The organism is Luteibacter sp. TLI7-4A (genome assembly GCF_056754745.1).
This window is the reverse complement of sequence record NZ_JBPGWO010000001.1, coordinates 1,540,775-1,598,216: the sequence shown is the minus strand read 5'-3', so window position 1 is coordinate 1,598,216 and position 57,442 is coordinate 1,540,775. Positions and strand designations below refer to the sequence as shown.

Genomic DNA, 57,442 nt, shown 5'->3' with positions numbered 1-57,442 from the left:
ATGAACGGACAAAAATGCGATAGAATTCGTGAATCTTAAGTGGCGTTGACGGCGGTTTCGACCTTTCGTCGAGCGACGCTTCAAGGAACTTTCTTTTTACAAGAAAGCCTCCTCGTGAGGCTTTTTTGTTGGGCGCAAGGAGGCTCCCTGCGACACACTGTGAGCGCCGTCAGGGCATCGCGGGGGGCGCTGGAGGAAAGTGTCGGGATACATCGGCGACGAAAGGAATGGGCCGTTCGCGCCCTTTTTTTGTTTCTGGCGACCGGAAAAACCGCAAAAACCGCAGGTAACGTGGATACCAACGCACTTTCACAGCGATTCTCGGACATCGTGGCCGATCTCGGTCTCGAGGTCCTCGGCATCGAATTCATCCCGTCCGGCGGGCAGAGCACCCTGCGCGTCTATCTCGACGTGCCCGGTGGCGAGCGCGAGGTCACGGTGGAGGACTGCGAGGCCGCGAGCCGCGAGTTCTCGGCCTTCCTGGACGTTGAAGATCCGATCCCCGGCAACTATGTACTGGAGGTCTCCTCCCCTGGCATCGACCGCCCCCTGTTCACGGCCGGGCAGTTCGCCCGCGTGGCCGGCCAGGAGGTCAAGGTGCTGCTGAAGGCCCCGATCGAGGGGCGCCGGCGACTCAAGGGCAACGTCGTTGAAGTGAACGGCGAGCAGATTGTGGTCGAGGGCGAGGCTGGCAGATTCGAATTCGAGCATGCGGACGTCGAAAGCGCCCGCGTGGTTCCCGACTGGGTGGCCCTCGGCTATGCGCCGCAGCCGAAGCCCACGCCGGGCGGAAAGAAACCCAAATAACGAAACGACGGGATGCCGCGGGGCATCCTTACGGGAGTAGCGGCAATGAGCAAAGAACTTTTGCTGGTAGTTGACGCGGTCGCCAACGAAAAGGGCGTACCGCGCGAAGTCATTTTCGAAGCCATGGAAGCGGCGCTGGCCTCGGCTGCCAAGAAGCGCTACCCCGATGAGGATCCCGACATCCGCGTCGAGATCGATCGCAACACGGGCGACTACGAGACCTTCCGTCGCTGGGAGATCATCGCGGACGACGGCGAGATGGAGGACCCGTCCTTCCAGATCCGCCTGATGGACGCGCAGGATGAAGCGGGCGAGGACGAAGTGGCCGAGGTCGGTGGCTGGATCGAGCACCAGATCGAGAACGCCGAGTTCGGGCGCATCGCGGCCCAGGCGGCCAAGCAGGTGATCGTGCAGCGCGTCCGCGAGGCCGAGCGCCAGCAGGTGGTCGACGCCTTCGCCGATCGCGTGGGCGAGCTGGTGACGGGTATCGTCAAGCGCGTCGAGCGCGGCAACGTCTACCTCGACCTGGGTAGCAACGCCGAGGCGTTCATCCCGCGTGACAAGACCATTCCCCGTGAATCGGCCCGCGTGGGCGACCGCGTGCGCGGTTACCTCTATGAAGTGAAGTCGGAAATCCGTGGTCCGCAGCTGTTCGTTTCGCGCAGCGCGCCGGAATTCATGATCGAACTGTTCAAGCTCGAAGTGCCGGAAGTCGGCCAGGGCCTGGTGGAAATCAAGGGTTGCGCCCGCGATCCGGGCGATCGCGCCAAGATCGCCGTCGTGGCGCACGACAGCCGCACCGATCCCATCGGTGCCTGCATCGGCATGCGTGGTTCACGCGTGCAGGCCGTGTCGAACGAGCTCAACGGCGAGCGCGTCGACATCATCCTGTGGCACGAGAACCAGGCCCAGTACGTCATCAACGCGATGGCGCCGGCCGAAGTGCAGTCGATCATCATGGATGAAGAGAAGCATTCGATGGACATCGCCGTCGCCGAGGACAAGCTGTCCCAGGCGATCGGCCGCGGCGGCCAGAACGTGCGCCTCGCCAGCAAGCTCACCGGCTGGCAGCTCAACGTGATGACGCAGGACCAGGTCACCGCCAAGAGCGAGGCCGAGCAGGCCGCCGCCCTGGCGCTGTTCCAGGACAAGTTGGAAGTGGACGAGGAAATCGCCAGCATCCTGGTGCAGGAAGGCTTCTCGTCCGTGGAAGAAATCGCCTACGTGCCGAGCGCCGAGCTGCTGGCGGTCGAAGGCTTCGACGAGGACATCGTCGAGGAACTTCGCGCCCGTGCCCGCGACGCCCTGCTGACCGAGGCGCTCGCCGCCGAGGAAGGCGTGGAGGAAAACGCTCCGTCCGAGGAACTGCTCGGGATGGACGGCATGGACGAAGCGACCGCCTTCGCGCTGGCGGATCGTGGTGTGAAGACGCTCGACGACCTGGGCGACCTCGCCGTCGACGAGCTCATCGATATCGAAGGCATGACCGAGGAGCGCGCATCGCAGCTGATCATGGCTGCGCGCGCCCCGATGATCGCCCGCCTGGAGAAAGGTGGCTGAGCGCGAGACCGGAAGCGTCCTGGACGGGCGCCTCGAGGGAGGCCATGAGGTCTCCCGCCATGGATGGAGGCAGCCGTACGGGTCATCGTCGGCACGTAGGGTTACGCGCGGGAACGGCGGAGAATAAATAACGATGTCGGACGTCACAATCAAACAACTCGCCCAGCAACTGGGTTTGCCGGTCGACAAGCTGCTTGGGCAGCTTGGCGAAGCCGGAATGAAATTCTCCGATGCGGAGCAAGTCATCAGCAGCACTGAAAAGTTCAAGCTGCTCGGCTTCCTGCGTCGCACGCATGGCAAGAACGACGCCGCTCCCGAAGCGGACGAGTCGGCGCCGCGCCAGATCACGCTCAAGCGCCGCACCGTTGGCGAGCTGAAAGTGAACTCCGGCACGGGCCGGGGCGCTGGCGCCGCCAAGACGGTCAACGTCGAGGTCCGCACCAAGCGCACGTACGTCAAGCGCAGCGCGATCGCGGAAGATGCCGCGCACGAGCCGGAGCGCGAGGAAGCCGCGCGCAAGTTGGCCGAGTCGCACGCCCAGCGCGAGCACGAGGAATCGGCCCGCCGCGAGGAAGCCGAGCGCCGTGAACAGGCCGAGGCGGCCCGTCGCGAAGCCGAGGCCGAAGCGCGCCGCCAGGAAGAGGCCGCCGCGGAAGCGCGTCGCCACGCCGAGGCCGAACAGGCCGCGGCGGAACGTGCACGCGCCGAGCAGGCACAGGCTCCCGCGGACGCTCCGGTGGCGGCGGTCGAGGCATCCGCACCGGCAGCCGCCGCGTCCGGCAACGACGATGGCGTGACCCACCAGACGGGCAAGCTCGATACGCGCTCGCTCGGCATGATCCTGCCGCGCATCCACGAGCCGCGTAAGCGCGAGCGCGTGATCGCCAAACCGGCACCGGCTCCGGTTCCGCCGCCGGCACCCGCGCCGGCGCCTGCACCGGCTCCGGCCGCCGCGCGTACCGCGGCACCGACGCCCGCTTCCCGCCCTGCACCGGGCGCGGTGGCGGCCGCCAACGATTCACGTGGCAACGCGCGTCCGAAACAGGGTGGCGGTGGTGGCGGTGGTGGCGGTGGCCGCGATCGCGAGGCGGGTGGCAAGCGTTTCGCCGCCGGCGAACTGCACCTGTCCGACGCCGACCGCGCGCGCCGTTCCAGTGGCAATCGCCGTGGCGGCAAGGCCAAGGGCCGTGCCGAGGCACCGCGTGGCGGCGCTTCGTCGGGCGGTCCGCACGGCTTCACGCGGCCGACCGTCGCCGTGGTTCGCGACGTGGTGATCGGCGATAACAACCTCGTCGCCGAACTCGCGCAGAAGATGGCCGTGAAGGGCGCCGAGGTAGTCAAGGCGCTGTTCAAGATGGGCGTCATGGCGACCATCAACCAGACGATCGATCACGACACCGCGGCGCTCGTCGTTGAGGAACTGGGCCACAACCCGGTCCGCGCGACCGAGAACGATGCCGAAGCCGCGCTGGCCTCGCACACCCAGAGCGTCGAGCTCGAGGGCGAGAAGGTCACGCGTCCGCCGGTCGTCACGATCATGGGTCACGTCGATCATGGCAAGACCTCGCTGCTGGATTACATCCGCCGCACCAAGGTCGCTTCGGGCGAAGCCGGTGGCATCACGCAGCACATCGGCGCGTATCACGTCGAAACCAGCCGTGGCGTGATCACCTTCCTCGATACCCCGGGCCATGCCGCGTTCACCTCGATGCGCGCACGTGGTGCGCAGTCCACGGATATCGTGGTGCTCGTGGTCGCCGCGGACGACGGTGTCATGCCGCAGACGCAGGAAGCCGTGCGTCACGCGCGCGCCGCCAAGGTGCCGTTGATCGTCGCGGTCAACAAGATGGACAAGTCCGACGCCAATCCGGACAACGTGAAGCAAGGCCTCGCGAACCTCGAAGTCATCCCGGAAGAGTGGGGCGGCGACACGCCGTTCGTGCCGCTTTCGGCGAAGACCGGCGACGGTGTCGAAGCGCTGCTCGACGCGATCTCGATCCAGGCGGAGATCATGGAACTCAAGGCCGTGGCCGATGGCCGTGCCTCGGGCGTCGTGATCGAATCCAGCCTCGACCGTGGCCGCGGCCCGGTGGCGACGGTGCTGGTCCAGCAGGGCACGCTGAAGAAGGGCGATTTCGTCGTCTGCGGTATCGAATACGGCCGCATGCGTGCGCTCGTGGACGAGACCGGCAAGCAGGTGAACGAAGCCGGCCCGTCGATTCCCGTGCAGGTGCTGGGCTTGTCCGGCGTGCCGGAGTCGGGTGACGACTTCGTCGCGGTCGAGGACGAGCGCCTCGCCCGCCAGGTGGCCGCCGAGCGTCAGCAGAAGCGTCGCGAGAACCGCCTCGTCTCGAAGTCGAACCGCCTGGAAGACATCATGGCCCAGATGGGCCAGGGCGAAGGCCAGCAGACCCTCAACATCCTGGTCAAGGCCGATGTGCAGGGTTCGGTGGAAGCGTTGCGCGATTCGCTCACCCAGATCGGCAACGACCTGGTGAAGGTGAACGTGATCTCGTCCGGCGTGGGCGGCATCACCGAGTCGGAAGCCACCCTGGCGGCGGCCTCCAAGGCGCTGATCATCGGCTTCAACGTCCGTGCCGACGCGTCGGCGCGAAAGGTGATCGACACCAACGGCCTCGATGTCCGTTACTTCTCGATCATCTACGACGTCATCGACCAGGTGAAGCAGGCGGCGTCGGGTCTTCTCGGCGTGGAAATCCGCGAGGAGATCATCGGTATCGCGCAGGTCCGCGACGTGTTCCGTTCGTCGAAGTTCGGCGCGGTGGCGGGTTGCATGGTCACCGAGGGCTTCGTCAAGCGGTCCAAGCCGATCCGCGTGCTGCGCGACAACGTCGTCGTGTTCCAGGGCGAACTGGAATCGCTCCGCCGCTTCAAGGAGCTGGTGGACGAAGTCCGCAACGGCATGGAATGCGGTATCGCCGTGAAGCAGTACAACGACGTGAAGGTCGGCGACCAGATCGAGTGCTTCGAGCGCATCGAAGTCGCCCGCACGCTGTAACCGCGGGCAATGCGCCTCCCCGGCATGCGCCGGGGAGGCTTTATTCGTTATTGCACCCCTAAAAACTGGAGGCGGATATGCCGTCCCGTGATTTCAAGCGCACCGACCGCGTCTCCGCCGAACTCCGGCGCGAGATCGGCCTGCTGGTGCATGCCGCGGTACGCGATCACGCGTTGCCGTCGGTCAGCGTGTCCGACGTGGAAGTGACCCGGGACCTGGATTGGGCCACGGTGTGGGTGACCGCGCTGATGCCCGAGCAGTCGGTCGTGGCGGTGAAGGCGCTGAAGGAACTGGCCCCGGAATTCCGCCGCTCCCTGTCGCGTTCCATGCGCCTCCGCCGCGTGCCCGAGTTGAAGTTCAAGTACGACGAGTCCGTCGATACCGGCGAACGGATCGAACGCCTGTTGCGCGAGAACCCGGTTCCCCCGGCCGAACCCGAGTCGTCGGACGAGACCTGAGTCGTCGGACAATATCCGAGTCCATGGGCTCATGTGGGAGCCACTTCACCCGTGGGAGCCGCTTCTGTGGGAGCCGCCTCAGCGGCGACAGGGTGCCCGTGACAAGATTGCCCGCTGCCGCGGGATCGCCGGCATAGCCGGCTCCCACCAAAGCCATGGCTTTGGGATCTCGGCGAGCTCTGGTGGGAGCCGACCCTGTCGGCGATGCCCTCGTGGGAGCCGGCTATGCCGGCGATGGCCCGCCAGCCGCCGAATCGCCCTAACCGTGACGTACCGCCCCCCTTTTCCGACCCTCATGAATCGCCGAACCTTTCGAGACATCCACGGCATCCTCCTGCTCGACAAGCCGCTGGGCCTGAGTTCCAACCAGGCCTTGCAGACGGCGCGCCGGCTCGTGGGCGCGGCCAAGGGTGGGCATACGGGCAGCCTCGATCCGCTGGCGACGGGATTGCTGCCGCTCTGCTTCGGCGAAGCCACCAAGATCGCCGGCTGGTTGCTGGGTTCACGCAAGGCCTATGAAGCCGAGGTGCGCCTGGGCATCACCACCACCACGGCCGACCTGGAAGGCGAGGTGGTCGAGACGCGTCCGGTCCCGTCACTGGCCGACGCGACCGTCGAAGCCGCCCTGGCGCCCCTGCGCGGCCACATCGTCCAGGTCCCGCCGGCCTATTCGGCGATCAAGCAGGATGGCGTGCCGCTGTATGTCCGCGCCCGCCGCGGCGAGGCCGTGGACGTTCCCGCCCGCGAGGTCGATGTCCATCGCCTGGACGTGCTCGGTCGCGAGGGCGACACCGTGCGCCTGTTCGTCGAGTGTGGCTCGGGCACCTACGTGCGCAGCCTGGCGGTCGACTTCGGCGCGAACCTGGGTTGCGGCGCCCACCTGACGGGCCTGCGCCGGCTCTGGGTCGAGCCCTTCATGGCCCCCGCCATGGTCACGCTCGAGCAGTTGCACGAGGCCGCCGAGACGGGGCCGGATCAGCTCGAGGCCTGTCTCCTGCCCGTGGAAGCGGGCCTGGCCCATATTCCCCGGGTGGATCTCGACCCGGACCAGACCCGGGTGCTGGGATTTGGCCAGCCCGTGCCGCTGGGGCAGGGCGCGGTCCCGGGCCGATGCGGGGTCCGGGGTGCCGACGGGCGCCTGATGGTCTTGGGAGAGGTCGGTGAAGACGGTATCCTTCGCGTCCTCAGGGGATTCAACCTGCCGCCCGTCTGACCGGGCTTGTTGCCACTACGCGCAGGACGTTACAATTACGTGCTCGTTTAACGGCTTTCATCAAAAGCGAGGCTTGCGCAACTTCATCGGTAGCCGTTGAGGTTGCGCAAGTCTCGCACCCGCTTTTAAGGAATCGATACACATGTCGCTCACCGTCGAACAGACCAGCCAGATCATCAAGGACTACGGTCGCAAGGAAAACGACACCGGCTCGACCGAAGTCCAGGTCGCGCTGCTGTCCGCGAACATCACCGCGCTGCAGGATCACTTCCAGGCGCACAAGCAGGACCACCACTCGCGTCGTGGCCTGCTGAAGATGGTCAACAAGCGCAAGACGCTGCTGGCCTACCTCAAGAAGAGCGACCTCGCTCGCTACCAGACCCTGATCGAACGCCTCGGCCTGCGCCGCTAAACCACCGGAACAGGACGAGGAGAGATCGAAGTGGCGAAAGTAACCAAGTCATTCCAGTACGGTAGTCACGAAGTCACACTGGAGACGGGCGAAATCGCCCGGCAGGCCTCCGGTGCGGTCATGGTCAGCATGGGCGGCACGGTCGTCCTGGTGACGGTCGTCGCGGCCCCCAAGGCACGCGAGGGCCAGGACTTCTTCCCCCTCACGGTCGACTACATGGAGAAGTTCTACTCCGCGGGTCGCATCCCGGGTGGCTTCTTCAAGCGTGAAGGCCGTCCGACCGAGAAGGAGACGCTGACCTCGCGCCTCATCGATCGCCCGCTTCGTCCGCTATTCCCGGAAGAGTTCCGCAACGAGATCCAGGTCATCGCACAGGTCGTGTCGCTGAACCCGGAAGTCGACGGCGACATCCCGGCGTTGATCGGCGCTTCGGCCGCCATGACGCTTGCCGGCGTGCCCTTCAAGGGTCCGATCGGTGCCGCCCGCGTCGGTTACGCCAACGGCCAGTACATCCTGAACCCGACGGCCACCCAGCTGAAGACCTCCGACCTCGACCTCGTCGTCGCCGGTACGGCCAAGGCCGTGCTGATGGTGGAATCGGAAGCCAAGCTGCTCAGCGAAGACGTCATGCTCGGCGCGGTGGTCTTCGGCCACCAGCAGATGCAGGCCGCCATCGACACGATCAACGCCTTCGTCGCCGAAGCCGGCGTGAAGACGTTCAAGTGGGAAGCCCCGGCCGCCAAGACGGCGTTGTACGACGCCGTCAAGGCCGTCGTCGGCAACCGTTTCGCCGAAGCCTTCCAGATCCGCGACAAGCTGGCCCGCCGTGATGTCATCAGCGCGCTGAAGACCGAGGTGAAGGCCGCGCTCGCCGCCCAGTCCGAAGCCAACGGCTGGACCGATGGCGACATCGGCGCCGCCTTCGGTGAGGTCGAGTACCGCACCCTGCGCGACGGCGTGCTGTCCACCAAGGTCCGTATCGACGGCCGCCAGCTCGACGACATCCGCCCGATCTCGGTGCGCGTCGGCGTCCTGCCGCGCACGCACGGTTCCGCGCTGTTCACCCGCGGCGAAACGCAGGCCCTGGTCGTCGCCACGCTCGGCACCACCCGCGATTCGCAGATCATCGACGCGCCGGAAGGCGAGTGGAAGGACACGTTCCTGTTCCACTACAACTTCCCTCCGTTCTCGGTGGGCGAAACCGGCCGCGTCGGCAGCCCGAAGCGTCGCGAGGTCGGCCACGGCCGCCTCGCCAAGCGCGGCGTGCAGGCCGTCAAGCCGACGATCGAAGAGTTCCCGTACGTCGTTCGCGTCGTCTCGGAAATCACCGAGTCGAACGGCTCCTCGTCGATGGCCTCGGTCTGCGGTTCCTCGCTGGCCATGATGGACGCGGGCGTTCCGCTGAAGTCGCCGGTCGCCGGTATCGCGATGGGCCTGGTGAAGGAAGGCGACGACTTCGTCGTGCTCTCCGACATCCTGGGTGACGAAGACCACCTCGGCGACATGGACTTCAAGGTGGCCGGTACCGCCGATGGCGTGTCCGCGCTGCAGATGGACATCAAGATCGAAGGCATCACCGAGGAAATCATGCGTACGGCGCTGGCCCAGGCCAAGCGCGGTCGCGTGCACATTCTCGGCGAGATGGCCAAGGTGATGAGCACGGCCCGTTCGGAAATGAGCGAGTTCGCGCCGCGCCTGCTGACGATCAAGATCCACCCGGACAAGATCCGCGAAGTGATCGGCAAGGGTGGCGCCACCATCCGTTCGATCACGGAAGAGACCGGCACCACCATCGACATCACCGACGATGGCAATGTCGTGATCGCATCGGTCAACCGCGAAGCCGCCGAAGCCGCGCGCAAGCGCATCGAACAGATCGTGTCCGACGTCGAGCCGGGCCGCATCTACGAGGGCAAGGTCGCCAAGCTGATGGACTTCGGCGCGTTCGTCACGATCATGCCGGGCAAGGATGGTCTGGTCCACGTGTCGCAGATCTCCAGCGAGCGCGTCGAGAAGGTCTCCGACAAGCTCAAGGAAGGCGACCTGGTCAAGGTCAAGGTCCTGGAAGTCGACAAGCAGGGCCGTATCCGCCTGTCGATGAAGGCCGTCACCGAAGACGAAAACGTCACCGGCTGATCCCTGGCTTTCAGCGTTGAACCAAGACCCGGCATCGCAAGATGCCGGGTTTTTTTGTGCTGGCTATGGGGCGCTCGGCTGCGCGATCGTGTTGATGTTGTGTCGAGGAAGGGGAGTCGCGGGCTGCCATTCTCGTCGCTAAGTCCTCGTCCGGCCTTCGCCTCCCTGCGGAATCGCTCCGAGAACGGCAGCCCCCGACTCCCCTCCGATCACACGGGGACTCCGGGGAGAGCAATGCAAAGGCGTAGGGCGAAAAGCGCAATGCAAAAACGCGAGACCGCATTTCTCGAAAAGTGCTGTCGCCGACGCAGCCAACCTGGACGCCGCGTCGATTGACGATATCAACCACCGTCGACGCTACGCTCGTTCACGACGCGACGCGAAACAGCGTGAATAAGTAATCGTATGCACCCGCGACGCTACCCGCTCTTCCCACAATTCGCCGTACCCGTCGGGAGGGGAGGCGTCGGGTGCCGTTCTCAGAGCGATTCCGCAGGGAGGCGAAGGCCGGACGAGGACTTAGCGAACGAGAATGGCACCCGACGCCTCCCCCTGCCTCGACGCAACAATCAACACGATGGCGAAGCCGAGCCAGCAAGGTTTACCGGAACAGCTGCAAACGTTTACATTCCGGGGGTCATCCCCGTCGCTGAAAGCTGGCGACGCCTCCCCGGAGAATGCATGAGCTTCCGATCCCGTCCCCGCCTGTCCACGCGCATGCTCTCGCTCGGCGCATCGTTAGTCCTGGCCGGCGCCGCATGCGCGACATCGGCCGGTGATGCCGCTGCCGTTCCGGCCTCGAACACGCAGCTGGTTTCGCCGGAGATCGAGCGGAAGGTGGATGCGCTGCTGGCGCGGATGACCCTGGCCGAGAAGATCGGCCAACTCGTGCAGTACGGTGCGAGCGGCGCGGCTACGCCTGCCGACGGCGATGCGGTTGCCGTCAATCCGGAGACGCTCACACAAGTCGACGCGATGGCGCTGGCGCGGAAGGGCGAGTTGGGCTCGATGCTCAACGTCGTCGGTGCCGCGAAGACCCGGCCGTTCCAGGAGGCGGCGCTTGGTAGCCGCCTGGGTATTCCCCTGCTGTTCGGGGCCGACATCATCCATGGGTACCGCACCATCTATCCCGTTCCCCTCGGTCTGTCCGCGACGTGGGACCCGGCCCTGGTGCAGGAGCTTTCGCATATGGCCGCCGTGGAGGCGACCACCGGCGGCGTGAAATGGTTCTACTCGCCGATGGTCGACATCTCGCGTGACGCGCGGTGGGGGCGTTCGACCGAAGGCGCGGGAGAAGATGCCTACCTGGGCGCGGCCATGGCGCGCGCCTACATTCGTGGATACCAGGGAACGAGCCTGGCGGACCCGGAAAGCGTGGCGGCATCGGTCAAGCATTTCGCGGCGTATGGCGCGGCCGAGGCAGGTCGTGAATACAACACGACGGACATGTCGGACGTCCGTTTGCGCCAGGTATACCTGCCGCCGTACCGGGCGGCTGTCGAAGCCGGCGCGGCGACGATGATGAGTGCCTTCAATGCGCTCAATGGCGTGCCTGCCACCGCCAGTCCGTATCTGATGACGGACATCCTGCGCAAGGAATGGGGCTTCGATGGTTTCGTGGTGAGCGACTTCACCGCCGTGATGGAATTGACCCATCATGGCATCGCGTTGGACGCCGCCACGGCGACCCGAAAGGCGCTGCAAGCCGGCGTGGAGGTGGACATGATGAGCCACTTCTACGACACCCAGATTCCGAAGCTGCTGGAGGAAGGCAAGCTGTCGATGGCGACCGTGGACGAAGCCGTAAGGCGGGTGCTGCGGGTGAAGTTCGCGCTGGGATTGTTCGAGCACCCCTATGCCCGCGGCACCGAGGTGGTGCGGGCCATCGACGCGCATCGCCCCCTCGTGCGGCGTGCCGCCGAGGAATCGTTCGTGCTGCTCAAGAATGGGGGGCAGGGCTCGGCGCCCGTGCTTCCGCTCGACCGTCGCGTGAAGACACTGGCGCTGATCGGCCCGCTCGCCGATGCGGCCAGCGAGATGCAGGGAGCCTGGGGTGGCGCCCAGCACTTCCCCGACGTGGTCACGCTGCGTGGCGGGCTGGCGGCGCGCATGAAGAAACAAGGCGGTGAACTGCTGTACGCGAAGGGCACCGACATCGAGACGGATTCCGAAGCGGGCTTCGCCGAGGCCATGAACGCGGCGGCCAAGGCCGATGTGGTGGTGATGGCGCTGGGCGAGTCGTCGCGCATGAGTGGCGAAGCCGGTTCGCGCGCGCACCTGGATCTTCCCGGCAATCAACAGGCCTTGCTCCAACGGATCGTCGCGACGGGAAAGCCCGTGGTGCTGCTGGTGTTCTCGGGCCGTCCCCTCGTGCTCGACTGGGCCGACCGGAACGTCCCCGCGATCATGGCGATGTGGTTCCCCGGGACGGAGGCTGGCAACGCGGTGGCGGAGGTGCTGTTCGGCGACGTCGCGCCCAGCGGCAAGCTGACGATGAGCTTCCCGCGAGCGGTGGGCCAGGAACCGCTCTACTACAACCAGTTCCCGACCGGCCGTCCGCCGGGCGATGCGGATCTGTCGAAGCCGCCATCGCACGGCACGGCCTTCATCTCGCGCTACATCGACGTGCCGAACGATGCGCTGTATGCCTTCGGCCATGGCCTGTCCTACACCACGTTCGGCTATTCGGACGTGCAGGTGTCGCGCTCTCGCGTGCCGTTGGCGGAAGCGAACCGTAAAAGCGCGAAGGACCTGGTCACCGTGACCGCCACGGTGAAGAACACCGGGCGCCGCGCCGGCACCGAGGTGGTGCAGCTCTACGTGCGCAACCTGGGTGCCAGCGTCGAACAGCCGGTCCGTAGCCTGCAGGGATTCCAGCGCGTGGCCTTGCAGCCGGGTGAGGCGAGGCGCGTGACCTTCCAGCTAGGCTTTCCCGAGCTGTCGTTCTGGAACGCGAAAAGCGAGGAAGTGGTCGAACCGACGCGGTACACCGTCTGGGTCGGTGGCAGTTCCCTGGCCGACCAACAGGCGACGTTCGAGATCGCGCTCTGACGGCGTACCATACGCGCATGGCAGACAAACCGACCGACTTCATCGAACAGTACCAGGCCTTCATCCGCCAGGGCGTCGAAGCCTGGGCGAAACAGCTCGATCCGAAGGCCGCTCCCGCGGAGAGTTCGCCGGTGACCGATGTCATGGGGCGGCTTTTCGCCGGTCTCGGCGGCTTCGGCGATTGGATGCGATCCATCGCCGGTGGCGAGGCGCCCGCCGCGGCCTTTACCGGCGGCATGCCGCCATTCGGCCACGGGCCCGGCGTGCCTCCCGACTTCGACGAATGGGCGCGGGCCGCCAACGACACGCTGTCGATGCCGGCCTTCGGCCTGACCCGCGAGCAACAGGAAGAACAGCAGGCGCTGCTGCGTGCATGGATCGATTACGCCGGGCACTACCGGCGCTACCAGGCGCTGCTGCAAGGCGTGCACGAGCGGGCGAACGCGGCGTTGCGCGAACAGGCGCCGCCGACGGACGCCGATTCCATGCGCTCGGTCTACGATCGCTGGGTGAATCTCGCCGAGGAAAGCTATGCCGAAGCGGCGCTGTCGGCGGAGTTTCGCGAAGTGTATGCCGCGCTGGTGAATGCGCAAATGCGCCTGCGGGTGCTCCAGCAGCGGCAGGTCGAGCGGATGGCCGTGCAGGCGGGCATGCCCACGCGCAAGGAAGTGGATAGCCTGGGTGAGCGCCTGCAGGCCGCTCGCCGCGACTTGCGCCATATGCAGGGGCTGGCCGCCGAGGTCGCCGCCCTGAAGGCCGAGGTGGCCGAGCTTCGTGGCGCGAGGGAGGACGTAAAGACGGCCAAGCCCCGTGCACCAACGAGCAAGCCCGCGGCGACGGCGAAGAAGGTGGCCGCGGCGGCGAATCGCGCCGGTGGCATGAAGGCCGTGGCGAAGACGAAGCCCGCCTCGACGGCAGGCAAGCGTGGCGCAACGGCCAAGGGCAGGACACGATGAGCGCGTCTTCGTTCCCGTTCGATCCGGAACGGGCGCAGGCCGAGGTCGAGGCGTTCCGGCGCAAGCTGGAGGCCGGCCTGGAGACACTCAAGCGGGTGGGGCCGATCGAACTCGGTATCACGCCGCGCGAGGCGGTCTACACCGAAGACAAGCTGACGCTCTGGCATTTCAAGGGCGAGAAAACACCCACGGCGAAGGTCCCCTTGTTGATCTGCTATGCGCTGGTCAACACGCCATGGATGATCGACCTGCAGGAAGACCGGTCGATGGTGCGCAACCTGCTCGAACAGGGCGAAGACGTCTACCTGGTCGATTGGGGCTATCCGGACGGTGCGGACCGCTGGCTGACGCTTGAGGACTATATCGACGGCTACCTCGACCGTTGCGTGGACATGGTGCGTGAACGCCATGGCGTGGAGGCGGTGAACCTGCTCGGCATCTGCCAGGGTGGCGTGTTCTCGCTCTGCTACACGGCGCTGCATCCGGAAAAGGTGCGCAACCTCGTTACCATGGTGACGCCGGTGGATTTCCACACCCCCGACAACATGCTTTCGCACTGGGCGCGCAACGTGGACATCGACCTGTTCGTCGACGCGACCGGCAACGTGCCTGCCGATGTGATGAACTTCGCGTATCTCACGTTGAAGCCGTTGCGCCTGAACCAGCAGAAGTACATCGGCCTCGTCGACATCCTCGACAACCCGAAGGAAGTGGAAAACTTCCTGCGCATGGAAAAGTGGATCTTCGATTCGCCCGACCAGGCGGGCGAGGCGTTCCGGGAGTTCGCCCGCGACTTCTTCCAGAAGAACCTGCTGATCAAGGGCGAGGCGCGCATCGGTGGGCGCCGGGTCGATCTCAAGAACATCACCCAGCCGGTGCTGAACATCTATGCGGAGCAGGACCACCTGGTTCCGCCCGCGGCATCGGCTCCCTTGGGCAAGGCCGTGAGCAGCGACGACTACACCGCGCTGGCTTTCCAGGGCGGGCATATCGGCATCTATGTCTCAGGACGTGCACAGAAGCAGGTGCCCCCGGCGATCCACGCATGGCTTGCCGATCGATGACGGTTCGGCTGGCGAAGTTCCTGCTCACCCTGGCGCTCGCCGCCTTCGCCTTCGTGGTGACCTACGACAATCTGGTCGATTACGGTTCGAATTTCGCCTTCGTCCGGCACGTGCTGTCGATGGACACCACGTTCCCGGGGAACGCGCTGATGGGCCGTGCCATCACCAGCCCGGCCCTGTGGCATGTCGGCTACGGACTCATCATCGCGGCCGAGGGTGCGACGTGCGTGCTGTTGTCGCTGGGTGCGGTTGCGCTCTGGCGTGCCCGGCGCGCGAGTGGCGCCCGCTTCGACGCGGCCAAGCGCTGGGTGGTCGCCGGTTGCACGCTGGGTTTCCTTGTCTGGTTCTTCGGCTTCATGGTGGTCGGCGGCGAGTGGTTCGCCATGTGGCAGTCGAAGGTCTGGAACGGGCAGGAAGGGGCATTCCGGTTCTACATGGCGTTGCTGGGCGTATTGATCTTCGTGAACCAGCGTGACGGCGACCTGGAAGAGCATCGCCGCTGAAGCGGCTCCCACACCAGCTGTCCTGCTGGTGGGCTACCGTGGCGACCCATCGTCCACGGTGTGAGAACCGCTTCAGTTGTGGGAGCCGCTTCAGCGGCGACGGGTATCTGGTGGGAGCCGACCCTGTCGGCGACAGGCCCTCCCACAGCCGCACCCCATGCGATAATCACCGCATGAACTCCCACGCCTCCCACGATTCCATCCGTGCCGTGCAGTGGCACGGCGACCGCCTGCGCCTGCTCGACCAGCGCCGTCTCCCCGCCGAGGAGACCTGGTTCGATTGCACCACCTCCGACGACGTCACGCGGGCCATCCGCGACCTCGCGGTGCGCGGTGCGCCGGCCATCGGCATCGCGGCGGCCTGGGGCGTGGTGCTTGCGGCGAAGGCCGGCGTGGACCTGCCCGCGGCCATGTCCACCCTGCGTGCGGCGCGTCCCACCGCGGTGAACCTGATGTGGGCGCTGGATCGCATGAACCTGCGCATCCTCGAAGGTGCCGATACCGCCGCGCTCGAGCGTGAAGCCCAGGCGATCCAGGACGAAGACCTCGCCGCCAACCGGCACATGGGCGAGTTGGGCGCCGCGCTCATCGAGCCGGGCTCGCACGTGCTCACGCATTGCAATACCGGCTCGCTCGCCACGGCGGGCTATGGCACCGCGCTCGGCGTGATCCGCGCCGGCGTGGCCTCGGGCCACATCGAGCAGGTGTACGCCGGGGAGACGCGTCCCTGGCAGCAGGGCGCGCGGCTCACGATGTGGGAACTCGTGCGCGACGGCATTCCGGCAAAGCTCATCGCCGATTCGGCGGCCTCGCACCTGATGAAGGACGGCAAGGTGAAGTGGGTGATCGTCGGCGCCGATCGCATCGCCGCCAACGGCGACACCGCGAACAAGATCGGTACCTACCAGCTCGCCATCGCCGCGCGGCACCACGGCGTGAAGTTCATGGTCGTCGCGCCGTCCACCACGGTGGACATGGCGACCGCGACGGGTGCCGATATCGAGATCGAATTGCGCGACGCCACGGAATTGTTGTCGGTCTCGGGTACGCGTACGGTGATCGACGGCGCGGATGCATGGAATCCCGTCTTCGACGTGACACCGGCCGAACTGATCGACGCGATCGTGACCGAGCGCGGCGTGATCCTGCGGCCCGATGAAGAACAGATGCGGATCCTGTTTCCGTGACACGGCTGCGCCGCGAGGTCGCGCTGTTCGCGGTCGGCGGCATCCTCGGGCTGGCCGTCGACGCCGGCATCGCGCAATCGCTCGTCGGCCTGGCGGGCTGGAACGTCTACACCGCGCGTGTCGTTTCCTTCCTCAGTGCCGCCACCGTGACCTGGTGGTGGAACCGTACGCACACCTTCGCCCACCGCGATTCCGGTCGCGGCCACCGCGCCGAATGGCTGCACTGGATGGGCCTGATGGCGCTCGGCGCGGTGATCAACAACGGTCTCTACGTGCTGGCCTTCAAGGTGTTTCCCGCCTTGCACGCGTGGCCCGCGGTGGCCGTGGCGGCGGGCTCGGCGGCGGGTGCCGTCGCGAATTTCCTGCTGGCTCGCGCGGTGCTTTTCCGCACTGCCAGGACATCGATATAAGTCGTTGAATTTGCGTGGTTTTTTGCTGTCATTTCCACGCCCGATGTGATATCATCCTTGGGTTGAGCCGACGGCATCGCGCTAGCGCGATACATAGGGCCGGCGGGGGCATTTTCACGGACATCCAGGAAGCCGATTGATGGCAGAACTCGCCAAAGAAGTCATCCGCGTCAACATCGAAGACGAGATGCGCCAGAGCTATCTCGACTACGCGATGAGCGTCATCGTGGGGCGTGCGCTACCCGATGTTCGCGACGGCCTGAAGCCGGTGCATCGCCGCGTGCTGTTCGCGATGAACGAACTGGGCAATGCCTGGAACAAGCCGTACAAGAAGTCGGCCCGCGTGGTCGGTGACGTGATCGGTAAGTACCATCCGCATGGCGACGCGTCGGTCTACGACACCATCGTCCGCATGGCGCAGCCGTTCTCGCTGCGCTACATGCTGGTCGACGGCCAGGGCAACTTCGGTTCGGTCGACGGCGACAACGCGGCGGCCATGCGCTACACCGAGGTGCGCATGGCGCGCCTCACGCACGAGCTGATGGCGGACATCGACAAGGAAACCGTCGACTTCGGCCCCAACTACGACGAAAGCGAACACGAGCCACTGGTCCTGCCGACCCGCGTGCCGAACCTGCTCGTCAACGGCTCCGCCGGCATCGCCGTGGGCATGGCGACGAACATCCCGCCGCACAACATGACCGAGGTCATCAACGCCACGCTGGCGTTGATCGAGGATTCCTCGCTCGGCGTCGACGACCTGATGACATACATCCCGGGTCCGGATTTCCCGACCGCGGGCATCATCAACGGCTCGTCGGGCATCGTCGAGGCGTATCGCACCGGCCGCGGCCGCATCCTCGTCCGCGCTCGGACCGAGATCGAGACCGAGGCCAATGGCCGCGAGACGATCCTGGTCCACGAGTTGCCGTACCAGGTGAACAAGGCCCGCCTGATCGAGAAGATCGCGGAGCTGGTCAAGGAAAAGAAGCTCGAGGGCATCAGCGAACTGCGCGACGAATCCGACAAGGACGGCATGCGCGTCGTGATCGAGATCCGTCGCGACGCGATGGCCGACGTGGTGCTGAACAACCTGTTCCAGCAGACCCAGTTGCAGGTCACCTTCGGCATCAACATGGTGGCCCTGCTCGATGGCCAGCCGAAGCTGCTGAACCTCAAGGACATCCTCGAGGCCTTCATCCGCCACCGCCGCGAGGTGGTCACCCGCCGCACCATCTTCGAACTGCGCAAGGCACGCCAGCGTGCGCATATCCTCGAAGGCCTCACGGTCGCGCTCGCCAACATCGACGAGATGATCGAGTTGATCCGCACGTCCGCGTCGTCGGCCGAGGCGCGCGAGCGCATGGTCGCCCGCCGTTGGGAGCCGGGCCTGGTGAAGGCCTTGCTCGCCGCCACCGGTGCCGCCGCGTCGCGTCCGGAAGACATGGACCCGCGCGACGGCCTGCGCGAGGACGGTTATCAGCTGTCCGAATCGCAGGCGACCGAGATCCTGCAGATGCGCCTGCACCGCCTCACGGGGCTGGAGCAGGAGAAGCTCTCCGACGAATACCGCGAGATCCTCGACACGATCCGCGGCCTGATCGAGATCCTCGAGAACCCGAACCGCCTGCTCGAAGTCATCCGCGAGGAACTCGAGCAGATCCGCACCGACTACGGCGATGCGCGCCGCACCGAGATCCAGCATTCGCAGGAGGACCTCAACGTCCTCGACCTCATCGCGCCGGAAGACGTGGTGGTCACGCTCTCGCACACCGGTTACATCAAGCGTCAGCCGGCCAGCCTCTACCGTGCGCAGAAGCGCGGCGGCAAGGGCCGCTCGGCCTCGGCGCTGAAGGACGAGGACGTCGTGCAGCAGCTGTGGGTGGTGAACACGCACGACACGCTGCTCACCTTCACCAGCACCGGCCGCGTCTATTGGCTCAAGGTCTACCAGATGCCGGAGGCCGGTCCGGGCGCACGTGGCAAGCCGATCGTGAACCTGTTGCCGCTGGGCGAGGGTGAGAAGGTGCAGGCGCTGTTGCCGGTGCGCGATTACGATCCGAACTGCTTCGTGTTCTTCGCCACCCGCAAGGGCACGGTGAAGAAGACGCCGCTGACCGAATTCGCCTTCCAGTTGCAGAAGGGCAAGGCCGCCATCAATCTCGAAGAGGGCGATGCGCTGGTCGACGTGGCGATGACCGACGGCGAGAGCGATGTGCTGTTGTTCGCCTCGAACGGCAAGTCGGTGCGCTTCGACGAAGGCAGCGTGCGTTCCATGGGCCGCACGGCTACCGGCGTGCGTGGCATGCGCCTGGCCGAGGACGCCGAAGTGGTGTCGCTGATCGTGGCGGCGGGAGAGGGCGATATCCTCACCGCCACCGCGCGTGGCTACGGCAAGCGCACGGCACTCGTGGAATTCCCGAAGAAGGGCCGCGGCACGCAGGGCGTCATCGCCATCCAGTGCTCCGAGCGCAACGGCAACCTTGTCGCCGCCGAGCAGGTCACGGAAACGCAGCAGCTGATGCTGATCTCCGACCAGGGCACCCTGGTGCGCACGCGTGTCTCCGAGGTGTCCCAGCTCAGCCGTAACACGCAGGGCGTCACCCTGATCAAGCTGCCGAAGGACGAGACGCTGATCGGCGTCGTTCGCCTGGAGGCCGAGGAAGAGATCGAAGGCGAGGGCGAAACGCCCGACGGCGAAGCCGCCGCCGACATGCCGCCGATCGAGAGCGGTCCCACGGGGGACGGCGATCCGGCCGAGCCTGGCGAAGCGTAAAAAAGAAAACCCGCGGCGACGCGGGTTTTTCTTTGCCCGGCGGTGGCTCGTCTCTGGGAGAGCGTCGCCGCTGAAGCGGCTCCCACACCTTTCAGCCGTGGGAGCCGACCCTGTCGGCGATATCAGGCGTCGATGGCTTCCAGCATCGCCTCGGCCGTCGACACGCGGAACTCGCCCGGTGCCTCGACCTGGATCGCCTTCACCACGCCATCCTCGGCGTAAAGGGCAAAGCGCTTGGCACGGATGCCCATGCCGTTCTTCGTCCCGTCGAGCTCCAGGCCCAGTGCCTTGGCGAAAGTGGCGTTGCCATCGGCCAGCATCAGGAGATCCTCCGGCACGCCTTGCGATTCGCCCCAGGCATGCATCACGAAGGCGTCGTTCACCGACATGCAGGCGACCTTGACCCCGCGCTCGCGGAAGTCCTCCATGTGCTGCACGAAACCCGGCAGATGCTTGTTCGAACAGGTGGGCGTGAAGGCGCCCGGCACGGCGAAAAGCACGACCTTGCCCACGCCGAGAACCTCGGTGCTGCTGACGGTCTTGATGCCATCTTCGAAGATGGCGAGGGTCGCTTCCGGAAGTCGTTCGCCGACTGCGATAGTCATGGGACTGCCTCTTCAGTGGAAAGCGCCGAGTGTACGTCAAGGTTTGTCGAGCTGAAGAAACGGCAACCGGTGCGCCCTCGCTCTTGAATTGCCCCGGGCCGGTCATATGTTGATCACCAGACGGCCACGGGGCCGAAACTTCTTTGGAGTCAAACAGATGAACCAGCTTCGTCAGGTATCGTTTCGCCGTGCGCAGGTGTTCGGCAGCGATGTCCGCAACGTGTTCGAGCATTTCTTCGGCGGCGATATCGCCGTGCCGGCCAGCACCGTTTCCAGCGCCTGGGCGCCGCGCGTGGACATCCGTGAAGAGGACGGGCGTTTCCTGATCCTGGCCGACGTGCCGGGCGTGGACCCTGCCGATATCGAGATCCAGATGGACAAGAACGTGCTCAGCATCAAGGGTGAGCGGAAGGCGTTCGCCAGCGAGGCCGAGGGTAAGTTCAGCCGCGTGGAACGTGCGGCCGGTGCGTTCAAGCGCAGCTTCACGCTCCCCGAGAGCGCCGATGCCGACGGGATCACCGCGTCGGGTGCCCATGGCGTGCTGGAGATCGCGATTCCGAAGAAGGCGCAAAGCGCCCCGCGTCGCATCGCCATTAACGCTGCGGGCTAAAACGGCCTAAGCTTAGCTGTCTGGCCCGTGGCGGACCCTGTCCGCCACGGGTGCTTCGTTTTTGGTTTTCGACACAAGCCCGGGAGAGCCTGTGGAGTTCAAGGATTACTACGAGACATTGGGGGTCAAGCCCGACGCGACCGACGCGGAGATCAAGGCCGCGTACCGCAAGCTTGCCCGCAAGTACCACCCCGACAAGAACAAGGAAGCCGGTGCCGAAGAGAAGTTCAAGGCGGTCAACGAGGCCAACGAGGCCCTGAAAGATCCCGAGAAGCGCCGCGCCTACGACCAGCTGCGCGCCGGCGGATACCGCCAGGGCGAGCAGTTCCGTCCGCCGCCGGGCTGGGGCCAGCAGGGCAACGGCTTCGACTTCGGCGACATGGGTGGTCGCGGTGGCGGCGATTTCAGCGATTTCTTCGAGAGCCTGTTCGGTGGCGGCGGTCGTGCTCGTGGCCACCAGCCGCAGGCGCGCCGCGGGCGCGATATCCAGGCCAGGATCGAGACCGACCTGCAAACCGCCTACAACGGCGGCAAGACGCGCGTGGTGCTCAACGACTCCTCGGGCGGCGAACGCGTGCTCGAGGTGAAGATTCCCGCTGGCATCACGTCCGGCCAGACCATCCGGCTTGCCGGGCAGGGACATCCCGGCTCGTCCGGGGGCCCCTCGGGCGACCTGCTGCTTGAGATCGCCATCCGGGACGACGCACGCTTCCGGCTGGATGGACGCACGGTGACCCACGTCCTGCCGATCACGCCCTGGGAGGCCGCGCTGGGGGCTACCGTGCCCGTGCCGACACTCGGTGGGCACGTCGACCTGCGTATCCCGGCGGGCTCGCAGTCGGGGCGAAAGTTGCGGTTGAAGGGACGTGGCTTGCCGGGTTCGGAACCGGGCGACCAGATCGTCGTGCTGGAAATCCGCGTGCCGGTGCCCGAGACCCATGAGGAACAGGCGGCGTACGCGGAGTTCAAGGACGCGTTCGCGGGGTTCGATCCGCGGCGGGGGTGAGGCAAAAGGGGAGGGAACGGCTGGAAGTTCAGGAAACCTGGCCGCGCTGCGCGCGGATCGCCGCTGAAGCGGCTCCCACCCGGCCCGCTAAAGTGGCGCCCCATCCGGCCCGCAGAAGTGGCTCCCACCGGCCCGCTAAAGTGGCTCCCCACCCAGCCCGCAGAAGTGGCTCCCACCCGGCCGGCCGAGGCTCTTTGTGGGAGCCGCTTCAGCGGCGATTTCCGCAGAGCCTCGGTGGGAGCCGACCCTGTCGGCGATGCCTCGCCCCAGGCCCTGAAACCCCTCAGCCCGGCAAATGCTCCTTAAGCGCCGCGACCAGTTCCTCTTCCTTGATCGGCTTCACCACATAGGCCTTCGCACCCTGGCGCAGGCCCCACACCTTGTCCGTATCCTGGTCCTTCGTGGTCACCAGGATGATCGGGATGTGCTTGGTGGTGTCTTCCTTGCTGATCGTGCGGGTAGCCTGGAAACCGTTGAGGTTCGGCATGACCACGTCCATGAGGATCAGGTCGGGAATTTCGCGCTTGGCCACCTCGACGCCCTGGGCGCCATCTTCGGCGGTGATGGCCTCATGGCCCAGTTTCTCGACGATGCGCTTGATGCCAAGCAACTGAGACGGCGAATCGTCGACGATCAGGATACGAGCCATTCACTTTCCCCCGGGCCGATGCCCGATGTGTTCTCTTTGGTGACACCGGCCGTCCCGGCTGGCGTCTCGGACCCGCTGTGACGAAAAAACGTCGCGCGTGGCGCCTCTGGCGAGGGGCCATTCTACCGGCCGCCGCGCGGGTATCAATGGTGGGAGCGCAGATTGCCGCTCCATAGGGTGGTTATCCGCCGATACGAACGACGGTGCGGCCGAACGAGCCACCTTCGAGCATCGTGCCGAAGACGCTGGCCACATCCTCCAGTGCCACTTCCTTCGTGCAGATGGCGTCGAGGTGGCCTGGCCTCCACTCGCCGGAGAGTCGGTTCCACACCTCGTCGCGAATGTCACGCGCGGTGCCCGCCGAGGCCACGCCCAGCACGCTCACGCCGCGGATGATGAAGGGCATCACCGTGGTCGACAGCTCCGGACTCCCCGCCAGGCCGCAGATGGCGGCGTTGCCGTAGGGAGCGATCAGCGGCAGGAAGCCCGCCAGTGTCTTGCCGCCGACATTGTCGAGCATGCCGCCGTATGTCGCGGAATCCATCGGTTTGCCGCTGAAAGCGAGCTGGTGGCGGTCGACGCATTCGCTGGCACCGAGCATGCGCAGGAAATCGAAGCGGTCGGCCTTGCCACTGATGGCGTGCACCTCGTAGCCGGCGCGGCTGAAGATGTCGATGCCGAGCATGCCCACGCCGCCCGTGGCGCCAGTGATGGCGATCGGGCCTAGCGCGGGCGTCTGCCGGTTGTCGGTCATGCGAAGGAGCGCCAGCGCGGCGGTGAAGCCGGCCGTGCCGATGATCATCGCCTCGCGCGTTGTGAGCGAGGCGGGCAGGGCGACCGTCCATTCGGCGGGCAGGCGTACGTATTCGCCATAGCCGCCGTCGCGGGTCTCAGAGAGGCCGCTGCCGGTGGCGAGCACCTTGTCGCCTTCCTTGAACGCCGGGCTGGTCGACGCGACCACGGTGCCCGACACGTCGATACCGCCGTTCAAGGGGAACTTTCGCAAGATCTTGCCTTTGCCGGTGCCGGCCAAGGCGTCCTTGTAATTCACGGACGACCATTCGGCCTTGACCAGGACCTCGCCCGGGGCGAGGGCATCGGTGTCCATGGTTTCGATGCCGGCGCGATAACCGGTGCCGTCCTGGTGGATGCGGAACGCGCGGAAATTCGTCATGCGTGTGTCCTTGGGCGGAAGCGATCAGTCGATGCTATCGACAGACGTACCCGTGATCCACTTCGGCGTGTAGGTGGATTCGTAGCGCTTCATCCAGTCGAACAGCTGATCGATGTCGTCCCCGAACCACACCTGCTCGCGCTGGTTCTGCTTGACGAAGCCTTCCGCGACCATGTGGTCCATGCTCGCGGACAGGCCACGGTAGAAGCCACGCACGTCGAGGAAGGCGCAGGGATAGCTATGCAGGCCGAGTTGCGCCCAGGTGAGCATCTCGAACATCTCGTCCATCGTGCCGAAACCACCGGGCAGGGCCACGAAGGCGTCGGCGATCTCGTACATGCGCGTCTTGCGCTGGTGCATGGTCTCGACGACCTGCAACTCCGACAGTCCGGTATGGGCGACTTCCTTCTCGACCAGCTGGCGCGGAATGACGCCGATGACACGTCCACCGGCGGCGAGCGTGGCATCGGCGACGGCGCCCATCAGCCCGACCTTGCCTCCGCCGTAGACGAGCGCGATGCCTTCTTTCGCCAGCCGCGTGCCAAAGGCCCTGGCGGCTTCGGTGTATTCCGGATGCGAACCGCTGCTGGAACCGCAGTAGACGCAAAGGGAGGTGATCTCACGCATATTCAAGTTCTCCACGTTCCCTGAAACGACGAAGCCCGCCCATGCGTTGCGGCAGGGGCGGGCTCCGGTGACACATGGGAACGATCAGTTGCCCTTGTGGATGGCGCGCTTGTCGACCGACAGGGCCGCCTCGTGCACCACTTCCGACAGCGCCGGATGGGCGTGGACGATGCGGGCGAGGTCTTCCGACGAGCCCTTGAATTCCATCGCCACGACGCATTCGTGGATCAGTTCGGAAACGACCGGGCCGACCATGTGCACGCCGAGGATGCGATCGGTTTCGGCGTGGGCGATCATCTTCACCTGGCCGATGCCTTCGTTCATCGCCACGGCACGGCCGTTGGCGGCGAACGGGAAGGACCCCGTGCGGTAAGGGATGCCTTCTTCCTTCAACTGCTCTTCGGTCTTGCCGACCCAGGCGATTTCCGGCTCGGTGTAGATGACCCAGGGCACGGTGTCGAGGTTGACGTGGCCCGGCTTGCCGCCGATCAGCTCGGCGACCATGACGCCTTCCTCGGAACCCTTGTGCGCGAGCATCGGACCGCGCACGGCGTCGCCGATCGCCCAGACGCCATCGACACCGGTGTGGTTGTGCTCGTCGACGACGATGCGGCCGCGCTCGTCGAGCTTCACGCCCGTGTCGTCGGCCAGCAAGCCGGCGGTATAGGCACGACGGCCCACGGCCACCAGCAACTTGTCGACGACCAGCGACTGCGCGTTGCCGTCCTTGTCGGTGTAGCCGACGTGGACTTCGTCGCCCTTGACCTCGGCGGAGGTGACCTTGGCGTTGACCTTGATGTCGAGGCCCTGCTTGGCGAACTCGCGTGCCGCCAGCTTGGCGATATCCTGGTCGGCCACGGCGAGGAACTTCGGCAGCGCTTCCAGGACCGTCACTTCGGCACCGAGGCGCTTCCACACGCTGCCAAGCTCGAGGCCGATGACGCCGGCGCCGATCACGCCCATGCGCTTGGGCACCTCGGTGAGGTCGAGCGCGCCGGTGTTGTCGATGATGTGCTTGCCGTCGAACTTCGCGAAGGGCAGTTCGATGGGCACGGAGCCCGAGGCGAGGATGACGTTGGTCGCGGAGATGGTCTGGACGCTGCCGTCGTTGCCCGTGACTTCGACCTGGTTGCCCTTGAGCAGCTTGCCCTTGCCGAAATACGAGGTGACCTTGTTCGCCTTGAACAGCATCGTCACGCCGCCGGTGAACTGCTTGACGATCTTGTCCTTGCGGCCGATGAAGGTGCCGATGTCGATCTTCGGGTTCTCGGCGGTGATGCCGTGATCCTTGAAATTGTGCGTGAGGTTGTGGAACTGCTTGGACGAATCCAGCAGCGCCTTGGACGGGATGCAACCCACGTTGAGGCAGGTGCCACCGAGGGCGGCCTTGCCGTCCTTGCCGACGAAGGCGTCGACCACGGCGGTCTTCAGGCCCAGCTGCGCGGCGCGGATCGCGGCCACATAGCCCGCGGGGCCGGCACCGATGACGATGACGTCGAACTTGTCGCTCATTGCTTAGCTCCGGATGTCACTGCGGTATCTACCGCCAATATGGGGGCGGAACACGAAAACGGGAGTCTTTCGACTCCCGCCTTCACGTTTCGGCTCAACCGGCCATCACAGGCCGAGCAGCATCCGCTGCGGGTTTTCGAGCTGGTTCTTGATGTCGACAAGGAACAGCACGGCGTCGCGGCCATCGATGATGCGGTGGTCGTACGACAGCGCGATGTACATCATCGGGGCGGCGATCACCTGGCCGTTCTCGACCACCGGGCGCTCCTTGATCGTGTGCATGCCCAGGATGGCGCTCTGCGGCGGGTTCACGATCGGGGTGGAGAGCAGCGAACCGAAGGTGCCGCCGTTGGTGATGGTGAAGGTGCCGCCCTGGAGGTCGTCCAGGCCGAGCTTGCCGTCGCGCGCCTTCTTGGCGTAACCGATGATGCCCTTCTCGACGTCGGCGAAGGACATGTCCTGCACGTCGCGCAGCACCGGCGTGACCAGGCCCTTGTCGGTCGACACGGCGATCGAGATGTCCTGGTAGCCGTGATAGATGATGTCGTTGCCGTCGACCGAGGCGTTGACCACCGGGTAGCGCTTGAGCGCTTCGGTGGCCGCCTTGACGAAGAAGCTCATGAAGCCGAGCTTGACGCCGTTGGCCTTCTCGAACTGCTCGCCCAGGGACTTGCGCAGCTTCACCACCTCGGCGAGGTTCACTTCATTGAACGAGGTGAGCATCGCGATGGAGTTCTTCGACTGCATCAGGCGCTCGGCGATGCGGGCGCGGATGCGGGTCATCGGCACGCGCTCTTCCGGGCGGCTACCGGGGGTCGGCTTGGCGGCCGGGGCGGCGGGCGCGGCCGGGGCCGAACCGCCCTTGCCGGCGTTGACCAGGTCTTCCTTCGTCACGCGGCCATCGCGGCCGGTGCCGGCGACCTTGGACGGGTCGATGTTTTCTTCCACGGCGACGCGGCGGCCGGCGGGGGAGAGTTCGTCGACGCCCTTGGGTGCGGCCGGTGCGTCGGCCTTGGTGGCCTTCGGCGCTTCGGCGGCGGCGGGCGCGGCGGCCGGGGCGGGCGCGGCAGCGGCGGCGCCTTCCTCGATCACGGCGATCACCTGGCTGCTGGTGACCGTGGCGCCTTCCTCGAACTTGATTTCCTTCAACACGCCGTCGACCGGCGCCGGGACTTCGAGGACGACCTTGTCGGTCTCGAGGTCGAGCAGGTTCTCGTCGCGCTTGACCGCGTCACCGGCTTTCTTGTGCCAGGTGGCGATGAGCGCGTCGGAGACCGACTCGGGCAGGACCGGGACTTTGACTTCGATGGACATGCTTGTCTTACTCCGCTGCGTGATCGGTGCCGACCGGCGCGACCAGCGCCTGTTCGACGAGCGCCGCCTGTTCGGCGACATGGGTGTTGAGGTGACCCGCGGCCGGTGCCGGCGAACGAGCGCGTCCCGCATAGGACAGGCTGTGCTTCGGCCCCACGCTGGCCTGCAGGTGGTGACGGATCTGGAACCAGGCGCCCTGGTTCATCGGTTCTTCCTGGCACCACACCACTTCCTTGGCGGAAGGGTACTTTTCCAGTTCGGCCGACACTTCCGGGCGCGGGAACGGATAGAGCTGCTCGACGCGGACGATGGCGACGTCGGTGAGCTGGCGCTTCTCGGCGTCCTCGAGCAGGTCGTAATAGACCTTGCCCGAGCAGAGCACCACGCGCTTGACCTTCTTCGGCTGCAGGTCGCGGTGCTCGCCGATCACCAACTGGAACTTGCCGTTGGCCAGTTCGTCGAGCGAGGACACGGCCAGCTTGTGGCGCAGCAGCGACTTCGGCGTCATCACGATCAGCGGCTTGCGCACGGGGCGCACCTGCTGGCGGCGGATCATGTGGAAGGCCTGCGCCGGCGTGGTGGGCACGCAGACCTGCATGTTGTCCAGCGCGCACAGTTGCAGGAAGCGCTCCAGGCGGGCGGAGGAATGCTCCGGGCCCTGGCCTTCGTAGCCGTGCGGGAGAAACAGCGCGAGGCCGCAGAGGCGGTCCCACTTGGCCTCGCCCGAGCTGATGAACTGGTCGATCACGACCTGGGCGCCGTTGGCGAAATCGCCGAACTGGCCTTCCCAGATGGTGAGCTGGTCCGGCGAGGTGGTGGCTTCGCCGTACTCGAAGGCCATCACGGCTTCTTCGGAAAGCAGCGAGTCGATGACTTCGACACGGGCGTCCGCACGCACCCTGGACAGCGGCATGTAGGTGTCGTCGCTCTTCTGGTCGTGCAGCACCGCATGGCGATGGAAGAACGTGCCGCGACCGGCGTCCTGGCCGACCACGCGAAGATCGTTGCCCTCGGCGATCAGCGTGCCGTAGGCGAGGTTCTCCGCGAAGCCCCAGTCGCCCGGAAGCTCGCCGGCGGCCATCTTGCGACGGTCTTCGTAGATCTTGGCGACACGCGGGTGAAGCGTGACATCCGACGGAACGTCGAGGATGACGTCGAGTACCTTGCCCAGCTGGTCGCGAGACACGCCCGTGTTCACTTCCATCGACAGCTTGTTCTTCTGGAAGCGGGTCCAGTCGACCGGAATGTCGCGGGTGGGGTTGGGATCGATCGCGATCAGCGGCTCGCCCTTTTCGAGGCGGGCGCGGTAATCGTCGAGCATCTTCTGGCCGTCGTCGGCGCCGATGACCGATTCCTTCACCAGCTGCTGCGCGTACAGGTCGCGCGTGGTGGGGCGCTTGCGGATGACCTGGTACATGAGCGGCTGCGTCGCGGCCGGCTCGTCGGCTTCGTTATGGCCGTGGCGGCGATAGCAGACGAGGTCGATGACCACGTCCTTCTTGAACTGCTTGCGGAACTCGTAGGCCAGGCGGGTGACCTGGATCACGGCTTCCGGATCGTCGCCGTTCACGTGGAACACCGGCGCGTTGACCATCTTGGCCAGGTCGGTGCAATACAGCGTGGAACGGGCGTCCTCGCGCTTGGACGTGGTGAAGCCGACCTGGTTGTTGACCACCATGTGCAGCGTGCCGCCGATGGCGAAGCCACGGGCCTGCGACATCTGCATGAGTTCCATGTTGACGCCCTGGCCCGCGAAGGCGGCGTCGCCATGGATCAGCACGGCGATCGACTTGTCGCGGGCGGTGTCGCGGCGTCGCGACTGGCGCGCGTGCACGGAACCGGCGACCACGGGGTTGACGATTTCCAGGTGCGACGGGTTGAAGGCGAGCGCGACGTGCACGCCGCCGTTCGGCGTCTTGACGTCGGCGGAGAAGCCCATGTGGTACTTCACGTCGCCGGAATGGATCGGGCTGTCGTCGTGCTCGAACTTGCCTTCGAACTCGTTGAAGAGCTGCGAGGGCGCCTTGCCGAGGATGTTCACCAGCACGTTGAGGCGGCCGCGATGGGCCATGCCGATGACGAGTTCCTTCACGCCGTTGTCGCCGGCCGCGCGGACCACGTCGTCGACCATCGGGATGAGGCTGTCGCCGCCTTCGAGCGAGAAGCGCTTCTGGCCGACGTACTTGGTGTGCAGGTAGCGTTCCAGGCCCTCGGCGGCGGTGAGCGCCTCCAGCACGCGGACCTTGGCGGCCTTCTGCAGCCCCGCGGACCCCGCGGCCTTTTCCAGCCGCGAATAGATCCAGGCGCGCTGGTCGTAATCGGAGATGTACATGAACTCGGCACCGATGGTGCCGGTGTAGATGTGCTTCAGCTTCGCGAGCAGGTCACGCAGCTTCATGCGCTGGCCACCGCCGGCGAAGGTGCCCGCGTCGAATTCGGTGTCGAGGTCGGCGTCGGACAGGCCGTGGAAGGCGAGGCCGAGGTCGGGCGTGTCGATATCCGGAACGGTCAGGCCGAGCGGATCGAGCTGGGCGGCGATGTGACCGCGCGAGCGGTAGGCCGTGAGCAGGCGGAGTACCCCGGCCTGTTTCTGGGCGTAGGCGTTGTCGGCGGAGCCGGCAGCGGGCGCGGCGGCCGCGGTGCGGCGCTGCTTCTGCGCCGCCTCGATGCGGGCGATGGCGCCGGAATGGGCGATATCACCGGCCTCGCGGCCCTTGAAGGATTTGAAATACCCGTCCCATTCGGCCGGGACGGAGCCGGGATCGGCTAGCCAGGCTTCGTAGACTTGCTCTACGTAATCGGCGTTTCCGCCGGCGAGTTGGGAGGATTCGGAAAACTCGCGGATCAGGTTTGCGCTCACGTCACCACCGGCACACACGAAAAGGACGGGCTGCCGCGCGGCATGTGGGGAGCGCCTGCGGCATAAGAATCCGTTAATTATAGCCCCGGGCTGCTGCGCTGCGCCAACCCATTCATGCGCTTGCGGCGAAGGTCAGATCCCGAGTGGTCTTATCTGCCAGGCCGGCTCGGCCCGCTCCCAGACTTCGTCGAAATACGCCGTAAGACGAGAGGTCTCACCCGGTTCGTCGAGGGCGCCCCTCGCCTCGAAGCGCCCGGCCACGGGCCTGAACAGAAAGCTACCGGCGTGATCGGTGGTGAAGGCCGATCCGTAGCGCAGATGGGCCTCCTCGGTGGGCACGCGGACAGCGATCGCCGTGGGAAGGCGCTGGGCGAGGGCGAGCAGACGGTGACCATCGCGATGCCCACGCTCGGCGTCGTGGGTGAGGATGCGGATCTGCGCCTGCCGGCCGCTGGTGGCTACCCGGCGCAGTTCGGCGTGCACGGGGTCGCTGTCGAGCACGCCAGGTTCCAGCAGGGGCAGGTAGATCGAGATCCGGTGGCGTGCGCCGGCCAGCAGGCGCAGGTGGGCGGCTTCGAGACCGGCACGGTCTTCCGCCGCCAGGATCGGGTCCGCCCCGCCGTTCATCGGCGCCGGCCCTTGCGCACGCCGAGCTGGCCCTCGTTGACCAGGGCGAGCAGCACCTGTTTTTCCATCGCCGAAGGAAGGCGGTCGAAGGCGACTTCGCGCTCGGCGGCCAGGCGTTCGGCCAGCGCCGCCGGGCATTCATAGGCGTTACCGCTGACGAAGAGGGTGGCGTCCTTCTTCCCCTTGACCCAGGCGATCCGGGCATAGGGGTGGCGGACCAGGGTCGCGCCCCCGTCGAGGGCCTTGTCGAAGGCGGCTTCGGTGGTGGCCTTCGGCGGCGCGGCGGCGACCTGGGCGTTGCGATAGCGGGTGATGAAACGGCCGAACCAGTCGGCCAGCAGGTCGCGGTCGAGTGCCGCCGCGAAGGGCAGGGCCTGGCGCAGGCGGTTCAATGCGGCGGTGTCGATCTCGCCGGCGCGCTTCGCCGGGACGAGGTCGGGGTCGGCATAGCGCAGTTCCTCCGGCATCCGTTCGGCGAGGAAGTCGGCGAGGTCGCCGGTCAATTCGGCCTGCGAGGGCGCGCGCATGCCGATCGAGATCGTCATGCAGTTACCGATGGCCACGCCGTCGTGGGGCACGCCGGGCGGCAGGTAAAGCATGTCTCCCGGGCCGAGCAGCCATTCGTGGGTCGGCTCGAACACTTGCAGCTGCTTGAGTTCCACGTCGTTGCGGAAGTCGAGCGGTGCGTCCGGATCGTCGCTGATCGCCCAGTGGCGCTCGCCGATGCCTTGCAGCAGGAAGACGTCGTATTGGTCGACATGGGCGCCGACGCCGCCGCCATCCTCGGCATAGGAAATCATGATGTCGTCGAGGCGCCAGCTCGGCAGGAAGGCGAAGTGATCGAGCAGGGCGGCCACGTCGGCATCCCATTTGTCGACGTCCTGGACCAGCAGGGTCCAGTCGCGCTTGGGCGTCTTGCCGAATTCAGCTTCCTCGAACGGTCCGTTCTTCACCGTCCAGCGATCGCGTTTCTCGTCGTGGACGATGAGGCGGGCGAGCACGCCTTCCTCGCAGGCGAGGCCGGCGAGGTCGTCGGGTTCGATCGGCGCCTGGAAATCCGGAAAGGCGTTGCGGATGAGTAGCGGGCGCTTCTGCCAGTAATCGCGCAGGAACTGCGTGGCGCTCATGCCGAGCGGCTGGCTGGCGCTACCGCGCACTTCGATAGGGAGGGGCTTGCGGGTGGGGATCTGGATGGCCATGCGCGGCATTGTAATGGCTGCAACCCGACCCCGGTGGCATCCCCTGATGGCCATGCCCTGGTGGGAGCCGACCCTGCCGGCGATGCTGTTGCCTGGTGGGAGCCGACCTTGTCGGCGATCCCGCGGCAGCGGGCCAGGTCGAGGCAAGAACCCATCGCCGACAAGGTCGGCTCCCACCAGGCTTATCTCTATCCTTGCCGGAATGCCTGGCTGATCAGATAGCCCGGGCGAGCTTGTCGGCCAGGCCGATGTACGACGCGGGCGTCAATTCGGCGAGTGCTTTCTTGGCGTCGGCCGGGAGGTCGAGGCCATCGATGAAGGCGCGCATCGAATCCTTCGTGATGCCCTGGCCGCGCGTCAGCGCCTTGAGTTGCTCGTAGGGTTCCGGCAGGCCGAAGCGGCGCATCACCGTCTGCACGGCTTCGGCGAGCACTTCCCAGCTGGCGTCGAGGTCGGCGGCGATGCGTTCGGCGTTGACGTTGAGCTTGCCCAGTCCCTTCATCAGCGATTCCAGCGCGACCAGCGAATGGCCGAAGGCGGTGCCCAGGGCGCGCAGCACGGTGGAGTCGGTGAGGTCGCGCTGCCAGCGGCTGATCGGCAGCTTTTCCGCGAAGTGGCCGAGCAGGGCGTTGGCCAGGCCGAAGTTGCCTTCGGCGTTCTCGAAATCGATCGGGTTGATCTTGTGCGGCATGGTCGAGGAACCGACTTCGCCCGCTTTCAGCGCCTGGCGGAAATAGCCCAGCGAAATGTAGCCCCAGACGTCGCGGGCGAGGTCGATGAGGATGATGTTGATCCGGCGCAGCACGTCGGCGAACTCGGCGATGCCGTCGTGCGGTTCGATCTGCGTGGTGTACGGATTGAAGACCAGGCCCAGGCCGTCGACGAAACCGGCCGCGAGCGCGGGCCAGTCCACGCCGGGATACGAGATGACGTGCGCGTTGTAGTTGCCGACCGCACCGTTGATCTTGCCCGGGATCTCGATGGCGACGAGCTGGCGGCGCTGGCGCTCCAGGCGGGCGACCACGTTGGCGATCTCCTTGCCCATGGTGCTGGGCGAGGCGGTCTGGCCGTGCGTACGCGACAGCAGCGACAGGCCCGCGTGCTGGTGGGCGAGGGCGCGAAGCGTCGCGATGACCTGGTCCAGCGCGGGGAGCAGCACCGATTCGCGCGCATCGCGCAACATCAGCGAGTAGGCGAGGTTGTTGATGTCCTCGCTGGTGCAGGCGAAGTGGACGAACTCCTTGGCCTGGGCGAGGGCGGGGTCGTTGCCGATCTTTTCCTTGATGAAGTATTCGACCGCCTTGACGTCGTGGTTCGTGGTGGCTTCGATCGTCTTGATCCGTTCGCCGTCTTCCACCGAGAAGTCGTCGGCGATGGCCAGCAGGCGCGTGACCGCCCCGGCGGGAAAGGCAGGCAGTTCGACGATGCCGGGGTGCGCGGCGAGGGCCAGCAGCCAGTGGATTTCCACGTGCACCCGGCGATGCATCAGGCCGAACTCGCTGAAGATCGGGCGCAGCGAACCCACTTTCGCGGCATAGCGGCCGTCCAGGGGCGAGAGGGCGGTCAGCGTGGCGTGGGACATGGTCGTTCCTGGAGGCGTGGCGGGTGCAGCCGGCGATTATAGCGCCCCATGGCCGACAGGGTCGGCTCCCACCAAGCCGGCTGGGTAGCAAGGCAGCGGGAAGGCACGCCCCCATCCTACAAAACGACCCGATGCGGCCTTACTGTATGCAAGTCCCCCACCGGAGTTCCCGCATGAGCAAGTTCCGCACAGAACGCGACAGCATGGGCGAGTTGAAGGTACCGGCCAAGGCGCTCTATGGCGCGCAGACCCAGCGCGCGGTCGATAACTTCCCCGTGTCCGGGCTGACCATGCCGCGCGAATTCATCCGGGCGCTCGGCCTCATCAAGTCGGCCGCGGCCGAAGCCAACGTCAAGCTCGGCCACCTGGACAAGGCCTCGGCCAAGGCCATCCGCGCCGCGGCCGGAAAGGTCGCCGCCGGCGAGGTCGACGAACACTTCCCCATCGATGTCTTCCAGACCGGCTCGGGCACCAGTTCCAACATGAACGCCAACGAGGTGATCGCCCACCTCGCCGAGGCCGCAGGCAGCAAGGTGCATCCGAACGATCATGTGAACGCCGGGCAGAGCTCCAACGACGTGATTCCCACCGCCATCCTGGTGAGCGCCACGCTGGCCACGAGCGAGAAGTTGCTGCCGGCCCTCAAGCACCTGCGCAAGACGATCGACGCCCGCGCCAGGGAATTGAAGAAGGTCGTCAAGACGGGGCGCACCCATCTGATGGACGCGATGCCGATCACCTTCGGCCAGGAACTGTCCGGCTGGTCGGCGCAGATGGGCGACGCGGCCGAACGCATCACGGACACGCTCAAGCGCACCCGGCGCTTGCCGCAAGGCGGCAGCGCCGTGGGTACGGGCATCAATGCCGACCCGAAGTTCGGCCCCACGGTCGCGGCCGAACTGTCGAAGTTGACGGGAGTCAGGTTCGAATCGGCGGATAACTATTTCGCGGGGATGGCCGCGCAGGACGCTCCGGTGGAACTCTCCGGCCAGCTCCGCGCGCTGGCGGTCGGCGTGATGAAGATCGCCAACGACCTGCGCTGGATGAATTCAGGTCCGCTGGCGGGCCTGGGTGAGATCGAGCTGCCGGCGTTGCAACCGGGGTCGTCGATCATGCCGGGCAAGGTCAACCCCGTGATTCCCGAGGCGGCCGCCATGGTCGCCGCCCAGGTGATCGGCAACGACGCGACGATCGCGGTGGCGGGGCAGTCGGGCAATTTCCAGCTCAACGTGATGCTCCCCGTGATCGCGTACAACCTGTTGCAGTCGATCGAGATCCTCGCCAACGTCGTCACGCTGCTCGCGGACAAGGCGATCGCCGGCTTCAAGGTCAACGAAGAACATATCCGCGAGGCGCTGGACAAGAACCCGATCCTCGTCACCGCCCTCAATCCGGTGATCGGCTACGAGAAGGGCGCGGCCACCGCGAAGCAGGCATACAAGGAGAAGCGCCCCATCATGGACGTGGCGCTGGAAACCACGGGCTTGTCCAAGGCCGAACTGGCGAAGCTGCTCGACCCCGCCGCGTTGACCAAGGGCGGTATCCACGGCGGTGGCGGTGGCGGCGGCGGCTGAGCACGGGCCACCTAGGCGGCGAATCCTTGCAGGCCCTGCTCGATTCGCCGCAGCTTGTCGGGATTCCGCTGCACGTGGATGCTGAGGATCTTCTCGCCGTCCGTCACAAAGGTCTGCGCGGATTCCAACTGGCCTTCGATATAGCGCAGGAAGGCCCATTCGCCGTTGATGCGCGTCAGCCGTACTTCCACGGCGGCGCCGTAACGCAGATGCGAGGCATAGAAGAGCTGCGCGATGCGCTGGCCGCCGAGCATGGGCTTGGGGAAGCTGGTGACCTTGCCGCCACCGTCGCCGCTGAGGTCGGCATCCACGGCGAGCATGGAGCGGATGGCCGGGAAGTCGCCGTTCGCCAACGCCTCCGCGAAGCGTCGCATGAGCGCGAGGTGCGCCTCGCGCGGTGCCGCGTGGCGGGGGCGCTCGTCGCGCAGCTGGTCCTTCGCGCGGTGCACGAGCTGGCGGCACGCGGCTTCGCTCTTGCCGATGGTGCCCGCGATCTCGGCGTAATCGATATCGAAGACTTCGCGCAGCAGGAAGGCGGCGCGGGCTTCGGGGGATAGCCGTTCCAGTAGCAGCAGGAAGGCGACGGACACGTCGCCCGCCAGTTCCTGCACGTCCTCGGGCGAGGCGCCATGGTCGGTGAGGACGGGCTCGGGCAGCCAGATCCCGACGTATTCCTCGCGCCGGACCTTCGCCGCCCTGAGCCGGTCGATCGCGCGACGCGTGGTGGCGGCGACCAGCCACGCCTCCGCGTTCTCGATAGCCGCGTGCTCGGCGGCGTTCCAGCTGAGCCAGATGTCCTGGACCACGTCCTCGGACTCGGCCACCGAACCGAGCATGCGGTAAGCGATCCCGTGCAGGCGAGGCCGCAAGGCGGAGAAGGTGGCCGTGGCGTCGTTCATACCCATGGAGACGATCTTGCCAGTTCCCCTGTGACAGGTCCTTGCAGAATCGTCTCACACGGCGGTTTTTCGTCTCAGTGGACGATGGTCAGCACCGGATTCTTCTTGTCCTTCAACAGGAACACGACGAACCTGGCCGGCGCGGTCTTGCTGGCGTTGCGGCCGATCGTGTGCACATCGTCCGGGCCCTCATAGAAGGTATCGCCCGCCTTGAGCGTCTGCTCGGGCTGTCCGCGCACGCCCATCACGATGCTTCCCTCCAGCACATAGACGACCGCATGGGCATCGTGGCGATGAACGGGGTCGACGGCGCCGGGCGGGTAATCGACGTTGATCAGGGTGATCTCCTTGCCGGGGTAGTCCTTCAGCGCCTTGCTCATGAGATCGGTGACGGTGGCCTGGGGTGCCCCGGCATCCTGGGCGAGTGCGAGGCCGGGCGAAAGGGCGAGCAGGAAGGCAAGTGTCTTGAAAATACGCATGGCGGGTTCCTCAGGCGGCGGTGGCGACGGGTTCGGAAAGGCCGGCCTTGTCGAGGCCCCAGGCCTTGTCCATCGTGCCGGGGACATTGCGGAAGGCCACGTTCATGCGGTTCCACGCATTGATGACCGCGACGACGAAGGTCAGGTCGGAGATTTCCTTTTCGGAAAGCTGGCCACGGACCCGCTCGTAGACGTCGTCCGCGACACCCTGCGCGGGAATCTGGGTGAGTGCTTCCGTCCAGGCCAGGCTGGCGCGTTCGCGCGGCGAGAACAGGTTCGATTCGCGCCAGACGGCGATGTGGTGCAGGCGCAGGGCGCGCTCGCCGTGGATGACCGCCTGCTTGACGTGCATGTCGACGCAGAACGCGCAGCCATTGATCTGCGAAGCGCGAATGTGGGCCAGGTGGCGAATCGACTCTTCGATCGCGCACTTGGCCTCCGCCATGCTGAGTTCCATGAGCTTCCTGGTCAGCTCGGGCGATTGCTGCTGGTAATCGAGACGCTGGGTCATGGTGCTTCCTCATTCGGGAGTGATTACCGGCCGTAGCCTAGGTCCGCGTAACAGGCGGCCGGTAGGTCCGTGCGCGGGATCATCGTGTTGCGTGGCGTGCACCAATCGCGTGTCACAAACCGCCGGATGCCCACGTCTATGAAACATGGACCCGATCACTCGCACGTATGAATGGCTGCGCAGGCAGCTGTCGACACGACATACAGTCGATGCCGTGTGGGCGGGATTCCTGGATGCGCTCGACGAGCTGCCGGCAGAGGCCCGGGTCGCCTTCCTGATGAGTGACATCTTCGATGCGAGCATCGACGAGGTGGCCATGCTGCTGCGCAAGGACGCGGTGGCATGCCATGCCCTGGTCGAGTTGGCTCGCGCACACATACAAGCGGCCGGTCCACGCCGCGCCGTGGAATGAGGAACCTGCCCATGAGCCACTATCCATCGTCGCCGGTGGAGACCGTCGATACCCTCGCCACCTCGTTCTCCGCCAGCTATGCCGGTGTGATCGCTTTTATCGCCGTGGTGTCCGAGGGCAGTTTCGCCAGGGCCGCCGATCGCCTCGGCATCGGCCGCTCCGCCGTGAGCCGCAGCGTGCAGAAGCTCGAACAGCAAGTGGGCGCGCGGCTGTTTTCCCGAACCACTCGCAGCACCGCGCTCACCCGGGAAGGTGAGATCTTCTTCGAGAACTGCCATCCCGGCGTGGAACGCATCGCCCAGGCGCTGGACGACATGCGCGAACTTCGCGATGGGCCTCCGCGGGGACGCTTGCGTATCGGCGCGCCCGTCGGTTTTGGCCGCAACGTGGTGGCTCCGCTGTTGAAGCGCTTCCGGGACACGTTCCCCGAGATCGCGGTCGACCTGGCCCTGGACGATCATCCCCTCGACTTCACCGCCGACCGCGTGGACGTGTCGTTCCGCAACGGGCGGCTGGAGGACAGCCAGGTCATCGCCCGGCAGGTCGTCCCCATGCAGATGTTCGTGTGCGCCACGCCGGACTACCTGCGTGCCCGCGGCGCCATCGAACGGATCGAGGATCTGGCCTCGCATCGGGCCATCCATCTACGGTTGGCCTCGGGCCGCATCGGCGAATGGGAATTCAAGGTCGACGGCAGGCCATACAAGACCCTGCCGCCCGCCATGGACGCCTTCAACGATCCCGACCTGGTGTTGCAGGCGGTGCTGGACGGGAGGGGAATCGCCCAGCTCGCGGGGTACCAGGTATGCGCGCACCTCCGGGCCGGGCGCCTCGTCGCTTGCCTGCCGCAGTACGCGCCCGACGACCGCGGCCACTACATCTGTTACCAGAGCCGGCAGCAGTTGCCTTCGCGCATCCGCGTGTTCATCGACTTCATGGTTCCCGCCATTCGCGCGCTGGACCTGGAGTGCGGCAGCACCCTGCCGATTGGTGCATCGACGGCAACATCGTGATCCCGCGCGCGGTCCTACCGGTACCCATGCCCGCCTCCTACGATCCAGTCACGTCAAAGCAAGATAGGTATCCCATCATGAAATTCCTGGTCATCGGCGGCTCCGGCCTCATCGGAAGCAAGGTCGTGCAGCGCCTGCGCGCAAAGGGCCACGAGGCGATCGCCGCATCGCCCTCGTCAGGCGTGAATACGCTCACCGGCGAAGGGCTGGACGAGGCCATGGCCGGCGTCGACACGGTCATCGACCTGGCCAATTCACCCTCGTTCGAAGACAAGGCGGTACTGGATTTCTTCCAGACCTCCGGTCGCAACCTCGTCGCGGCGGAGCGGCGCGCGGGCATCGCCCACCATGTGGCCTTGTCGATCGTCGGCACCGACCGCGTCGCGGCCGCCGGCAGCGGCTACATGCGCGCAAAGGTCGCGCAGGAGACGATCGTCCGCGAATCGGGCGTGCCGTACACCATCATCCATTCCACGCAGTTCTTCGAGTTCCTGGCCGGCATCGCGAAGTCGGCCGCCGGCGGGGACACCATCACCTTGTCGACGGGCTATATCCAGCCCATCGCCTCGGACGACGTGGCCGATGCCGTGGCGAGGACCGCGCTGGGCAAGCCCGTCAACGGCGTGATCGAGATCGCCGGACCCGACAAGCTGCGCATGTCCGACCTGGTCGGCCGGTTCCTGTCGATCATCAACGATCCGCACCACGTGGTCGGCGACGCCAATGCGCCGTATTTCGGTGCCGTGCTCGCCGACGACAGCTTGTTGCCGGGGCCGGACGCGATGCTGGGCAAGATCGATTTCCATGCCTGGCTGAAGTCGTCCCAGTACGCCAGCTTCGCTTCCGCGGCCTGAATCGACGGATCCATCGTGAAACCGACGCCACCGCCGGTCTCGTTCCTCGATCGGTACGACGGAGACGATTTCGCTCCGTTGTACACGGGTACCGTCACGGTGACCGGCGGCGAAGCGGCGCATGGCCGCGCCTCGGGTGCCGCCCGCTCCAGCGACGGCAATCTCGACGTATCGCTGCGCCTGCCCCCGGAGATGGGCGGTCCCGGGGGAGGAAGCAATCCGGAACAGCTGTTCGCGGCGGGTTTCGCCGCCTGCTTCCATGGGGCGCTCTGCCTGCTGGCGATGCGCGAGCGCATCGCCGTTCCCGCCGACGCGGCGGTGACCGCCGCCGTGACCTTCGGCCGCGACCCGGCCGACGGCTTGTTCACGCTCGCCGCCCACGTGCGTATCGCTTTGCCCGGCGTGGCCCGTCACATCGCCGAGGCCCTGGTCCGCAACACCGAGCGCTTGTGTCCTTACGCGAAGATGGCGCGGCAGGGCATCGAGTGCGTCGTGCAACTGGCGGATTGATTGCGTAGAAACATTGCCTGTCACGCCAGGTATCTGATCCTGCGTCACATTTCCTTTGGCCCAGCCGGGTGGCCTACTACTCCGGCGTGGCCCATGAGGCTATGATCCGATCCGCGAGTGACCTCGAGGGGAGGATCGCCGTGAGGGCCGGGGTGACATCCTGGGCCGGGGAACGGGAAAGCATGGGGAAGGTCATCGAGTTTCTCGCGCGCGTCGGGAGTGACGCGTCGTTGCGGCACGCTTCGACGGACGCCGTCGATGCCGCCTTGCGGGATGCCGGTGTCGACGACGGTGATCTTCGTGATGCGTTCAGTGCGAAGGATGGCGATGCCGTTCGGTTGCTGCTCGGCCAGCGCGTGTATTTTTCCACGCAGATGCCGATAGGCCCCGAGCACGAGGAACAGGAGGATCCGCTCGATGGCGAGGATGAGGATGGAGACGGCGAGCCGGACGACACGGTCGCTTACATGCCGCCCACGGGCACGCATCGCTGAGGCCGTGAAGCGGAGCGCGTGGCGGCATGCGCTCGCGACACTGGCGGCTTGCCTGCTGGTGTTCGTCGCCGCGGTGCCTGCGGCAACGGTCGGAAATCCGTCGTCGCCCGAGGCGATCCTGGCGCGCGCGGACACGATCAAATCTACCGATTTCGCCGCCTTCGGCCACCTGATCGACGATCTCGCGCGGTTCGAAGCGAAACTCGCGCCTGCCGAGCGGTGGAAACTGCGTTTCCTTCAAGGCTGGCGCGCCACGTGGGTGGGCGATTACGACGCCGGCAGGAAGGCCCTGGAGGACGTGGCGGACAACGCCAACGACAACGTCTTGCGGTTGCGCGCGACCGCGACACTGATCAACCTGCTCGGCATCGGCCACCGTTATCAGGACGCCTTCATACGGTTGAACCAGTTGCAGGAGCTGATGCCGTCGATCCGCGACCGGAAGGCACGTTTCCAGGCCCTGGGCGAGGCGTCGCAGTTGCTCAGTTCCGCCGGACAGTTCGAGCAGGCCGAGGCATACGCCAAGGAAATGATGGAAAACCCGCCGCCGGGCGAGACCATCTGCAAGGGAGCCCAGCACCTGCTGCGCGCACGACGGGAGGCCAACCGGCTCGAGACACTGGACCCGATGTACCTGCGCGCGGTCGAAACCTGCGACGCGGCGGGCGACGACGTGTTCGCCGAGAGCATGCGCTCGGACATCGCGGCGTTCCATCTCGCCCAGGGGCGTCCCGCCGAGGCGGTGAAGATACTCGCGGATACGCGCGACCGGGCGCGCGGGCTGAACTATCCGGCGTTGCTGGCGGAATACGATGCGACCCTCGCGCAGGCGTACCTCAAGCTTGGCGACCTGGCCAACGCACGCCGCTTCGGCCTGTCCGCCGTGGCCGGTTCGATCCGTGACGAATTCACCGATCCGCGCCGGATGGGTTACGGCGTGCTTTACCAGGTGGAGCAGCAACTTGGCAACGCGGCGGCGGCCCTGGCGTACCACGAGAAATTCATGGCCGCCGACAAGGGCTATCTGGACGACGTGGGCGCGCGCAGCCTGGCCTTCCAGATCGTCGACCAGCAGTTGCTCGCGCGCAAGGCGGAAGTCGAAGCACTGAACAAGCAGAACGAGATCCTCCGCCTGACCGGGGCGCTCGACCGCAAGGAAGTCGAGACGGGCCGTCTGTACATCTTCGTCCTGCTTGCCGGGCTGGGTGCGATCGCCTGGCTGGTGCTCTGGTTGCGCCGTTCCCAGTTGCGTTTCATGAAACTGGCGCGCCGCGACGGCCTCACCGGCATCTGCAATCGCGAGCACTTCGTCGAACAGGCGGAGCGGGTTCTGGCCTATGGCGCGCGCTCGGATCGCGGCGCGTGTCTCATCCTTTTCGATCTCGATCACTTCAAGAGCGTCAACGATACCTACGGTCATGCCGTTGGTGACGAGGTGCTGAAGCGCGCGGTGGATGTCTGCCGCCGCGCCTTGCATGCCTGCGATGTATTCGGTCGCCTGGGTGGCGAGGAGTTCGCGGTGCTGCTGCCCGATTGCAGTCCCGCGCAGGCGCGCGCACGCGCGGAGCAGCTGCGGCTGTCGATCGCGGCGACGTCGGCCACCCAGATCCGTCCGAACCTGGTGGTGACGGCGAGCTTCGGTATCGGCGGCACGATGCAATGCGGCTTCGAGTTGCATCGCCTGCTGGTGGTGGCCGATGCGGCGCTTTACCGGGCGAAGCGGGCAGGCCGGAACTGCGTCTTCATGGGGGACACCGGTGACATTCCCGACTCGCCGTACCTGAGCGAGGCACGCGGCTAGGCAGTCCACCCGCCCAGGCAGCTCACCCGGTGGAACAAGTCACCCGGTAGAAGAAGCCTACCCGCTGGAAGAAACCCATCTGGTGGAAGAAGCCTACCTGGTAGAAGAAACCCGCCTGGTAGGAGAAACCCGCCTGGTAGGAGAAACCTGGTGGGAGCCGACCTTGTCGGCGATCCCGCGGCAGCGGGCCAGGTCGCGGCAAGCACCCATCGCCGACAAAGTCGGCTCCCACAGGTCGGCTCCCACGGCCAGATTCCGATTCCTGTCACCTGGCGGCAAGCTAAAAAAAAGGCCGCTTTCGCGGCCTTTCTTTCTAAACCCGTCGCAGCAATATCAGCGCTGACGAGCCTTGAAACGGGGGTTGCTCTTGCAGATCACGAACACTTTGCCGCGACGGCGAACGACTTTGCAGTCACGGTGACGCGACTTCGCGGACTTCAAAGAGGAAAGCACCTTCACGGCCAGCTCCTGAAACTTTACGGACAAGGAAAAACGGGATTGTAACGATCCGGCCGGCGTTACGCAAGCGCCGGGAAGCATTCGTCTTTCAGCCGAGCCCTAGCTTCGCCCGTGCCTCGCGGACGGTGCGCAGGAAACTCTCCAGCACAGGGGACGTATTGTCCACGCGCGAGGCCACCGCGAGCAACAGATAGGCCTCCGGATCGTCCACCGGGACGAAGCTGACGCCATCCATGTGGACGGCCCGCAGCGAGGCCGGAACGAGGGCCACGCCCAGTCCCGCGGCCACGAGCGGGAGCAACGAAGGAATCTGCTGCGCTTCCTGGCGGACGTTGGGGCGGAAGCCGGCCTTGTTGGCGAGCAGGGTCAGCCGGTCGGTCAGGGTCGTGGCCAGGGCACGTGGCGGGGCGACGAATCGCTCTCCCGCCAGGGCTTCCATGCGCAGGCTGGCCTGCTTCGACAGGCGATGACGGGCGGGAAGGGCGATCACCAGCGGTTCGTGGTCGATCACCTCGACGTTCAGCTGGCGGGCGTTCGCTACGCCCTCGGGGTGCGCCCGTAGCAGTCCCACGTCGATCTGGCCGGAAAGGAGGGCGTCGTATTGGGCGCCGGTGAGCATCTCGCCGAGGTGCAGGCTCACTCCCGCCGCCGCGTGCGAAAAGCGCAGCAAGGTTTCCGGCAGGGCGGGATGGAAGGACACGGAAACCGCATAGGCCAGCCTGAGTTGGCCGGTGAAGCCGGCCGCGGCTTCCGCCACGACCGTCCGGGCACTCTCCGCGCGGGAAAGGATCGCCTTGGCCTCGACCAGGAAGATCCGGCCAGGCTCGGTAAGGGCGACGCGGCGCCGGTTTCGGTCGAGCAAGCGCACGCCCAGGTCGGCTTCAAGTGACTGGATCTGCTGGGAAAGTGGCGGCTGGGAAATGTGCAGGCGCTGGGCGGCCTGGGTGAAGCTGAGGGTCTCGGCCACCTCGACGAAGTAACGCAGTTGGCGCAGGTCGAACATAGTCGTTTTTCGAATAAGTGGACACTGAAAGATATATTGGCCGGAATTTCCTAGGAAATCTATGATTCGTCTCGGCCTACCACCAACCCCTCCCCCTGGGTCGGTAGGTCCCTCGCCTCGCAGCGACGCTAACTACCGGCATCTGGCCTACCTCCCCCCCGAGGCCCATGCTGAGGCGTCTTCTGCGGGGCGACTTTCTTTGTGGCGTTCGGAAGTGGTGTGAGTGTTTGGGAGTAGGGGCGCCTATCGCCGACAAGGTCGGCTCCCACCAGAACCGGGCCAGTCCCCACCAATACCAAGCCCGTCCTCACCAGTACGGGCCAATTCCACTAGTACAGACCAGCTCCCACCAGTAGGGCTGGTTCCCACCAGCCTGGTGTTGCCCGGTGGGAGCCGACCCTGTCGGCGATGCTCTTGCTTCCTGTGGGAGCCGACTTGTCGGCGATGCCCTCAGAGCTTCGAAACAAACCCACACCCCGTGCCGGCCTTGATCGTCGCCTCGTCCACGCCGGGCGCCATCTCGATCAGTTCCAGCCCGCCAGGCGCCACGTCGAACACCGCCAGGTCGGTGATGATCCGGTCGACCACGCCCTTGCCGGTCAACGGCAGGGTGCATTCGGTGAGGATCTTCGGCGAACCGTCTTTCGCGGTGTGTTCCATCACCACCACGACGCGCTTCACCCCGGCGACGAGATCCATCGCCCCGCCCATGCCCTTGACCATCTTGCCGGGCACCATCCAGTTGGCGATGTCGCCCTCGCAGGTCACCTGCATCGCGCCCAGGATGGAGATATCCACGTGGCCGCCGCGAATCATCGCGAATGAATCCGCGCTGGAGAAGAACGATGCGCCGGCGCGGGCGGTCACCGTCTGCTTGCCGGCGTTGATCAGATCGGCGTCCACTTCGTCCTCGGTGGGGAAGGGGCCGATGCCGAGCAGGCCATTTTCCGATTGCAGCCAGACGTCGACACCGTCTGGCAGATGGTTGGCCACCAGAGTGGGCAGGCCGATGCCGAGGTTCACGTAGTCGCCGTCGGAGAGTTCCAGCGCGGCGCGCTGCGCCATCTGTTCACGGGTCCAGGCCATGGTCTTCTCCTTCAGGCGCGCACGGTGCGCTGTTCGATGCGCTTGGACGGCGCGGGATTGTGCACGATGCGGTCGACGTAGATGCCCGGGGTGTGGATCTGGTCCGGGTCGAGTTCGCCCACCTCCACCATGATCTCCACTTCGGCGATGCAGACCTTGCCGGCGGTGGCGACCATGGGATTGAAGTTGCGCGCGGTCTTGCGATAGACGAGGTTGCCCGAAGGGTCCGCCTTCCACGCCTTGACCAGTGCCACGTCGGCGACGATGGATCGCTCCATCACGTACATGTTGCCGTCGAATTCGCGCACTTCCTTGCCTTCGGCCACCTGGGTGCCGTAGCCGGTGCGGGTGAAGAACGCGGGGATGCCCGCGCCACCGGCGCGCAGCTTCTCGGCGAGCGTGCCCTGCGGAGTGAACTCCACCTCGAGTTCGCCGGCCAGGAACTGCCGCTCGAATTCCTTGTTCTCGCCGACGTAGGAGGAAACCATCTTGCGGATCTGGCGGGTCTGCAACAGCAGGCCCAGGCCCACGCCGTCGATGCCGGCGTTATTGGAGACCGCGGTGAGGCCGGTGACGCCGGAATCGCGCAGCGCCTCGATCAGGAGTTCGGGAATACCGCAGAGGCCGAAACCGCCCACGGCGACGGTCTGTCCGTCGGCGACCAGACCGGCCAGTGCCTCACGAGCGGAGGCGACACGTTTGTCGCGCGAGTGCGACTTCACCTGGTTCATGCGTCATCGATTCCATCCGGACGGTCCCGCCGCCGGTTCGCCGCCCATGATAGCCGAGCGCCGCACCGCCCCGTGGTTGCCCTTTGGTCCAATCCCCTTGCCGCCGGTCGTCCTTCGTAACCCACACCCGATTCTTGCAAGCATCGGCACCATGAACGGGGATTTGATCGGAAGTCCTCCATCCTTATGTTCCTCGAAGCCCCCGAGCCCGGAGAATCCAACGTGAGCAAGCAGAAGATCGGTGTCGTCGGCATGGCCGTGATGGGCCGCAACCTCGCCTGGAACATCGAGAGCCGAGGTCATGCGGTATCCATCTTCAACCGGAGCAAGGAAAAGACCGACGAGGTCATGGCCCAGAGCCAGGGAAAGAAGCTGGTGCCCAGCTACAGCCTGGAGGATTTCGTCGACTCGCTCGAGAAACCGCGCCGCATCCTGCTCATGGTGCAGGCGGGCAAGGGCACCGACGCCGTGATCGAGCAATTGCGCCCCTTGCTGGACAAGGGCGACATCCTGATCGACGGCGGCAACACGTACTACAAGGACACCGTGCGTCGTGGCGAGGAATTGGCCAAGGATGGCTTGCATTTCATCGGCACCGGCGTCTCGGGTGGTGAGGAGGGCGCCCTGAAGGGGCCGTCGATCATGCCCGGCGGTCCGCGCGACGCCTACGACCTGGTCGCCCCCATCCTCACCGAGATCGCGGCCAAGGCACCCGACGGTGAGCCTTGCGTCGTCTACATCGGCCCGGGTGGCGCGGGTCATTACGTGAAAATGGTGCACAACGGCATCGAGTACGGCGACATGCAACTCATCGCGGAAAGCTATGCGGTGCTGAAGCATGTCGTGGGCCTCTCGAACGAGGAACTGGCCGACGTCTACCGTGAATGGAACGAGGGCGAACTGGACAGCTTCCTCATCGAGATCACCTCGAAGATCTTCCGCAAGAAGGACGACAAGAGCGGCAAGATGCTGGTGGACGTGATCCTCGACCGCGCCGCGCAGAAAGGCACCGGCAAGTGGACGAGCCAGAGCGCGCTCGACCTCGGCGTACCGCTCACCCTGATCACCGAGTCGGTGTTCGCCCGCGTCCTGTCGTCCATGAAGGAGGAGCGGGTCGAAGCCAGCAAGCGGCTGGCCGGCCCGAAAACGGAGGTGTTCCACGGCGACCGCAAGGCCTTCGTCGAATCGGTGCGGCGCGCCCTGTACATGAGCAAGATCATCTCCTACGCCCAGGGCTTCGCCCAACTGCGTGCGGCCTCGGACGAGAACCAGTGGAATCTCGACTACGGCGCGATCGCGAAGATCTTCCGTGCCGGCTGCATCATCCGCGCCCGTTTCCTGCAGAAGATCACCGACGCCTACCGGACCGATGGCGCGCTGAAGAACCTCCTGCTCGATCCGTACTTCCGCGACATCGCCCAGGAGTACCAGGCGGCCTTGCGCGAGGTCGTGGGCGAGGCGGTACGCGTGGGTGTGCCGGTGCCCGGCTTCTCCGCGGCCATCGCCTACTACGACAGTTATCGGGCGGAGACGTTGCCAGCGAACCTGATCCAGGCGCAGCGTGACTACTTCGGGGCGCACACCTTCGAACGCCTGGACGAGAAGGGCAGCTTCCACGCCGAATGGGTGGAATGACGGACTGAACGGCCTTCCGCCCGCCGTGCGCCGGGCGGAAGGCCCTCGGCGGACGTCGTAGGCGTGGACTTGCGACGCAGGTCAGCCGCCGGGTGCTGGCGCTGTAGGAACCCTCCCTTTAGAGTTGCCGGATCGGCAGCACACCAGGCGTCGGTGTATCGTGCCGTGTCCAACGAGGGAGTACGTTGTTTCATGTTGAGAAGTTTTCTGATCGGCGCCACGGCGCTGGCGGTAGCGCTTGCCGGATGCTCGACGCTGCCGCAACCGCGCGACGATGGATCGCTCCAGCGCGAAGCGCTGGCCGGCACGGAGAAGCCGGTGCCCAAGCCGCTGACGGTGGGCACCACCAATCCTCCCGTTCCGGTGGCCGCGCAGCCCGACATCACCACGGGCACGGGTGAATTCGTCAAGGCGGTGGGCCTGCCCAAGCCGAAGCCGGTGGCGGCGGGTGCGGGCACGGTGACCTTCAATTTCGAGAACCAGCCGGTCGAGTCGGTGGTGAAAGCCATCCTTGGCGACCTGCTGCATGAGAACTATTCGATCGTGCCGGGTGTGCAGGGGAACGTCTCCTTCTCCACCTCGCAGCCGGTGTCGAGCGAGCAGGCCTTGCCGATCCTGGAGACCCTGTTGTCCTGGACGGGCAATGCCCTGGTCCGCAGCGGCGACCGCTACGTGGTCATGCCCGCGAAGGACGCGGTGGCGGGCAACCTCGTGCCGAGCATGGGCGCCACCGCGCCGCCGGGCGGCCTGCAGGCACGCCTGTTTCCCCTGCGTTTCATTTCCGCGACCGAGATGCAGAAACTGATCAAGCCCTTCGCGCGGCCCGATGCCACCTTGCTGGCCGACCCCACGCGCAACGTGCTGGTGATGGCCGGCACGCCGAGCGAACTGGAGAACTACCAGCGCACGGTGCAGACCTTCGACGTGGATTGGCTGCGCGGCATGTCGGTGGGCGTGTTCAGCCTGCAACGCGCGGAAGTGAAGGACCTGACGCCGACGCTCGACAAACTGTTCGGTGAAAAGGGCAACACGCCGATGGCCGGCATGCTTCGCTTCATCCCCATCGAGCGGACCAATTCCCTCGTGGTGATCAGTCCCCAGCCCGTGTACCTCGACGAGGTGAGGAGCTGGATCGATCGCATCGACCGCGGCGGCGGCAACGAGCCACAACTTTATGTGTACGACGTGCGCAACGTGCAGGCCGCCGATCTCGCCGATTACCTGTCCGACATCTATGGAGGCGGCTCCAGCGGTGGCGGTTCCGGCGATCGCGGCGGCAAGGTCGGGCCGGGGCTCAGTTCCGGCACCCTCGGCGGCGACAGCGACCTCGGCAATCGTGGCGGCTCGGGCCTCGGTAGCACCACGGGAGGTTTCGGCAACAGCTCGTCGTCGAATTCAGGCCTGCTCAACACCACGAACAACAGCGGCCTCAACGGCTCGTCCTCCGGCATGAGTGGCGGTTCCTCGTTCGGCTCGGGCAGCGGTTTCGCCGGCAGCGGGTTCGGTGACGACGACACCTCGTCGCGTCGCCAGCGTAACGGGCCGGTCACGACGGACGAAGGCGTGCGCATCACCTCGGTGGATGCGAACAACCAGCTGATGGTGCGCTGCCGTCCGTCGCAGTGGACGGAGATCGAACAGGCGATCAAGCGCCTGGATGCCGTGCCGCTGCAAGTGCAGATCGAGACCCGTATCCTCGAAGTGGCCTTGACCGGCGATTTCCAGTTCGGCGTGCAGTGGTACCTGGAAGGCCTGGTCGGCGGCACCAACGGCTCGGTGGGGCAACCGGGCAACAAGCAGCAGTGGGCACTGGGCAACGGTGGCAACGTCTACAACCCGAATACCGACAGCTTCTTCTACTCGTTCGTCAACAACAACCTCGCCGTCGCGCTGCGCGCGATGGAAACCAGCGGCAACACGAAGACCTTGTCGGCTCCGTCGCTGGTGGTGCTGAACAACCAGAAAGCGCACATCCAGGTCGGCGACCAGATTCCCATCACGCAGACCTTCGTCAACACCAGCGCCAACACGGACAACACGATCGGCCAGGTGGAGTACAAGGACACCGGTGTGATCCTCAACGTGCGCCCGCGCGTGAATCCGGGTGGCCTGGTGTACATGAACATCAACCAGGTGGTGAGCGCTCCGGGCCAGAAGGACGCGACGACGGGCAATTTCCCCATTCAGCAGCGCGAGGTCGCCACCCAGGTGGCGGTCCAGAGCGGACAGACGGTCTTGCTGGGCGGTCTCATCAAGCAGCAGGAAGGTGTCACCGACACCGGCATCCCTGGCCTCAATCGCATCCCGGTCTTTGGACGCCTGTTCGGCCAGACGACCCGCGGTCGCGATCGCACCGAACTGATCGTGCTGATCACGCCACGGGTGATCAGCAACGGCGAGGAAGCCAAGCAGGTGACGGACGAGTACCAGCGGAAGTTCGAATCGCTGCGGCCGGTTCGCGCCGATGCGAAGCTGGGCAGTGGCGAACCCGCCACGGTTCTGCCGCTGGGCAAGCCTTGAGGCGCGCCCGTCCCGGCTAACGTGCCGGGCCGACCAGCGGCGTAGGGTAGGTGGGCTTCGGCCGATACGGCTGCACCGACACCCCCAGGTTCGGCCCCATGCGGTGTTGCAGGCCGGCGGCGTTATAGAGGCCCAGCGTGTTGGTCGGCCGCCGGCTCATCCCTGCATCGATGACGGGCGTGCCCGATGGCACCGCATCGGCCGCCATCAGGCGGCTCAGGCAGGCATAGGAAAGTCCCGCCGACGCCGCATCGGCGGGTTCGACGCAGCCCGCGTTCGCGGCGGCGTGCACGCCTGGCAGGTCCACGACCGATTGCGCCATCGCGCAGGGAGGCGCGAGAGCCAGGCCCATGGCGAGGACTTGCCGAATACGCATGATGATTCCCTCCGTCTGGCCATCCACACCAGATAGCACGTAACCGGTTGCATCGGTAAGCGAATCGGGCGGTGTCATGCGACGGTCATTAATCCTGTCACTGAAATAGCGTCGTTGTGTCATCTGGCGCGCCTAGCCTTCCCCCGAAGACGAGTTCCCGTCCCGTCCGCTCATGCGTGAGGAATGACCGTGGCACGCAGCGTCCTCGCGCTTGTCGCGTGCATGGCCCTGCTTGCGTCGCCGTGGTCGGCGTCGCAGGTGCGCATCAACGCGGGACAGCCACAGGGGTCGGAAGAAACGCATGCGCCCACGCGCTTCGACATCGACGCTCAAGCGCTCGCCACCGCGTTACGCGCTTTCAGCGAAGCCACGGGTATCGCCGTGCTGTTCGACGACGGCCTTGTCGCGGAGAAGCGGTCGCAGGGGCTTCACGGCGTGGCCACGCCGCGCGACGCGTTGGGCATCCTGCTCGTGGGCACGGGGCTCGTGGCGCACTTTTCCTCGATGAACGCCTTCACCGTCACCGCATCCAGCCAGGCCCCGGCGGACGGCGGCGCCGCGCCGCGCCACGACGCCGCTCCTGTCGGCGACATGCTCGACGAGCGTTCCGCGCGTGCCGTGCAGGTGGCGGTGGAGCGGACCCTGTGCGCGCACGAGGACACGCGGCCAGGCGGGTTCCGGTTGGCCATGCAGCTGTGGATCGGCAACGACGGCGGCGTGACCGACGTGGCGGCGCTGGCCGCTTCCGACGACCCGCGGCGTGACGGCCGGGTGCTCGCCGCGCTTCGTTCATTGCGCCTGCCGGCGGATGTCCATCGATCCAGTCCCGTGACGGTCTTGCTGACACCCTCGGTCAAGGCCGACGGCGCTTGCCGGGCCCACCGCGCAAGGGAGGGCTGACGATGGAAACCTCGCTGCTCGGGCTGTTCCTCGACAACTACGAGGACTTCCGTCGCCGGCTGCGCCGCCGTTTGCGGTCGGACGACCTGGTCGACGACGTGCTCCAGGAAACCTACCTGCGCGTGGAGCGGCTCGATCCCAACGTGGAGCGAGCGACGCATCCCACCGGTTACCTGTTCCGCATGGCGCTGAACATGGCGGCCGATCACCATCGTTCCTCCAGCCGCCTGTTGACGGGCGAGGAGATCGACGAGCTGGTGCACGGCGCGGACGACCAACTCGACCCACCCACCGTGCTCGCCTCGCGGCAGGACCTCGCCGCCCTCGCCGAGGCGCTGGACATGCTCACCCGCCGCCAGCGCGAGATCCTCATCGCGGCGCGGGTCGACGAGCAGCCGCAGGCGGCCATCGCGGCCCGCCACGGCATCTCGGTGCGCATGGTGGGAAAGGAATTGAAGAAGGCACTTGAGACCTGTGCCACAAAAGTGGGACGCAAATCCGTTCAGCGGTTCGGTCCGGGTGCCGGAGATCCGTCTTGAGCGATATGGGAACGACCAGCATCCACGAAAGCGAGCGCCAGGCCCGGGCCTGGCTCGTCCACCTGACCTCGGGGGCGGCCACCCGTGAGGACGGCGAGGCGTTCCGTCGCTGGTGCCAGGCGAACGAGCAGCATGCCGCCGCCTTCGCCCGCACGCGTCGCATGTGGGAGGACCTGGGGCCCGTCATCGCCCGACGGGCCGAGCGCATGGATCGGGAGCAGCCATCCGCGCCTCGCCATGGCGTACGCATGAACCGCCGGATGTTCCTCGCCACGGCGGTCAGCGCGTCGGTCGCCGCCGTGCTGATCGGGCGCTACGGCACGGACCTCATGCCCGGCGCGGCGGATGGCTCGCGGCTGCGCACGGCGGTCGGTGAGCAGCGTAGTGTCGAAGTGGTGCGGGGCGTCACGGTGGAAATGAACACGGCGACCGACATCGGGCTGCGTGGCAGCGGCAAGGCCGTCACGGGCATGCGCCTGCGCAGTGGCGAGGCCGTGGTCCGCGTCGACGCCTCGCGCACGTCGCCTTTCGTCGTCGAACTGGCCGACGCGACCCTGATCTCCACGCCGGGCACGTCGTTCGCCGTACGCTGCATCGACCGCGAAGCCGCGGTGACATGCCTCGACGGGCACGCGGTGCTCACGCTGGGCGCGGCCAGGACCGAGGTGAAGCCGGCCCAGCAAGTGGCGTTCGACGACCGTGGCATGGCGCCCGCCGTGGCGGTGAACCCGGACACCGCGCTCGCCTGGCGCCAGCGTGTGCTGATCTACGACAACCAGCCATTGGCCGATGTCGTCGCGGACATCAACCGCTATCGTCCCGGCCGCATCGTCATCACCGACCATGCGCTCGGCGAGCGGCGCGTGCATGCGCGCTTCACGCTCGACCAGATGGCCGACGTCGCCACGCTCATCCAGGACGCCTACGGCGCGCATGCGACGCACCTCCCCGGCGGCTGGGTGCTGCTGAGCTGAATGCTTTCCCGGGCCGGCACCGCCGGCCCATGAATTTTTCGTGACAGCGGTTCAGTGCCACCGCTGCCCATGCGTCTTGTGGGCAAACGGGAACATCAGGGGAAAGTCCGCGTGGCTACACGAGCAGTACGGGTGAACGCATGACGCGTATCGCGAACCCTTGGCGCGCCAATGCGTTCGCGCTGGCCATCTCGCTGGGACTGGCGATGGACGCGGGCGCCCAGGACGCGCCGACCTCGTTCGACGTCAACGAATACGTCGTCGATGGCAACACGACGCTGCAACCGCTGGATATCGAGACGGCGGTCTATCCCTTCCTGGGGCCGGGCAAGTCGATGAACGACGTCGGTGCCGCGCGCGAGGCCTTGCAGAAGGCCTACCAGGCGCACGGTTTCCAGTCGGTGGTGGTCGACCTTCCGCCGCAGCAGGTGAAGGGCGGGGTGATCCGTTTCCAGGTGACCGAGAACGCCATCGGCCGCGTGCGTGTCGAAGGCGCGACCTACCGTTCGCCCAAGGACATCCGTGACGCGGTCCCCGCCTTGCGCGAGGGCGAGGTACCGAACTTCACCCAGGCCCAGCAGCAACTCACCGACGTCAATCGCCGTGGCGGCAGCCAGGTGGTGCCCGTGCTCACGCCCGGCAAGCTACCGCAGACGATGGACGTGACCCTGAAGGTCACCGACAGCTCGCCGTGGCACGCGAGCCTGGAAGTCAACAACGACCACAGCGTCAACACACCCGAGTTGCGCACCGTGGCCAGCGTGCGCGACGACAACCTGTTCCAGGACGGCCACGCGGCTTCGCTCACCTATATCGTCGCGCCGCAGGACAGGAACGCGGCCGAGGTCTGGGCCGGCTCCTATCTGGTTCCGCTCGGCGGCGACTGGAGCGTGCTGGCCTCGGGCTACAAGTCCAACAGCAACGCCAATGCCGTCGGTGGCACGACGGTGCTGGGCAAGGGCAACGCGGTGGGCTTCAGTTTCATCCGCACGCTGCCGACGCACGGCGAGTACTCGCAATCGTTGTCGATGGGCCTCACCCGCAAGCACTTCGACCAGAACATCAGCCTTTCAGGCCAGACCTCGAAGGCCCCGATCACTTACATCCCGCTCAACGTCACGTACCAGGGCCAGTCGATCGGCGAAACCTCGATCAGCACCATCGCGATCGGCGGCACCCTCGGTTTCCGTGCCGGCGGCAGCAACGCGGCGGAGTTCGACAACCAGCGCTACAAGGCGCGGGCCAACTTCTTCTACATGAAGTTCGACGGCGGCCACACGCGGAACTTCGCCAACGGCTTCAGCCTCGCCGGGCGGCTGGGCCTGCAGCTGTCGAATTCGTCGTTGATCTCCAGCGAACAATACGCGGCGGGCGGGCAGAGCAGCGTGCGCGGTTACCTCGAAGCGGAGCAAACCGCCGACCACGGCGTCACGGGCTCCATCGAATTGCGTACGCCGTCGATCGCAGCGCACCTCGGCACATGGGTGAACGACTGGCGCTTCCACGCCTTCGTCGATGCGGCGCACCTCGTGCTGATGAACGCGCTGCCCAGCCTCGTCGACCCGGCCGATCCGGCGGCCGGCAGCACGCGCGTGAACAGCTACGACCTGTCCAGCGCGGGCCTGGGCACGCGCTTCCAGCTATTCAACATCGCCACCGGCGCGTTCGAGGTGGCCTATCCGTTCAAGGACGGGCAGGCGACGCGCGCACACGACACTCGCATTCATTTCTCACTCAAAGCGGATCTCTGACCGGCAGGTCGGACCACAGACATCCAGGGGTATCACCGTGACTCGACTCTTGTTCCTGACCTGCTTGCTTCTCATCGGCTGGGTGCCGGCGGCTTACGCCGACGCCTCGTGGTGGAACCAGGACTTCGCCTTCCGCAAGGCGATCACCATCGACACGACGGCCAAGGGTGGCAACGTGACGACCGCCGTCGGCCGCACCCCGCTGCTGGTGCGCCTGCATTCGGGCAATTTCACTTTCGACGGCGTGTCCGAGACCGGCGCCGACGTTCGCTTCGTCGCGGCCGACGACAAGACCCCGCTGAACTACCAGGTCGAGAGCTTCGACCCGGTGCTGGGCGTGGCCCTGGTCTGGGTGGACGTGCCGCAGCTCGGCGCGGACAGCCAGCAGCAGGTCTGGATGTACTACGGCAACCCCAAGGCGCAGGGCGCCGAGAAAGCCGGCGCCGTGTTCGATGCCGATTACGCCGCCGTCTACCACTTCGAGGAAGCCGCGGGTACGCCGCCACAGGACGCCACCGCCTACGCGAACAACGCCGTGGGGAACGATATCCTCACCGCCGACGGCATCATCGGCAAGGCCGCGCGCTTCGACGGTTCGAAGATCGTCACCCTGCCGGGCAGTGTCTCGATGAATGTCGCCGAGGGCGGCAGCTTCACGTTCAGCGCATGGATCAAGCCCGACACGTTGCCGGCGGGGCGTACGCTGGTCTATGCACGCCGCCAGGGCGAGCAGAAACTGCTGGTCGGGCTCGACAACGGCGTGCCCTTCGTCCAGGTGAACGACGCCACCAGCGCCGCCGGTGAACCGCTCAAGGCCGGTGCATGGACGCATCTGGCCGTCACCGCCACGGGCAGCGATGTCGAACTGTACGTCGACGGCAAGCCTTACGCGAAGCTGGGGACGAAGCTCCCCGCGATGACCAGCCAGGCCACCCTCGGCGGCGACATCGCCGGCCAGGCTGAATCCTTCGTGCCGTTCGCCGGCCTGATGGACGAAGTGCGCCTCTCGCGGATCGCCCGTCCCGCCGTCGCCATCGCGGTCGACGCGCAGACCCAGGGCGCCGAATCGAAGTTGCTCACCTATGGCGCCGACGAGAAGCAGTCCGGCGTGGGCTTCGGCTATTTCGGCATCATCGTGAAATCCGTGACCGCCGATGCCTGGGTGGTGATCGGCATCCTGCTCGTCATGGCGGCGATCTCCTGGGTGGTCATGTGGCAGCGTGCGGCCTATGTCAACAAGGTGACCCGCGCGAACGAGGATTTCCTCGACGCCTTCCGCCAGCAGGGCCGCAACATCCTCGCGCTGTCGCGCGATGCCACCGCGTCGCGGTTGCAGGATGCCTCGCTCTATCGTCTCTACAAGGTCGGCGCCGCCGAAGTGTGGAACCGTCGCGACGAGGATGGCCAGGATCACATCGCGTCGGAGTCCATCGAGGCGATCCGCGCCACCATGGATTCGGTGCTGGTCCGCGAGAACCAGGCTCTGTCCAGGTCGATGGTGCTGCTCACCATCGCGATCTCCGGCGGCCCCTTCCTGGGCCTGCTCGGCACCGTGGTCGGCGTGATGATCACCTTCGCGGCGATCGCCGCGGCGGGCGACGTGAACGTCAATGCGATCGCCCCCGGCATCGCCGCGGCGCTGCTCGCCACGGTGGCCGGCCTGTTCGTCGCGATCCCGGCACTGTTCGGCTACAACTACCTGCTGATCCGCAACAAGAACGTCACCGCGAACATGCAGGTGTTCGTGGACGAGTTCGTGACGCGCCTCGCCGAGCAGCAGCGCGTCAACCAACCGGCGGCCGTCGCGGCCTGAGGATCGGATCATGCGCGCGCAAGACGACGACAAGCCGTACGACGACATCAACATCACGCCGATGCTCGACCTGGCGTACGTGTTGCTCGTCATCTTCATCATCATGACCACCGCGTCGGTGCAGGGCATCAAGGTGAACCTGCCCAAGGCCAGCGCGGCGGTGAGCATGGCCAAGCCGCAGACCAAGGCCATCACCATTTCGGACACGGGTCAGATCTTCCTCGACGCCTACCCGGTGACACTCGCCGAACTGGAGCAGCGCCTGCGTTCGCTGAAGGCGATCACGCCGGATTTCCCGGTGGTGGTGAAGGGCGATGCCACGGTCCAGTACCAGAAGGTGATGGACATCCTCGACCTGCTGCGTCGCGTGGACCTGCCGCAGGTCGGCCTGGTCACCGGCAAGTCGCCGAAGGGATGAACGCGTGACCTCGTCCCCATCCCCTCGTCGCCAACGCCGCCGCTGGATCGGTCCCGCGGTCGGCGTGGTGGCCATCCTGCTGCTCGGCGCGCTGGTCTGGCATTTCGCCTCCAGCAGCGTCGGCGTGCGGCGGGAGGCGCCGCGCATCGCCACGATCACGCCCTTGCCACCGCCGCCGCCGCCGCCGAAGGAAAAGCCGCCGGAACCGAAGAAGCTCGAAGACGAGATGAAACCCGTCGACGACAAGCCGCAGGACCAGCCGGAGAAGCCGGTGGACGCGCCCAAGCCGAGCGACGATGTCGCCAGGAACGTGACGATCGATGGTGACGCCCAGGCCGGCACCGACGCCTTCAACATCGGCGCGGGCGACGGCGGCGGCATGGTCGGTTCCGGTGGCGGCACCGGCACGGGCACGGGCAGCTACGACCAGTACCTGGGTTATGCGATCCAGCAGGCGGTGCAGCGCGACGACCGGGTCAACCGCCTCGTGTTCGACGTGCGCGCCGACATCTGGCTCGACGCCGGCGGACGTCTCACCCGCGCCGAACTGGTCGGCTCCAGCGGCAACACGAAAACGGACGAGGCCTTGATCGACGCCTTGCGCGCGATGCCGCGCATCGACGTGGCGCCGCCCTCGTCCCTGCATTTCCCCTTGCGCGTGGCCATCCGCGGGAAGCGTCCCGCATGAGCACCGTCAATACCACCCGGAGAGTTCGCATGATCATCGGAAAGGCCCGCCATCGCCCCGCGCGCGCCATCTTGGCCGCCGCCATCGGCCTGGCGATCTTCGCAGGCTCGGCGCATGCGCAAAGCGCGCCCTCGGACAACGCCACGATCAACCTCGTCCGCCTGCTGGTGAAACGTGGTGTGCTGACGCAGTCGGACGCGGATGGCCTCATCGCGCAGGCGAACGCCGAGGCCGCCCAGGCGCAGAAGCTGGCCGGTACGGCCAATGCCGCGCCGGCCACGCCAGGGCAGGTGCGTGTCACCTACGTGCCGGAAGTGGTGCGTAACCAGATCAAGGACGAACTGCGCCAGGAAGTGGTCGCGCAGGCCAGGACGGAGCATTGGGCCGAGCCGGGCAAGCTGCCGGAGTGGCTCGACCGGATCAGCTGGTCCGGCGACATGCGCGTGCGCGACGAGTTCCACTACTACGACAAGGGCAACGCCTATCCGGTCGTGGACTTCGCGCAACTGAACCGTACCGGTCCCTATGACCTCAATGGCGCGAACCCGCCGCCGTTGCTCAACACCCTGGAGAACCGCACCAATTCGCTGCGCATCCGCGCACGGCTGGGCGTGAACGTGGACCTGGGCAACGACGTGACCGCGGGCATCCGCATCGGCACGGGCAACGACAACAATCCGGTCTC

51 protein-coding genes (1 of these 51 only partly in view) are annotated in these 57,442 nt (G+C 66.1%); 33 read left to right on the top strand and 18 right to left on the bottom strand.

The genetic code is table 11. From position 1 onward, the window contains the following. The first annotated feature begins 291 nt into the window (after positions 1-291). The 14 genes from ACR9Y6_RS06950 to gyrA all read left to right on the top strand — a co-directional run bounded on the left by ACR9Y6_RS06950 (position 292) and on the right by gyrA (position 19,552). Positions 292-807, top strand: a complete 516-nt coding sequence (locus ACR9Y6_RS06950) for a ribosome maturation factor RimP (RefSeq protein ID WP_371022957.1) — start codon at positions 292-294, stop codon at positions 805-807. Between the two features lie 45 nt (positions 808-852). Further along, a complete protein-coding gene (gene nusA, locus ACR9Y6_RS06945; protein WP_306847367.1) occupies positions 853-2,367 on the top strand; it encodes a transcription termination factor NusA in 1,515 nt (504 codons plus the stop codon). A gap of 133 nt (positions 2,368-2,500) precedes the next feature. Further along, positions 2,501-5,386, top strand: a complete 2,886-nt coding sequence (infB, locus tag ACR9Y6_RS06940; RefSeq protein WP_481280646.1) for a translation initiation factor IF-2 — start codon at positions 2,501-2,503, stop codon at positions 5,384-5,386. Positions 5,387-5,463: 77 nt separating this feature from the next. Next, complete coding sequence (rbfA, locus tag ACR9Y6_RS06935; protein ID WP_306847365.1) at positions 5,464-5,844, top strand: 30S ribosome-binding factor RbfA; 381 nt, start codon at positions 5,464-5,466, stop codon at positions 5,842-5,844. Positions 5,845-6,139: 295 nt separating this feature from the next. Further along, the gene (truB, locus tag ACR9Y6_RS06930; protein WP_481280645.1) at positions 6,140-7,057 is read left to right on the top strand and encodes a tRNA pseudouridine(55) synthase TruB; all 918 of its coding nucleotides are present in this window, start codon (positions 6,140-6,142) and stop codon (positions 7,055-7,057) included. A 142-nt stretch (positions 7,058-7,199) separates the two neighbouring features. Next, the gene (gene rpsO / locus ACR9Y6_RS06925) at positions 7,200-7,469 is read left to right on the top strand and encodes a 30S ribosomal protein S15 (protein ID WP_306847363.1); all 270 of its coding nucleotides are present in this window, start codon (positions 7,200-7,202) and stop codon (positions 7,467-7,469) included. A gap of 30 nt (positions 7,470-7,499) precedes the next feature. Further along, positions 7,500-9,605, top strand: coding sequence for a polyribonucleotide nucleotidyltransferase (gene pnp, locus ACR9Y6_RS06920; RefSeq protein WP_481280644.1), 2,106 nt, complete (start codon positions 7,500-7,502; stop codon positions 9,603-9,605). Positions 9,606-10,286: 681 nt separating this feature from the next. After that, positions 10,287-12,656 carry a glycoside hydrolase family 3 N-terminal domain-containing protein gene (locus ACR9Y6_RS06915; protein ID WP_481280643.1) on the top strand — a complete coding sequence of 790 codons (2,370 nt, stop codon included), beginning with the start codon at positions 10,287-10,289 and terminating at the stop codon, positions 12,654-12,656. A gap of 17 nt (positions 12,657-12,673) precedes the next feature. Further along, positions 12,674-13,612: a poly(R)-hydroxyalkanoic acid synthase subunit PhaE gene (locus tag ACR9Y6_RS06910; protein WP_481280642.1), complete on the top strand. Its 939-nt coding sequence runs from the start codon at positions 12,674-12,676 to the stop codon at positions 13,610-13,612. Further along, entirely contained in the window at positions 13,609-14,676 is a 1,068-nt protein-coding gene (locus tag ACR9Y6_RS06905; protein ID WP_481280641.1) for a class III poly(R)-hydroxyalkanoic acid synthase subunit PhaC, read from the top strand. Before ACR9Y6_RS06910 ends, ACR9Y6_RS06905 begins: the two co-directional genes overlap by 4 nt. Further along, positions 14,673-15,179, top strand: coding sequence for a DUF2165 family protein (locus ACR9Y6_RS06900; protein ID WP_481280640.1), 507 nt, complete (start codon positions 14,673-14,675; stop codon positions 15,177-15,179). Before ACR9Y6_RS06905 ends, ACR9Y6_RS06900 begins: the two co-directional genes overlap by 4 nt. 173 nt (positions 15,180-15,352) lie before the next feature. Continuing rightward, positions 15,353-16,366, top strand: a complete 1,014-nt coding sequence (mtnA, locus tag ACR9Y6_RS06895) for an S-methyl-5-thioribose-1-phosphate isomerase (RefSeq protein ID WP_481280639.1) — start codon at positions 15,353-15,355, stop codon at positions 16,364-16,366. Then, a complete protein-coding gene (locus ACR9Y6_RS06890; RefSeq protein WP_448097979.1) occupies positions 16,363-16,776 on the top strand; it encodes a GtrA family protein in 414 nt (137 codons plus the stop codon). Before mtnA ends, ACR9Y6_RS06890 begins: the two co-directional genes overlap by 4 nt. A gap of 139 nt (positions 16,777-16,915) precedes the next feature. Beyond that, positions 16,916-19,552, top strand: coding sequence for a DNA gyrase subunit A (gyrA, locus tag ACR9Y6_RS06885; RefSeq protein ID WP_481280638.1), 2,637 nt, complete (start codon positions 16,916-16,918; stop codon positions 19,550-19,552). Positions 19,553-19,674: 122 nt separating this feature from the next. Here gyrA and ACR9Y6_RS06880 read toward each other — a convergent pair whose 3' ends face one another. Further along, positions 19,675-20,157: a redoxin family protein gene (locus ACR9Y6_RS06880; RefSeq protein ID WP_481280637.1), complete on the bottom strand. Its 483-nt coding sequence runs from the start codon at positions 20,155-20,157 to the stop codon at positions 19,675-19,677. A 157-nt stretch (positions 20,158-20,314) separates the two neighbouring features. Here ACR9Y6_RS06880 and ACR9Y6_RS06875 point away from each other — a divergent pair, with 157 nt between their 5' ends. Then, positions 20,315-20,767, top strand: coding sequence for an Hsp20/alpha crystallin family protein (locus tag ACR9Y6_RS06875; protein WP_481280636.1), 453 nt, complete (start codon positions 20,315-20,317; stop codon positions 20,765-20,767). Positions 20,768-20,858: 91 nt separating this feature from the next. Beyond that, a complete protein-coding gene (locus ACR9Y6_RS06870) occupies positions 20,859-21,773 on the top strand; it encodes a DnaJ C-terminal domain-containing protein (protein ID WP_481280635.1) in 915 nt (304 codons plus the stop codon). Between the two features lie 283 nt (positions 21,774-22,056). On the opposite strand, the gene pilH is transcribed toward ACR9Y6_RS06870, so the two are convergent. The 9 genes from pilH to purB all read right to left on the bottom strand — a co-directional run bounded on the left by pilH (position 22,057) and on the right by purB (position 33,317). Further along, positions 22,057-22,422: a twitching motility response regulator PilH gene (gene pilH, locus ACR9Y6_RS06865; protein WP_072321285.1), complete on the bottom strand. Its 366-nt coding sequence runs from the start codon at positions 22,420-22,422 to the stop codon at positions 22,057-22,059. Between the two features lie 181 nt (positions 22,423-22,603). Next, positions 22,604-23,596 (bottom strand): acrylyl-CoA reductase family protein, encoded by a 993-nt coding sequence (locus ACR9Y6_RS06860; protein ID WP_481280634.1) that lies wholly within the window; start codon positions 23,594-23,596, stop codon positions 22,604-22,606. A 24-nt stretch (positions 23,597-23,620) separates the two neighbouring features. Beyond that, positions 23,621-24,223, bottom strand: a complete 603-nt coding sequence (locus ACR9Y6_RS06855) for an LOG family protein (RefSeq protein ID WP_481280633.1) — start codon at positions 24,221-24,223, stop codon at positions 23,621-23,623. A gap of 84 nt (positions 24,224-24,307) precedes the next feature. Further along, positions 24,308-25,735: a dihydrolipoyl dehydrogenase gene (lpdA, locus tag ACR9Y6_RS06850; protein ID WP_481280632.1), complete on the bottom strand. Its 1,428-nt coding sequence runs from the start codon at positions 25,733-25,735 to the stop codon at positions 24,308-24,310. Positions 25,736-25,840: 105 nt separating this feature from the next. Beyond that, on the bottom strand, positions 25,841-27,049 hold the full coding sequence (gene odhB, locus ACR9Y6_RS06845) for a 2-oxoglutarate dehydrogenase complex dihydrolipoyllysine-residue succinyltransferase (protein ID WP_481280631.1): 1,209 nt from the start codon (positions 27,047-27,049) through the stop codon (positions 25,841-25,843). A gap of 7 nt (positions 27,050-27,056) precedes the next feature. After that, positions 27,057-29,909, bottom strand: coding sequence for a 2-oxoglutarate dehydrogenase E1 component (locus tag ACR9Y6_RS06840; RefSeq protein WP_481280630.1), 2,853 nt, complete (start codon positions 29,907-29,909; stop codon positions 27,057-27,059). Positions 29,910-30,041: 132 nt separating this feature from the next. Further along, positions 30,042-30,536 carry a DUF7931 domain-containing protein gene (locus ACR9Y6_RS06835; RefSeq protein WP_481280629.1) on the bottom strand — a complete coding sequence of 165 codons (495 nt, stop codon included), beginning with the start codon at positions 30,534-30,536 and terminating at the stop codon, positions 30,042-30,044. Next, a complete protein-coding gene (locus ACR9Y6_RS06830; protein ID WP_481280628.1) occupies positions 30,533-31,735 on the bottom strand; it encodes a JmjC domain-containing protein in 1,203 nt (400 codons plus the stop codon). Before ACR9Y6_RS06830 ends, ACR9Y6_RS06835 begins: the two co-directional genes overlap by 4 nt. A gap of 214 nt (positions 31,736-31,949) precedes the next feature. Beyond that, positions 31,950-33,317 carry an adenylosuccinate lyase gene (purB, locus tag ACR9Y6_RS06825; protein ID WP_481280627.1) on the bottom strand — a complete coding sequence of 456 codons (1,368 nt, stop codon included), beginning with the start codon at positions 33,315-33,317 and terminating at the stop codon, positions 31,950-31,952. Between the two features lie 173 nt (positions 33,318-33,490). On the opposite strand from purB, the gene ACR9Y6_RS06820 reads away from it, so the two are divergent. Continuing rightward, positions 33,491-34,891: a class II fumarate hydratase gene (locus tag ACR9Y6_RS06820; protein ID WP_481280626.1), complete on the top strand. Its 1,401-nt coding sequence runs from the start codon at positions 33,491-33,493 to the stop codon at positions 34,889-34,891. 11 nt (positions 34,892-34,902) lie between these two features. Here ACR9Y6_RS06820 and ACR9Y6_RS06815 read toward each other — a convergent pair whose 3' ends face one another. The 3 genes from ACR9Y6_RS06815 to ACR9Y6_RS06805 all read right to left on the bottom strand — a co-directional run bounded on the left by ACR9Y6_RS06815 (position 34,903) and on the right by ACR9Y6_RS06805 (position 36,780). Next, on the bottom strand, positions 34,903-35,796 hold the full coding sequence (locus ACR9Y6_RS06815) for an RNA polymerase sigma-70 factor (RefSeq protein ID WP_481280625.1): 894 nt from the start codon (positions 35,794-35,796) through the stop codon (positions 34,903-34,905). 68 nt (positions 35,797-35,864) lie between these two features. Further along, entirely contained in the window at positions 35,865-36,269 is a 405-nt protein-coding gene (locus ACR9Y6_RS06810) for a cupin domain-containing protein (protein ID WP_481280624.1), read from the bottom strand. A gap of 10 nt (positions 36,270-36,279) precedes the next feature. Next, positions 36,280-36,780, bottom strand: a complete 501-nt coding sequence (locus ACR9Y6_RS06805; RefSeq protein ID WP_481280623.1) for a carboxymuconolactone decarboxylase family protein — start codon at positions 36,778-36,780, stop codon at positions 36,280-36,282. A gap of 145 nt (positions 36,781-36,925) precedes the next feature. On the opposite strand from ACR9Y6_RS06805, the gene ACR9Y6_RS06800 reads away from it, so the two are divergent. From ACR9Y6_RS06800 to ACR9Y6_RS06775, 6 genes are all read left to right on the top strand, one after another. Beyond that, entirely contained in the window at positions 36,926-37,192 is a 267-nt protein-coding gene (locus ACR9Y6_RS06800) for a sigma factor-like helix-turn-helix DNA-binding protein (protein WP_481280622.1), read from the top strand. An 11-nt stretch (positions 37,193-37,203) separates the two neighbouring features. Further along, positions 37,204-38,205, top strand: a complete 1,002-nt coding sequence (locus ACR9Y6_RS06795; RefSeq protein WP_481280621.1) for a LysR family transcriptional regulator — start codon at positions 37,204-37,206, stop codon at positions 38,203-38,205. Positions 38,206-38,282: 77 nt separating this feature from the next. Further along, entirely contained in the window at positions 38,283-39,059 is a 777-nt protein-coding gene (locus tag ACR9Y6_RS06790) for an SDR family oxidoreductase (protein WP_481280620.1), read from the top strand. Between the two features lie 15 nt (positions 39,060-39,074). After that, positions 39,075-39,569, top strand: coding sequence for an Ohr family peroxiredoxin (locus ACR9Y6_RS06785; RefSeq protein WP_481280619.1), 495 nt, complete (start codon positions 39,075-39,077; stop codon positions 39,567-39,569). A 182-nt stretch (positions 39,570-39,751) separates the two neighbouring features. Further along, entirely contained in the window at positions 39,752-40,063 is a 312-nt protein-coding gene (locus tag ACR9Y6_RS06780; protein WP_481280618.1) for a hypothetical protein, read from the top strand. A gap of 4 nt (positions 40,064-40,067) precedes the next feature. Then, positions 40,068-41,864 carry a tetratricopeptide repeat-containing diguanylate cyclase gene (locus ACR9Y6_RS06775; protein ID WP_481280617.1) on the top strand — a complete coding sequence of 599 codons (1,797 nt, stop codon included), beginning with the start codon at positions 40,068-40,070 and terminating at the stop codon, positions 41,862-41,864. A 333-nt stretch (positions 41,865-42,197) separates the two neighbouring features. On the opposite strand, the gene ykgO is transcribed toward ACR9Y6_RS06775, so the two are convergent. The 4 genes from ykgO to ACR9Y6_RS06755 form a co-directional block, all read right to left on the bottom strand. Continuing rightward, a complete protein-coding gene (ykgO, locus tag ACR9Y6_RS06770) occupies positions 42,198-42,323 on the bottom strand; it encodes a type B 50S ribosomal protein L36 (protein WP_029213509.1) in 126 nt (41 codons plus the stop codon). A gap of 88 nt (positions 42,324-42,411) precedes the next feature. Then, entirely contained in the window at positions 42,412-43,326 is a 915-nt protein-coding gene (locus tag ACR9Y6_RS06765) for a LysR substrate-binding domain-containing protein (protein WP_481280616.1), read from the bottom strand. A 450-nt stretch (positions 43,327-43,776) separates the two neighbouring features. Further along, the gene (locus ACR9Y6_RS06760; RefSeq protein ID WP_481280615.1) at positions 43,777-44,412 is read right to left on the bottom strand and encodes a 3-oxoacid CoA-transferase subunit B; all 636 of its coding nucleotides are present in this window, start codon (positions 44,410-44,412) and stop codon (positions 43,777-43,779) included. Positions 44,413-44,423: 11 nt separating this feature from the next. After that, positions 44,424-45,143 (bottom strand): CoA transferase subunit A, encoded by a 720-nt coding sequence (locus ACR9Y6_RS06755; RefSeq protein ID WP_481280614.1) that lies wholly within the window; start codon positions 45,141-45,143, stop codon positions 44,424-44,426. Positions 45,144-45,365: 222 nt separating this feature from the next. Between ACR9Y6_RS06755 and gndA the strand changes: the two genes are divergently transcribed. Together gndA and gspD are read left to right on the top strand one after the other, a co-directional pair. Then, positions 45,366-46,778, top strand: coding sequence for an NADP-dependent phosphogluconate dehydrogenase (gene gndA, locus ACR9Y6_RS06750; RefSeq protein ID WP_481280613.1), 1,413 nt, complete (start codon positions 45,366-45,368; stop codon positions 46,776-46,778). Positions 46,779-46,970: 192 nt separating this feature from the next. Continuing rightward, positions 46,971-49,298: a type II secretion system secretin GspD gene (gene gspD, locus ACR9Y6_RS06745; protein WP_481280612.1), complete on the top strand. Its 2,328-nt coding sequence runs from the start codon at positions 46,971-46,973 to the stop codon at positions 49,296-49,298. Between the two features lie 16 nt (positions 49,299-49,314). On the opposite strand, the gene ACR9Y6_RS06740 is transcribed toward gspD, so the two are convergent. Next, positions 49,315-49,674: a hypothetical protein gene (locus ACR9Y6_RS06740; RefSeq protein WP_481280611.1), complete on the bottom strand. Its 360-nt coding sequence runs from the start codon at positions 49,672-49,674 to the stop codon at positions 49,315-49,317. A gap of 189 nt (positions 49,675-49,863) precedes the next feature. On the opposite strand from ACR9Y6_RS06740, the gene ACR9Y6_RS06735 reads away from it, so the two are divergent. The 8 genes from ACR9Y6_RS06735 to ACR9Y6_RS06700 all read left to right on the top strand — a co-directional run. After that, complete coding sequence (locus ACR9Y6_RS06735; protein ID WP_481280610.1) at positions 49,864-50,574, top strand: STN domain-containing protein; 711 nt, start codon at positions 49,864-49,866, stop codon at positions 50,572-50,574. A gap of 2 nt (positions 50,575-50,576) precedes the next feature. Then, positions 50,577-51,113 (top strand): RNA polymerase sigma factor, encoded by a 537-nt coding sequence (locus tag ACR9Y6_RS06730; protein ID WP_481280609.1) that lies wholly within the window; start codon positions 50,577-50,579, stop codon positions 51,111-51,113. Between the two features lie 5 nt (positions 51,114-51,118). Then, positions 51,119-52,087, top strand: coding sequence for a FecR family protein (locus tag ACR9Y6_RS06725; RefSeq protein WP_481282701.1), 969 nt, complete (start codon positions 51,119-51,121; stop codon positions 52,085-52,087). 140 nt (positions 52,088-52,227) lie between these two features. Further along, positions 52,228-53,838 (top strand): ShlB/FhaC/HecB family hemolysin secretion/activation protein, encoded by a 1,611-nt coding sequence (locus tag ACR9Y6_RS06720; RefSeq protein WP_481280608.1) that lies wholly within the window; start codon positions 52,228-52,230, stop codon positions 53,836-53,838. Positions 53,839-53,875: 37 nt separating this feature from the next. Then, positions 53,876-55,651: a DUF2341 domain-containing protein gene (locus ACR9Y6_RS06715; RefSeq protein WP_481280607.1), complete on the top strand. Its 1,776-nt coding sequence runs from the start codon at positions 53,876-53,878 to the stop codon at positions 55,649-55,651. 10 nt (positions 55,652-55,661) lie between these two features. Beyond that, entirely contained in the window at positions 55,662-56,069 is a 408-nt protein-coding gene (locus ACR9Y6_RS06710; protein ID WP_481280606.1) for an ExbD/TolR family protein, read from the top strand. A 4-nt stretch (positions 56,070-56,073) separates the two neighbouring features. Continuing rightward, positions 56,074-56,757 (top strand): energy transducer TonB family protein, encoded by a 684-nt coding sequence (locus ACR9Y6_RS06705; RefSeq protein WP_481280605.1) that lies wholly within the window; start codon positions 56,074-56,076, stop codon positions 56,755-56,757. A 29-nt stretch (positions 56,758-56,786) separates the two neighbouring features. Beyond that, positions 56,787-57,442, top strand: partial view of a putative porin gene (locus ACR9Y6_RS06700; RefSeq protein ID WP_481280604.1) — the 5' end (the start) only. 1,051 nt of this gene lie beyond the right edge of the window; 656 of the gene's 1,707 nt are visible here — the first part of the coding sequence; it begins with the start codon at positions 56,787-56,789; the stop codon falls past the right edge of the window.

What these genes read in the sequence shown, in the direction of transcription:
- nusA (WP_306847367.1), top strand. Translation starts at nt 853, where the DNA reads ATGAGCAAAGAACTTTTGCTGGTAGTTGACGCGGTCGCCAACGAAAAG.
- infB (WP_481280646.1), top strand. Translation starts at nt 2,501, where the DNA reads ATGTCGGACGTCACAATCAAACAACTCGCCCAGCAACTGGGTTTGCCG.
- rbfA (WP_306847365.1), top strand. Translation starts at nt 5,464, where the DNA reads ATGCCGTCCCGTGATTTCAAGCGCACCGACCGCGTCTCCGCCGAACTC.
- truB (WP_481280645.1), top strand. Translation starts at nt 6,140, where the DNA reads ATGAATCGCCGAACCTTTCGAGACATCCACGGCATCCTCCTGCTCGAC.
- rpsO (WP_306847363.1), top strand. Translation starts at nt 7,200, where the DNA reads ATGTCGCTCACCGTCGAACAGACCAGCCAGATCATCAAGGACTACGGT.
- ACR9Y6_RS06915 (WP_481280643.1), top strand. Translation starts at nt 10,287, where the DNA reads ATGAGCTTCCGATCCCGTCCCCGCCTGTCCACGCGCATGCTCTCGCTC.
- ACR9Y6_RS06910 (WP_481280642.1), top strand. Translation starts at nt 12,674, where the DNA reads ATGGCAGACAAACCGACCGACTTCATCGAACAGTACCAGGCCTTCATC.
- ACR9Y6_RS06905 (WP_481280641.1), top strand. Translation starts at nt 13,609, where the DNA reads ATGAGCGCGTCTTCGTTCCCGTTCGATCCGGAACGGGCGCAGGCCGAG.
- ACR9Y6_RS06900 (WP_481280640.1), top strand. Translation starts at nt 14,673, where the DNA reads ATGACGGTTCGGCTGGCGAAGTTCCTGCTCACCCTGGCGCTCGCCGCC.
- mtnA (WP_481280639.1), top strand. Translation starts at nt 15,353, where the DNA reads ATGAACTCCCACGCCTCCCACGATTCCATCCGTGCCGTGCAGTGGCAC.
- gyrA (WP_481280638.1), top strand. Translation starts at nt 16,916, where the DNA reads ATGGCAGAACTCGCCAAAGAAGTCATCCGCGTCAACATCGAAGACGAG.
- ACR9Y6_RS06880 (WP_481280637.1), bottom strand. Translation starts at nt 20,157, where the DNA reads ATGACTATCGCAGTCGGCGAACGACTTCCGGAAGCGACCCTCGCCATC.
- ACR9Y6_RS06875 (WP_481280636.1), top strand. Translation starts at nt 20,315, where the DNA reads ATGAACCAGCTTCGTCAGGTATCGTTTCGCCGTGCGCAGGTGTTCGGC.
- pilH (WP_072321285.1), bottom strand. Translation starts at nt 22,422, where the DNA reads ATGGCTCGTATCCTGATCGTCGACGATTCGCCGTCTCAGTTGCTTGGC.
- ACR9Y6_RS06860 (WP_481280634.1), bottom strand. Translation starts at nt 23,596, where the DNA reads ATGACGAATTTCCGCGCGTTCCGCATCCACCAGGACGGCACCGGTTAT.
- ACR9Y6_RS06855 (WP_481280633.1), bottom strand. Translation starts at nt 24,223, where the DNA reads ATGCGTGAGATCACCTCCCTTTGCGTCTACTGCGGTTCCAGCAGCGGT.
- lpdA (WP_481280632.1), bottom strand. Translation starts at nt 25,735, where the DNA reads ATGAGCGACAAGTTCGACGTCATCGTCATCGGTGCCGGCCCCGCGGGC.
- odhB (WP_481280631.1), bottom strand. Translation starts at nt 27,049, where the DNA reads ATGTCCATCGAAGTCAAAGTCCCGGTCCTGCCCGAGTCGGTCTCCGAC.
- ACR9Y6_RS06835 (WP_481280629.1), bottom strand. Translation starts at nt 30,536, where the DNA reads ATGAACGGCGGGGCGGACCCGATCCTGGCGGCGGAAGACCGTGCCGGT.
- ACR9Y6_RS06830 (WP_481280628.1), bottom strand. Translation starts at nt 31,735, where the DNA reads ATGGCCATCCAGATCCCCACCCGCAAGCCCCTCCCTATCGAAGTGCGC.
- purB (WP_481280627.1), bottom strand. Translation starts at nt 33,317, where the DNA reads ATGTCCCACGCCACGCTGACCGCCCTCTCGCCCCTGGACGGCCGCTAT.
- ACR9Y6_RS06820 (WP_481280626.1), top strand. Translation starts at nt 33,491, where the DNA reads ATGAGCAAGTTCCGCACAGAACGCGACAGCATGGGCGAGTTGAAGGTA.
- ACR9Y6_RS06815 (WP_481280625.1), bottom strand. Translation starts at nt 35,796, where the DNA reads ATGGGTATGAACGACGCCACGGCCACCTTCTCCGCCTTGCGGCCTCGC.
- ACR9Y6_RS06810 (WP_481280624.1), bottom strand. Translation starts at nt 36,269, where the DNA reads ATGCGTATTTTCAAGACACTTGCCTTCCTGCTCGCCCTTTCGCCCGGC.
- ACR9Y6_RS06805 (WP_481280623.1), bottom strand. Translation starts at nt 36,780, where the DNA reads ATGACCCAGCGTCTCGATTACCAGCAGCAATCGCCCGAGCTGACCAGG.
- ACR9Y6_RS06800 (WP_481280622.1), top strand. Translation starts at nt 36,926, where the DNA reads ATGGACCCGATCACTCGCACGTATGAATGGCTGCGCAGGCAGCTGTCG.
- ACR9Y6_RS06795 (WP_481280621.1), top strand. Translation starts at nt 37,204, where the DNA reads ATGAGCCACTATCCATCGTCGCCGGTGGAGACCGTCGATACCCTCGCC.
- ACR9Y6_RS06790 (WP_481280620.1), top strand. Translation starts at nt 38,283, where the DNA reads ATGAAATTCCTGGTCATCGGCGGCTCCGGCCTCATCGGAAGCAAGGTC.
- ACR9Y6_RS06780 (WP_481280618.1), top strand. Translation starts at nt 39,752, where the DNA reads ATGGGGAAGGTCATCGAGTTTCTCGCGCGCGTCGGGAGTGACGCGTCG.
- ACR9Y6_RS06765 (WP_481280616.1), bottom strand. Translation starts at nt 43,326, where the DNA reads ATGTTCGACCTGCGCCAACTGCGTTACTTCGTCGAGGTGGCCGAGACC.
- ACR9Y6_RS06760 (WP_481280615.1), bottom strand. Translation starts at nt 44,412, where the DNA reads ATGGCCTGGACCCGTGAACAGATGGCGCAGCGCGCCGCGCTGGAACTC.
- ACR9Y6_RS06755 (WP_481280614.1), bottom strand. Translation starts at nt 45,143, where the DNA reads ATGAACCAGGTGAAGTCGCACTCGCGCGACAAACGTGTCGCCTCCGCT.
- gspD (WP_481280612.1), top strand. Translation starts at nt 46,971, where the DNA reads ATGTTGAGAAGTTTTCTGATCGGCGCCACGGCGCTGGCGGTAGCGCTT.
- ACR9Y6_RS06740 (WP_481280611.1), bottom strand. Translation starts at nt 49,674, where the DNA reads ATGCGTATTCGGCAAGTCCTCGCCATGGGCCTGGCTCTCGCGCCTCCC.
- ACR9Y6_RS06730 (WP_481280609.1), top strand. Translation starts at nt 50,577, where the DNA reads ATGGAAACCTCGCTGCTCGGGCTGTTCCTCGACAACTACGAGGACTTC.
- ACR9Y6_RS06725 (WP_481282701.1), top strand. Translation starts at nt 51,119, where the DNA reads ATGGGAACGACCAGCATCCACGAAAGCGAGCGCCAGGCCCGGGCCTGG.
- ACR9Y6_RS06720 (WP_481280608.1), top strand. Translation starts at nt 52,228, where the DNA reads ATGACGCGTATCGCGAACCCTTGGCGCGCCAATGCGTTCGCGCTGGCC.
- ACR9Y6_RS06710 (WP_481280606.1), top strand. Translation starts at nt 55,662, where the DNA reads ATGCGCGCGCAAGACGACGACAAGCCGTACGACGACATCAACATCACG.